The organism is Vibrio sp. R10-SG3-ISO3, assembly GCF_059834225.1.
The window spans coordinates 1-57,286 of record NZ_JCBDHE010000012.1 but is presented as its reverse complement, the minus strand read 5'-3'; the positions used below and the strand labels follow the sequence as shown (position 1 = coordinate 57,286).

The window sequence follows — 57,286 nt, the reverse complement described above, 5'->3', positions numbered from 1 at the left end:
GCTATCTTGCACCGCAGCTTGGCCATCTTCGGTGCCGCCCGTTAAACCGGACTCTGACACTTGCGCCGTCTCGATTTGAGTGATGATGGGGTCATTACCATCTTTAATATCGATAGTAACCGTACCGGTCAACACGTCACCATCGCCATCTTCAATGGTCGCCACTAAGGTGTGGCTCACCACGTCACTGGTTGAATGGTCGATGTTTCTGTCTGGCGCAAACGAGAGTGTGCCATCTGCAGAGACGATCACTTTGCCGTCGGTGACCAAGTATTCACTTTGACCGTCGACTAACGTAATCGGATCGCCACCATCAAAGGTGAATTGCGTAACCACGCCTTGCTCGGCGCCCGAGGCGCTGATGAGCGTGATAGGATGAGATTCGTTATCGTACTGCGTATCTGGCTCAGTAACGGCTATCTCGCCATCCACCACCGTCTGAATGTCGTCATTCACTGTGATCGCGAGATTCACCGATGCTGATTCATCACCATCGCTGTCCACCGCGACCACCGGCAAATTAATCACCAAGCTCTCATCATTATCACCGCTGTGATCGAGCGGTCTGAGCAAGGTAAAGGTGTAATCTTTAAGGGTGGTTTGATCGAGCGCGACCGCAAAAACAGGCACATCTTGCCCGTCAACGGTGATCACTCCCTGGTATTGACCGGGTACATCAGAGTCTTCTATCAAGCGCACCGTTTGCCCTTGCGCTTTCAATGTCGATTGCTCGGTAAAGCGCGTGATATCGAGTGTCAGCGCGGCAATGTCATCACTGCCGACATCGATAGTGATGGTGCCGCTGTCTTGCACCACGACTTGGCCGTCTTCGGTGCCGCCCGTTAACCCAGATTCTGACACTTGCGCCGTCTCGATTTGAGTGATAACGGGGTCATTACCATCTTTAATATCGATAGTAACCGTGCTGGTCAACACGTCACCATCGCCATCTTCAATGGTCGCCACTAAGGTGTGGCTCACCACGTCACTGGCTGAGTGATCGATGTTTCTATCTGGCGCAAACGAGAATGTGCCATCGGCAGAGACGATCACTTTACCGTCGGTGACCAAGTATTCACTTTGACCGTCGACTAACGGAATCGGGTCACCGCCATCAAAGGTGAATTGCGTTACCACGCCTTGCTCGGCGCCCGACGCGCTGATGAGCGTGATAGGCTGAGATTCGTTATCGTACTGCGTGTCGGGCTCGGTGACCTCTATCTCGCCATCCACCACCGTCTGAATGTCGTCATTGACGGTGACCGCGAGATTCACCGAGGCCGAGTCATCACCGTCGCTGTCTACAGCAACCACCGGCAAGTTAATCACCAAGCTCTCATCATTATCACCGCTGTGATCGAGCGGTCTGAGCAAGGTAAAGGTGTAATCTTTAAGGGTGGTTTGATCGAGCGCGACCTCAAAAACAGGCACCTCTTGCCCGTCAACGGTGATCACCCCCTGGTATTGACCGGGCACATCAGAGTCTTCTATCAAGCGCACGGTTTGCCCTTGCGCTTTCAATGTCGATTGCTCGGTAAAGCGCGTGATATCGAGTTTCAGCGCGGTAATGTCATCACTGCCCACATCGATAGTGATGGTGCCGCTGTCTTGCACCGCGGCTTGGCCTGCTTGCGTGCCACTGGTTAACCCAGATTCTGAGACTTGCGCCGTCTCGATTTGAGTGATGACAGGGTCATTGCCATCTTTAATATCGATAATCACCGTGCTGGTCAACACGTCACCATCGCCATCTTTAATGGTCGCGATTAAGGTATGGCTCACCACGTCACTGGTTGAGTGGTCGATGTTTCTGTCTGGCGCAAACGAGAGCGTGCCATCGGCAGAGACGATCACTTTGCCATCGGTGACCAAGTATTCACTTTGACCGTCAACCAGCGTAATCGGATCGCCGCCATCAAAGGTGAATTGCGTCACCACGCCTTGCTCGGCGCCCGAGGCGCTGATGAGCGTGATAGACTGAGATTCGTTGCCATATTGAACATCCGGTTCGGTCACCACAATCTTCGCATCAGATACCAAAGGAACATCATCCACGACGGCAATGACTAAGTTGCTATTGGCGGTAGTATCGTTATCGGCATCAATCGCGAAAACAGGCAATGAAACTAAAACGTCGTCTTTGCCCTGCTCTGAATGGTCAAGCGGCGCAAGCAGTTCGAATTGATACGCGACTTCAAAGCCGCCAGAACTCAGGTTGCTGACGCTCTCAATGATGAGAGAAAAGACATCGACTCGCTCCTCACCTTGTATGACAAACCCAACATACTCACCCGGTTGCGACGGGTTAGCCTCAAGAGTCACGATTTGCCCTGCAGAGGTGAGACCATTGGCCTGCTGACTCTGGTTGAATGCCTCGACGTCCAGGCGAACATCCACCACTTGATCACTCCCAAGCTGACCGGCTATCGTTCCCGTTACAATCGGGCTAACACTGCCTGCCTCCGTTCCCGTCGCCAAACTTGATTCTAGTGCCGTTTTACCGTCGATAGGAGACAGTGTCGGCGCCTCACCGTCACTGATCGCCGTGCTCACACTGACGGGTGAGCGTAATAGGTTACCTAAAGCATCCGCTCCCTGAATCTCAATGTTGATCGTGATTTGGTCATCATTAATCGCCACCAATCCTCCCGCCACTGACGGAAGATGATCGATCGGTTGACTCAGCGTTGTGGTGATCTCCAGATTGATGTCTCGACCAATATTGGCTGCGTTGATGTCAATGCGTAATACTTCCCCTTGCACATTGACACCAATAATTGCATTTTGCGAGTCATTATAGGAAAACAGGACATCCCCGCCATTCGAAGTGATATCACTATTGAGTTCTGTGAGCAGCGCGGCTATGGATGAGGTCTCAGGAACAAAAGACTCGGGATCGAGAGTAAGATCCCCGGCAGCAATGAGAGTGCTGCTGACAATAGTGGCAGGATAGGTCCCGAGAGATAACGAACCTTCAGACAGGGTGGCTGCTACGCTCTCGCCACCTTGAGAAAATTGAAAGCGGCGTCCAGTATCTTGCGTTTCAGACTGGGCCTGAGCATTGAAACCCGCGGTTTCGAAAAAGGTGCTCGCCAGTACTTCGGGATTATTGTACGCGATAGTAATGAAGCCGCCGTTGGCTGAGCCACTCGTCCCTGCACCCGCTGCCGTGGCTTCTAAAATCGCCGTCGGGTCAGCGCCCGCAAGAATAGCCTCTTGAATGGCCGCCAATTCATCACCGCTCAGTGCCCCTTCACCAAGTAGCGCATCATCAACCTGAATGTCGCCGCTGACTCGCGCGGTTGCCCAACCAAATCCGTCACCTGGTTCTATGCAGCTGACGCAATTTTCATCAATAAACAGTGTTTCTGATACGTCTTCGAGAACGAGCGTCCCACCTTGAGCGGTGATGATCATCTCACCGATGTTGATATTCTCACCGACTTGCGCTTTGCGAGCCTCCCCGTTGGGCGAGGCGATCACGACATCACCATTCACTTCTTTGACACGACTTGTCTGGCGAATGACTTCTACGTCCATAACATTTCCCTTTGTGAATTAGCGTCCCACGTCTTTGACGTGGATACGGGTTTTGCACTAGAGCGAACTGACTGAAACGAGAATTTATTATTAGAGTTGTAATTTTAGAGAAGCAAAAAACATGCACATCTAACATCATCACTCAATCTCACAGCGAGAGTAAGAAAAGATTAAGCTTTTTCGCCACAGTCTCAACAGTGATATTTGACACTTTCAGTATAGGGGACGATAAAAAAAAAGAGCCAGCAAATGCTGACTCCCTTCTCATTATTATTCTTTTGCGATTTCTATGGCACACCGTGCCCTTTCGATGCAACCCAAACACGATACCACTGCTCACGTGTGAGCTCGAACGGAAGCGACTCGACGGCCGATTTCACTCGCTCAATTTTGCCTGAACCGATAATAGGCAGCGGATTCGACGGTAGACGACGTACCCAGGCGTAAATCACTTGATCGATGCTGCTTGCGCCGATTTCAGCGCGGATCGCTTCCAGTTCATCACGTACGCGAGCTGCTTGCTCTGTGTCCCCGCTGAAAATGCTGCCTCCACCAAGACAAGACCACGCCATCGGTAGCGTGCGAAGCATTTGCATTTGATCTAGGGTGCCGTCATGGACAACATCAAAATTGAGTGGGTTAATTTCCACCTGATTAGTCACCAGAGGCTGAGAAACGCGCGATTGCAGCAGTTCGAACTGACGAGGAGAAAAGTTCGATACACCAAAGTGCTTCACTTTACCTACTTTGCGTAGCTCGGTAAAAGCCTCTGCCACTTCGTCTGCGTCCATCAAGGCATCTGGACGATGGATCAGCAAGACATCAATCTGCTCCACTGCCAAACGCTCCAGTGAATTATTCACCGATTGGTAAATGTGGGCCGCACTGGTGTCGTAGTGGTTCACTTTACGCTGCGGGAACTTGTCCACGCATAGGTTGATATCGCACTTAGTGACAATCTCAATTTGGTCACGTACACAAGGATCCAGCTTCAACGCTTCACCAAACAGCTGCTCACACTCGTAGCCACCGTAAATGTCCGCATGGTCTACCGTGGTTACGCCTAGCTCAATGTGCTGCTTAAGGAACGTCAAACGCTCTTGCGGCGTCATACCCCATTCTGCTAAACGCCAGTAGCCTTGAATCATCTGTGAAAATTCGGGGCCCTGCGGCGCAATTGTTACTTTAGACACCATCTTTTACCTCCTAAAAAAGAACGCTTCTACCCTATTCTTGTTTGTTTCAACCTACAACGTATACTGTGCAGAATTTCGAACTGGAGTACGAAAATGAGTTTTGCACTGCGTCTTCAAGCCCTCATCGGTGAAGAGTCCATTTCTGGTTTTGCGCGTCGGGTCGAGCTCTCCGAAGCCCTGATTCGCAAATATCTCAAAGGCAGTGAACCTAGCTTGGCCAAAGCGAATCAGATCGCGATGAAGGCCAACTGCTCACTGGAGTGGTTAGCCACAGGGTGTGGGTATCTCTACAGGCAAGCGGAAGTGGTCGATATGCCCGCTTACACCATGGCGTATGAGACCGTCATGGGCCAAACACCAGAGCCCATCGAGCAACATCGCAAGGTGATCGCGGCATACCAATATTTACGCGCCCATAAAAAACCCGATGGCTATCTTGACCAGGCGTCGATGCTGCAATTTCTTCATCGTCACAGCCCGAAAGAACTGTGACTAAAAGCAAAATTTAGGGCGTAGATCGGGGGTAGGATGTGGCGCCGCTTCGTTCGCAGTATTCTGTCTAAAAAAACAACAAGGACAGAACGTGAAACGATATCAACCACACTGCATAGTGATTGGTGGGCTGTTGAGTGCGACTGCATTCGCGTCACCCACGCTCACTCTCTCAACCACAACCACCAGCCGAGATTTTCCTCTCAATAGCGATACGCCCTTGGTCCTACCGCTGCCCAAGCAAGAGTATACGCTACACATTTCCGCTACCGGTGGTGACTGCCCCACCACAAACCTCGATCAGGTCAAGTTTAGGCAGCCGATTGCCCTGAACTGTCAAACGGCAACGACTCTGCCCGTCAACATCCGCTTTAGCGGCGATTACTCCTTCGAATACGATGCCGATGCGAATACATTGGTGATCGCCCGTGAAGCGAAGAAAAACACCACCACAACGTTCAAACGACCACTACCGGATGTGAATTGTCGTCAATACGTGGGTGGCCCCGTCACGCTAAACTTAGGTGACACCTTCCCCGATGGTACCGAGCTAAAAGAGGCCTTGAGCGGTCAAATCGTCACCGTACGCGACGGTCAAGTCTCACTCGAACCGAGTGAAAATAGTGGTGGCCTCCTACTCCTTGAGCCAGTGCTCACAGAGCCCGTAGAGCGCGACTTTACCTATCGTAACGCCAACATCTATTTCGCTATGGTGGACAGGTTCCACAACGGCGATACCAGTAATGATGCCAGCTACGGTCGTCGCAAGGATGGCAAAGATGAAGTGGGCACCTTCCACGGCGGCGATCTTAAAGGGGTGATAGAAAAACTCGATTACATTCAAAGCTTAGGGACGGATGTGATTTGGCTATCGCCCATAGTAGAACAGGTGCATGGCTTTGTCGGTGGCGGCGAAAAGGGCAGCTTCCCGTTTTACAGCTATCACGGCTATTGGACACGTGATTTCACGAAAATTGACGCCAACTTTGGGCAAGAGGACGACCTGAAAACGTTAGTCGCCGAAGCCCACAAACGCGGTATGAAGATTTTCCTCGATGCCGTGATCAACCATTCGGGGTACGCCACCTTAGCCGATCTGCAAACCGACAACATCGACGTTGTCAATGCAGGTAAAATGCCGGCCACTTGGCAAGATTGGCAGCCAAACGATGATGAGAATTGGCACAGTTTCCACCAAGCCATCGATTACAACAGCCCACAATGGCAATCTTGGTGGGGTGGCGATTGGGTCAGAGCGGGCCTACCGGGATACCCTGCACCGGGCTCCAGCGACATCGAAATGACACTGGCTGGGTTACCTGACTTCCGTACTGAATCACAACAATTTGTGACACCGCCGCAATGGCTATTGGAGAACCCGGGCACACGCGTTCAACGCCGCGACAATTATCGCGTCTCGGATTATCTGATTGAATGGCAGAGTGACTGGGTTAAACGTTTTGGTATTGATGGTTTTCGTGTTGATACCGTCAAACACGTCGAGGGCGAAGTGTGGCAACGACTCAAAGAGCAAGCCAGTACAAGCTTAGAGCAGTGGCGTGAAGCCAATGGTCAATCGGGCGAGCCGTTTTGGATGATGGGAGAAGTCTGGGGGCACTCGGCTTACCGCTCTCCCTATGCCGACCAAGGCTTTGATGCCCTAATCAACTTTGATCTACAAAAGAAAATGGATAAGGGCGCAGCGTGTTTTAGCAAGATGCAAAGCACCTATCAAAACTACGCAGATTCCATGCAAGAAACGCCGGACTTTACCCCGGTAAGCTACATGTCATCACACGATACCGAACTGTTTTTCAGCCGGTTCAACTCGCTTGATGTGCAGCGCAGTGCCGCCAACGCGCTGCTGCTCAGCCCGGGGGCAGTCCAAGTCTATTACGGCGATGAAGTGGGACGCGAAATAGGACCTTATGCCGATGACTTCCATCAAGGGACACGCTCAGACATGCTTTGGACACTGGATAAAGAACGCCAGGCGCTTCTTGCGCACTGGCAGCGTGTGGGTCAATTTCGTCAGAATCACCCAGCGATTGGCGGCGGAGTACACCGTGTGATTGACAATAACCAAGAGTACGTCTTCTCTCGCACCTTAGGAGACGACAAGGTCGTTGTTGCCTTTGTCGGCACCAAGCGCGAGTAAAGAGTGAATGAGAACATTAGCCGCTAACGCACATTAGCGAGTGCAATAGAAAAGCAAACGGGCTCCGCGGAGCCCGTTTTTATTGGAAAGAGTTCAAGAAGGTGAGAATTAACGGTTATTACGACGCGTTTCGACCGCTTGAGCGAGTTGGCGCAGTACCTTCTCGGTATCATCCCAACCAATGCACGCATCGGTAATCGATTGACCGTAAGTCAGCTCACAGCCCGCCACCAAATCTTGGCGACCTTCCACAAGGTGAGATTCAATCATCACACCAAATACTGCGTCTTCACCGCCTGCAATTTGTCCTGCCACGTCCTCTGCCACAACCATCTGGTTTTGGTACTGCTTTGAACTGTTCGCATGGCTAAAGTCGATCATCACTTTTTGTGGCAAACCTGAGGCTTCCAGCTCCGCTTTGATGGTGCCGACGTGATCTGCGCTGTAGTTTGGCTCTTTACCACCACGCAAAATAATGTGGCAATCTGGGTTGCCTGCTGTCTCGACAATGGCTGAATGGCCAAATTTGGTCACCGAAAGGAAGTGGTGCGATGCGCCAGCGCTTCGAATTGCATCAGACGCGATCTTGATGTTGCCATCCGTGCCGTTCTTAAATCCAACCGGGCAAGAGAGACCCGAGGCGAGTTCACGGTGCACTTGTGACTCTGTCGTACGTGCACCAATCGCGCCCCAGCTGATCAAATCCGCCACATACTGCGGGGTGATCATGTCTAAAAACTCGCTTGCGGTGGGCATGCCCATGTCGGTCAAATCCAACAGTAATTTACGCCCCATACGCAAACCATCATTGATCGCAAATGAGTCATTTAAGTACGGGTCGTTGATCAAGCCTTTCCAGCCAACGGTGGTACGCGGCTTTTCAAAATAAACGCGCATCACGACTTCAAGACGATCACCCAACTCATCACGCAAAACCTTGAGACGCTGACCATATTCCAACGCGGCTTCAGGATCATGAATAGAACAAGGCCCGATGATGACCAACAAACGGTCATCATCGCCTTTTAAAATATTAGAAATCGCTTCACGCGAACGAAACGTGGTTGAAGAAGCAGACTCAGTCGCCGGAAACTTCTCTAAAACAGCAACAGGGGGTAATAACTCTTTTACTTGGTTAATTCGTACATCATCAGTTTGAAACATCGCTTACTTCTTCCTATTTTCTTGGCCTGAACACAGCATCAAAGACAGTGATGCAAAAATGTTCAATCTCTCGTCACTCTGTTCCCAGTAACTTATCTGCCAAAAACAAGGCTTGCAAGCATTATTTTGTTTAAAAGGCAATATTATATCTAGTTTTAGGATTTACACCGCCCGTTCATTAATATTTACACCCAGTAATGATCAACTAAAAGTAGCAGAAACAGCAGCATTAACTGATAGATTGAGTACTTAAACGTCTCAATGGCTGATTTGTCGGTGGGAGCGAATTTCAGTTTCCAGGCATGAACAACAAAGCCGAGGCAGAGCAGAGTTGCCCCGACCCAATACATGGTGCCTGCCATACCGACTAAGGCAGGCATTAAGCAAACCAAGGTCAACAGCACGGTGTAGAGCAAGATCGAGGTTTTGGTGTACTCCTCGCCATGGGTCACAGGGAGCATGGGGATGTCGGCTTTGGCATAATCCGCTTTGCGATGGATAGCCAGCGCCCAAAAATGAGGCGGGGTCCAGATGAAGATGATCATCACCAGCAACCAAGCGTGTGCGTGCATCTCACCGGTGACCGCCGTCCAACCAAGTAAGGGAGGCATAGCGCCAGCGATGCCTGCGATAACAATGTTTTGCGGTGTCGCACGTTTAAGGTAGAGCGTGTACACCACCGCGTAACCAAGAAGGCTCGCTAACGTCAGCCAAGCCGTGAGTGCGTTGACGCCAAAGAGCAACACCCCCATCCCCATGGCGCCAAGAGCAAAGGCGAACACAAATACATTGACCGCCTTGATGCGACCAGAGGGCAGAGGTCTTTGATAAGTACGCGCCATAATCGCGTCAATTCGGCGATCGATCAGGTGATTAAACGCCGCTGCTGAACCCGCCATCAAGGCGATGCCGACCAATCCAAGCACCGTTTGCTGTATGGGTAGTGAGCCTTCCACGGCCAAACACATCCCCACCAGCGCGGTAAGCAGCATCAGCGCCACCACTTTCGGTTTAGTGAGCGTGAAATAGTGATGCGCGAGTGATTTCTCCGCGCTGGAGGTAAACGTCGCGGTTTTACTCATGAGCACTCTCCTTAATGTCGATCACTGACGGGCGCTTTGGGGGTTGCGTCCTCACAGACGCGGCGATTCTAGGGCTGATGCGCTGCGTCGCTTTCGTTGACGCACTGACTTGGCTCAGCAAGTAATTGGCTCTCAGCGTGGCGACCAACAGCAGCGCTGCGCCAAGGTTGTGTGCAACGGCAATAGCCAAAGGTAAACTGAGCAGTACGTTACTTACTCCCAGTGCGATTTGAAGGACCAACAGCCCAAGTAGCCAATGGGCACAGAGGGTAAACTCCGTATTCCGATAACACTTAAGCGCGACCACCAACGCGAGAACAAACAGCATCACCAGCATAGCGCCAAAACGATGCGTGACATGAATCGTCATTCGCGCGCCATAGTCGAGAGTACCGAATTCGTAACTCTCACTCTTAGGCTGGATAAGCTCAAAGGCCGTCCCAAAATCCAAATATTGCGTCCAGTTTCCCTCACAAATCGGCAGCGAAGTACACATCAGCGCGGCGTAATTTGATGAGGTCCATCCCCCTAACGCCACCTGCGCTACCACTATCAATGCCGTGATCCCAGCCAACCAGCGCAGTCCACGAGATACTGAAATATCACCCAGTCGGTGCGCCAAAGGATAACGAGTCACATGCCAATAGCTCAAACAAAGAAGGCTAAACAGCGTAAAACCACCAAGCAGGTGCCCCATGACGACAATCGGCATCAGCTTCATCGTGACCGTCCACATCCCCAGTAACGCTTGAAACACAATCACGGCAGGGAGTGCGAGAGACAGCCCAACAGGTAACGCTCGATGCTTCAAGCCAAGGTAGGCGATAGCAAATACCAGTAAGCCAAGGCTGCCGGCAAAGTAGCGATGGATCATCTCAAGCCACGCCTTGTCAGCTTCTACCGTCAGCTCAGGGTAAAGCGCGGTCGCTTTGGCCAGTTCGTGGCTTTCATTGGGCACCGTTAAATGGCCATAACAACCGGGCCAATCCGGACACCCGAGCCCTGCGTCAGCCAAACGGGTATAGGCGCCAAGAAAAATGACCATCAAGGTGAGCAGTAAACTGGCTCTTAGTAACGTAATCACACTTCCCCCTTACCCGACGCGAGACAGCTTGAGCAATTTGCGCAAATCCGCCAGTAAGCCTTTGCTTTGCGCGGGTAGTTGGGCGAGGTCTTGCTCTGGTGGATAACGCATCACTAACTGCCCCAATGGGTCGATAATCACATATTCAAAGTCCCCGACCACTTGATGAAACGCCTCATTGATCGCAATCCTGGTCAGCACGTGCTCTTCTAGGTACGGTGCGCTTTTATCGGTGCGCAGCAAGACTGGGGTGACGCGTTCTTGATATTTTCCTAGTGCAATGTGAGTTTGACCAAGAAGATGGATTTGCTGTTGGCATCGCGCCTCACATTCGCTCGGCAAGACGTAGCCCAGTTGCCACTGTTTATGCTGAAAAGGATTGGCGACACCGAGCGACTCAAAGGTGGTGAGCGGCTCGATTAGAGTCCCTTGATTGGTCACGCCCGAGTTGTACCACTGCTTGACCAAAATCGCCTTGGCGGCAATCACGGGGAGAGTGAAAAACAGCACCAACGCGATCAGCGTCAAGCGCCCTCGGGTGACACGACGTGTATCGACCGAATTCGGGGTTCCCATTTTAGCGGCATGAGTCATGCGACACCTCCTTGTGAGTAGAGTCTAGGCTGCGATGATGCGCCTTGACCTCTGCAAGCGTTCTTTTGATGGTACGAAACAGCAGCAGTGAGACAATCAGTAGCAAAGCCAGCGCCATAGAGAACCATTGCACGGCGTAACCCAAATGCTTCTCTGGGCTCATCGATATGGGTTGCCACGGCTGAGGGTAGGGCCAACTTTCCCCAGTTGTTGCACCCATCGACCAAGTGGTAGGCTGGGCGATAAATGTCGCCATCGGTGCGGCCCACTGTTTGGCAAGCGCCTCTGTATTGATGTTTTGCACCCGCGCGGGGTTGCCCGCTTCGTAATACAGCTCATTGCTGAGCGGGTTGAACGATTTCTGATACAACCTTGCGCTCATCGAACCGGGCTCGCTCAGCCACTCCACCTCAGGTAATACATCTCGCGTTGCTTTTGCTTCCACCCAACCGCGCTCGACCAACAGATGCTCATTCACACCACGCACATCCACCAATTGAATCGCTAAGTAACCAACCTTGCCTTGGTATGACTGATTGTCGAGCAAGACGGTTTTTCCTGCGATGGGGGTGTAATCGAAACGTACCATCACACCGGTTGGCTGCACTCTCTGCGCTTGAGACAACGCACTGAGTGCGACAGGGCGTTGCTGCAAATGCTCGGCGACGCTTTGCGCTATCTGCGTTTTTTCTTCTGCGCGCGAGAGCTGCCACAAGCCAAGTTTGACCAAAAAGCAAAAGGCAACCACAGTTAACAGAACCATCAACGCAAAGCCTCGGGTATAAAACCGGCGACGTAAGGAATCTCGGATGATTTTTTTGTTTAAACTGCTGCTCGTGCTCTTGCTACTGTTCATTCTGTTTAATCTTGGCCTTGCATTAATTGAGATGGTCAAAGGCCCGCGCCAAGACACCTCCAAAGAAGACAACAAACCCATGAGTCACTATTTGGGGCGACGCGTGTTCCTCTCTGCTCTCGCGGTCATTTTGTTAATTGCCGCGCTGCTTAGTGGTTTCATTGAGCCGAACGTGCGCCCCTACTAACGGCTCTCATCTGCCTGTCTTTTTTCTTTGTCTACCTCGTCGTCTACCTCTTTAAAGCACGTAGACAAAGACAAACAAACACAGCCACACCACATCGACAAAGTGCCAATACCAACTGCCCGCTTGGAAAGCGAAATGGTCTTTCGGCGTAAAATGGTCTTTCGCCACACGTGCCAGCAAAATGATCAAAAACGTTGTCCCGAGCAGCACGTGCATGCCATGAAATCCGGTCAGCAAAAAGAAGGTGTTGCCGTACACCCCGGATTGCAGAGTGAGCCCTAAATCTTGATAGGCGTGCACATATTCCACCCCTTGGTAGTAAAGGAAGAAGCAGGCCAACACAATCGTCAGCTCCAACCACACGATCAGGGCCATACGGTGATTTTTTTCCAAACTGGTGTGGGCCAAATGCAGCGTGATGGAGGAAGTCAGCAGCAACAAGGTATTGATCAGCGGGATGCCCTGCCAAGGCATCGCTGTGGTGGTCGTGCCTGAGGGAGTGGTGGTGAGCGGCCACAACGCCTCAAAAGCGGGCCACAGCACCTCATGAGTCATGGCGTTGTTACTCGCGCCGCCAAGCCAAGGGACAGAAACCATGCGCGCGTAAAACAGCGCACCAAAAAAGGCGCCAAAGAACATGATTTCCGAGAAGATAAACCAGCTCATTCCCTGACGAAACGAGCGAGAAAGCTGCTCGGAGTATTTGCCACTCATGCTCTCAGTGATCACATTGCTAAACCAACCTGCAAACATATAGAGTAAAAACAGTAAGCCTGCGGTTAAAATCAGCTTTCCGAAGACACTGGTATCGCCCCCTTCTGCCATACTCTGCACCGTGATCCCGGCGCCAACAGCAATTAAAAAGAGCGCCACGGCGCCGACAATCGGCCAGCTACTCTGCGCGGGAACAAAATACGGTTGATGTTTCATGCTCATGGGGTAACTCCTTGCTCAAGGTTTCCTTGACTCACCCTTTCTTGACTCACAATACCTCGACTTCCATTACCTTGACTCCGACTACCTTGACGGAATGTGTCTTGAGCCGCCAGTGGCACCGATGCCACCTGAGCCATCGCGGTGACAGGCGTTGAGGCATCATCAACAGCAGGTGGCGTCTCTTTTTGCGTGATGTCATACAGGGTGTAAGAGAGTGTCAGTGTATGAATCGAATCGGGAATGTCCGGTTCGATGTAAAAAATCAGTGGCATCTCGGCATCTGCCCCTGAATCTAGGGGCTGCTGATTAAAACAAAAGCACTCTATTTTGTTGAAATAGGTGGCCCCTAGACCGGGTGAGACCGACGGTACTGCTTGCCCCACTACGGTATGATTGGCGAGGTTTTTCGCCTGATACGCGGTATGAATCACCTCACCCGGGTGCACATCGAGATGGGTCAATTGGGGCTGAAACTGCCACTCGATACCCGGATTATTGTGCGCCATAAATTCCACTCTCACGGTTCGCGAGGTATCGATACTCAACCCGGCAGGTGCCACCACTGACTCGCTGTTGGTTTTGCCATTGATGCCCAACGCATCGCACATCACGTCATACAGCGGCACGAGTGCAAAGCCAAAACCGAACATAGCGACGACCGCAGCACACAGCTTTAAGGTCAATTTCTGGTTCGCATTTGCTTGGCTCATCTCTCACCTCAATCAATCTTAGGGGGTGTTGAAAACGTGTGATGTGGTGCAGGGCTAGGCACGCTCCACTCCAAACCTTCTGCACGCTCCCACGGTTTCGCGCTTGCCTTTTCGCCGCCGCGAATGCACTTAATGACGAGCCACAAGAAAATCAGTTGAGAGAGACCAAAGGCAAACCCACCAATGGAGACGATTTGATTGACGTCGGCAAACTGAATGGCGTAATCAGGAATGCGTCTTGGCATCCCCGCAAGGCCAAGAAAATGCATCGGAAAGAACAAGATATTGACGGAAATGACCGAGCACCAGAAATGCCACAAGCTCAACCTATGGTCATACATGTGACCCGTCCACTTCGGCAACCAGTAATACGCTGCCGCCATGATCGAGAAGACCGCACCCGAGACTAAGACATAGTGAAAATGTGCCACCACAAAGTAGGTATCGTGATACTGGAAATCCGCAGGAACGATCGCCAACATCAAGCCCGAAAATCCCCCAATCGTGAAAAGAATGATAAACGCGATAGCAAACAACATAGGCGTTTCAAACGTCATTGCCCCTCGCCACATAGTCGCGACCCAGTTAAACACTTTCACCCCAGTCGGCACCGCGATAAGCATGGTGCAATACATAAAGAACAGCTCAGCAAACACCGGCATGCCGGTCGTAAACATGTGGTGCGCCCAAACCAAAAAGGAGAGCAGCGCGATACTGCACGTCGCGTAGACCATTGAGTGATAACCAAAGAGCTTTTTACCACTAAAAGCGGGGATAATCGCCGAAATGATACCGAATGAGGGCAAAATCATGATGTACACTTCCGGGTGACCAAAGAACCAGAAAATGTGCTGGAACATCACCGGATCGCCGCCCCCAGCCGCATCAAAAAACGAGGTGCCAAAGTACTTATCGGTCAACACCATGGTGACCGCCCCTGCTAACACCGGCATGACCGCGATCAGCAGAAACGCGGTGATAAGCCAAGTCCAAACAAACATGGGCATTTTGAACCAAGTCATTCCTGGCGCGCGCATGTTGACGATGGTGACGATGACGTTGATCGCGCCCATGATGGAGCTGATGCCCATGATATGTACAGAAAAGACAAACAGCGCAGTGCTATCAGGGCCATAGGTGGTCGACAGCGGCGCATAAAACGTCCAACCGAAATCGGGGCCACCGCCTTCAGTAAACAGCGAGGCAATCAGAATCAAGAACGCAAAAGGCAGAATCCAAAAACTCAAGTTGTTCATACGAGGTAGCGCCATATCCGGCGCGCCAATCATCATTGGAATCATCCAGTTTGCAAGCCCAGTAAAAGCCGGCATTACGGCGCCAAACACCATGATCAATCCATGAACCGTGGTCATTTGGTTAAAAAACTGCGGCTCCACCAGTTGTAGACCCGGTTGGAACAACTCAGCGCGAATCACCATCGCCATCGCGCCGCCAGTAAGGAACATGATAAAGCTGAACCAAAGATAGAGCGTGCCGATGTCTTTGTGGTTGGTGGAGTAAATCCAGCGGTAAATACCGCTTGGCGCATCGTGGTGATCGTCATGATGATCTTCTATCACCCCTTCAGCGTGTCCAGCGCGGCTTAGCTCCGCATCCGTTACAGGCGCAGATTTGACGTTGTCTGCCGTCATAGAGTCAGATTTGGACGTTTTCATTGTCCCTCCTCGGCTGCGCCAGCATTGTTAGCGCTTTTTGAAGCTTTATAGGCATCGACGTCTGACGCTTGTATGACGTCACCCGTATTATTACCCAGTCCATTACGTTGATAAGTCACCACCGCCGCGATTTCTTTGTCGGTCAATTGATTAGCAAACGCCTGCATAGCGGTGCCCGGGCGGCCATAGACAATGGTGTCAATGTGATTGTTTATCTCACCCGTCGCCACTTTACTGCCCGTGATTGCCGGGAACGCCCCCGGAATACCGGCGCCATTGGCTTGGTGACATACCGCGCAGCGATCGAGATAGACTTTCTCGCCCAAGATGACGAGCTCTTCGAGAGAGAGTGTTGCCGTCAGTGACGCCGCAGCCTCTTGTTTGGCTAAAGCGAGTTGTGATTTTTTATCCGCTAGCCATACCTCGTAGTCTGCTTCTTCCATTGCGTGGACCACGATCGGCATAAAACCATGCGCCCTCCCACACAATTCAGCACATTGGCCGCGATACACGCCAGGCTTATCGATGCGCGTCCACGCTTCGTTAATAAATCCTGGAATGGTGTCTTTCTTGACCGCAAAATCTGGCACCCACCAAGAGTGGATCACATCATCGGACGTCATCAAAAATCTTACTTTGCGATTGATCGGCAACACTAACGGGTTATCGACCTCCAGCAGGTAATGGGCGCCTTTTTCTTCAATGCCATCGATCGCTTTTTGACTGGTCGCGAGCAAGCTGAAAAACTCAACGTCTTCATCAAAGTAGCTGTAGTGCCACTTCCACTGCGACCCGGTGATTTTGATCGTTAAGTCCGATTGTGACGTGTCTTCCATGGCCACTAAGGTTTTGGTGGCGGGGATTGCCATCAAGACCAAGATGACTATCGGGATCACCGTCCAGATCACTTCGACTTTGGTGCTTTCGTGGAAATGCGCCGCAACCGCGCCTTTGGATTTTCGGTGGTGATACATGGAATAGAACATGATGCCAAACACCACCAGTGCGATGGCGCAGCAGATGTAAAAGATCAGCATGTGCAGTTCATACACCTGACCGCTGATATTGGTCACACCTTGTGTCATGTTGTAGGTGGTGTCTTTGGGGCTTTCCTCGGCTGACGCGTGGGCGGGTAACACCAACCACACACTCGTCATTCCATAGCCAAGCCATTGCCCAAGTAATCGCCACAGTGCCTGCTGTACTCGTTTCAAACGATGTCTCCTTTGCTCGGTAGCCTACTGGCTAACTCGCTTGAACTCAGCGTTCCCTCACCGCACCTTGGCCTACTACACATCACCCGAAGGGAGTCGCTCAGTTGATTCCTATAAACAGCGAAATTTGGTTTAATTTGTTATATTTATGTTAACAAAATGAATGTAATTAAAAGCTAGTTGGCGTTTTCAGATTGTGCAAGCGGTTGACAAGGTCCAATGATTTTTTTGTGACCCAATGTTTTTTATCGGCAAAGTAATTTTGTCGGCATAGCCATTTTGGCCGCATAGTGATTTAACGATTGCGCTCCTATAAATGATAATTGATATCAATTAAAATCATCACAACCATAGTTACACTGTCGTCCATTGCTGTAATAGATAGCTACAATACAAAGAGAACGACATACAAACCGTCAGTCGCAAGACCTACGAGGACCCCTTAACATGAAACAGTATGATCAATGGCTAGCACGCGATCCCGATCCCGCCACCCGTGAAGAGCTACAACGTCTCATCGAGCAGCAGCAACAAGCAGAACTTGACGATCGTTTTAGCCAACGGCTCGAATTTGGCACCGCGGGCCTAAGGGGCAAAGTGGGTTGTGGGCCTAACCGTATGAATAGGTTGGTGATTCAAGAAACCGCCAAAGGGCTAGGTCACTATCTGCTAGCACAAATCCCACAGGCGGCTGAGCGCGGCGTCGTGGTCGGCTACGATGGCCGCATCGATTCCAAACAGTTTGCACACGATACCGCTGCGGTACTGACGGCCCTTGGGATTAAAGTCTTTCTCACGCATCACGTTGCCGCGACGCCTATCGTGGCGTTTGGTGTCAAACACTTTGGCGCGGCAGCGGCGGTGGTGGTGACAGCTAGCCACAACCCACCGGAATACAACGGATTTAAAGTCTACTGGGAGAATGGCGCTCAGATCATTCCACCGCATGATTCCGGCATTGCGAAGCACATTGAAGACGCCGCGACGGCGCCGCTCGCGCTGATGGATCTTAGTGATGCTGAGGATCAAGGCTTGCTCGTTTGGCTTGATGACGCGTACTACAACACCTATCGACAGGCCATCAACACTCACCCGCAACTCAGCCAAGCGCCTGCGCCCATCACCATCAGCTACACCGCCATGCATGGTGTCGGCGCAGAGATGGCAGAAGCCCTGCTCGGCGATGCGGGCTTTAACCAAGTATACAGCGTCAAAGATCAGCGTGAGCCAGATGGCCATTTCCCGACCGTCAACTTCCCCAACCCCGAAGAAGCGGGCGCGATGGACAAAGTGATTGAATTAGCCAAGGCGCACAACGCCGATCTCGCCTGCGCCAATGATCCCGATGCGGATCGCTTTGCGGTGGCGGCGAGAACCGCGCAAGGCGACTATCAAATGTTAACCGGCGATCAAGTGGGCGCGCTGTTTGGTCATTATCTACTGAGTCATTTTGATCGTAGCCAAGGTGTCACGCCGCTAGTGGGAAATACCATTGTCTCTTCGACACTGCTCGCCAGCATCGCACGCTCGCTTGGCGGTGAGTACTACCAAACGCTGACGGGCTTTAAGTGGCTGACTAACGTTGCCATGAGTAAAGTATCGAGTGAGCGCCCGTTCCTGTTTGCCTATGAAGAGGCGTTAGGTTACACCATTGGCACCACTGTCTGGGATAAAGATGGCCTGTCAGCGCTGGTGGCGTTTGCTCAGTTGACGGCAGAGTTAGCACGCCAAGGAAAAACCGTGTGGGATCAACTGGAGACGATTTATCGTCAACATGGCATGGTGGTCAATGCGCAGCGCAGTATTGCCCTTGACCCAAGCGCCCCCGCTATTGGAGAGAGCCTAAGAGCCTCACCAGTCAGCCAAATTGCAGGGCGTGACATCGAACGGGTCGACGATCTCAAAACGCTCACCACCACCCATCAAGATGGTCGAGTGGAGACCATAAATTTACCGGCCAGTGATGTGCTTATCTATCATCTCGCGGGTGGCGCGCGTGTGATTGTTCGCCCTTCCGGCACTGAACCGAAAATTAAATGTTATTACGAAGTGGTCGAAGCCTTCCCACCTCAGCAAAGTTTTGCCGAAGCCAGCAGCCACGCTCAGCAAGTGATGGATTTGCTCATCAGTGAACATCAAACCAGCTTAACGCACCTTTAGCACTCAAGCGCTTTTGTGACACGAAAGCGCTTTGTATAACGGCCTCATTATCGATAAGCTAGCAGAATCAATGGCATGTCGCCTATCGCGCTGGCTTTTCACCTGGCGAAAAATAGAGACCAGTGCAAAACGGATAATTGAGGCTTATGGACACCGACACACTCCCCACCCACCAAACCAGTAAACGAGAACAACTTCTCAAAGGTAGCCTTGCTATGGTGCCTCTGAGTATTGCGGTGATCCCTTGGGGATTGCTCGCAGGCTCGTTTGCCATCGACGCGGGATTGACCAGTATAGAGAGCCAAGCGCTCTCGGCGATTTTGTTTGCGGGTTCCGCACAATTAGTCGCAACGGGCATGTTTAAAGCGGGCGCAGGGCTTGCCACTATGTTGCTCACCACCTTCTTTATTACTTCCCGTCATTTGCTGTACAGCGTGTCGATGCGCAACCGAATCAGTCCACTGCCTCTAAAATGGCGTCTGACGCTCGGTTTTTTGCTGACCGATGAACTGTTTGCTATCTGTGGTCAGCAATCTGAGCAGCAGTTCGATCGCTGGTATGCCTTGGGCGCTGGCCTCAGTTTTTATCTTTGTTGGAACTTAGCGACCTTAGCGGGCATTGTGCTTGGCAATCAAATCCCGATAATGAATGAGCTCGGCCTCGAGTTTGCGGTTGCGGCGACCTTTATCGCCATCGTCGTGCCCAATATTCAGTCGTCGCCAGTGATCGTCGCCGTACTCACCTCGCTGATCGTCGCGGTAACTTGTCACTATTTCTCACTCGATGGAGGGCTGATGCTAGCAAGTATCAGTGGCATGTTGGCAGGTTATGTGACGGAGCAAGTGAAAGGGAGAGCGGTATGATTTTAGGATCAATTTTAGCGATGACGGCGTTGGTGTTTCTCAGTCGCTACCTGTTTCTTGAGCCCAAATTACCACTCAAGCTAAATCACAGTATGCAGCGCTTGCTCAGCTACACAGCGCCTGCGGTATTAACCGCCATTTGGGCACCGATTGTCTTTATGCCGGAGGGAGAGCTGTGGCTGTCACACAGCAATCCCTATTTAGTGGGCGCAGTGATTGCGGCCTTGATTGCTTGGAAAACCAAAAACGTATTGCTGACCACCGTCATCAGTATGTGTCTTTTCCTACTATTGAAACTGATGTAACTCACGCATCCGATTATTGTGCAATCCACTCAATCTCCATCAAGGTGGTGTCATCAGTTTTCAACCGCGCAAGGAAGCGATCGCCACTGTGCACTTCGCCCACACCTTGTGGCGTGCCTGTCATGACCACATCCCCGTCATATAGCGTGGTGTAGCTGCCGAGCTCTTGCAAAATTGTTTGTGGAGAATAGATCATCTGCGTGACTGCACCTTTTTGAACGCGCACGCAGTTGATGTAGAGCTCAATGCTCAGCGCATTCACCTCTATGCCATCGAGTGGCATAAAACGGCTAAGCACCGCAGAGCCATCAAACGCTTTTGCTCTCTCCCAGGGTAATCCTTTCCCTTTGAGAGACGACTGCAAGCCGCGTTTGGTCAAATCAAGCCCTAGCCCGACATGGCTATACTCTCCGTTCGTCACCACAAAACAGATCTCCGCTTCGTAATGAAGTGGCTCTTGATGAAAAGAGGACAAGGTTGACGCAATCGCACTGGTTGGCTTGTTAAACACCACCATCTGCTCTGGAACGGCGTTACCCAACTCGTGAATGTGTTCGATATAGTTGCGGCCAATACAGACGATTTTGCTAGGGGTAATCTCACTGCTGCCGAGTTTTATTGACGTCATTTTTCCATCCGTGGTGATCAATTGTCGCTGTCAACTAAAGTACCGATTCTAAATGAGTTTTTTGACAATTTAACCTACCAATCTGATAAATTCAGATCTGCGACTGTTATTTTTGGTTGTGTGTGAATACTTCTGCCAACCAAAGGTATCACGAATGGGAAAAACTCAGTCGCACGGTAAACAACACCATAAATGACGAAAAGACATAGACCCTACTTTCAGTGGTGAGGCTAACCAACGAGGCGCCCATCACTGCCTCGCTTATGCCATCCAGACAGTTGGTTTATATAATCACGAAGAAGCCCATGGGATTCATCATCCACATGGGCTTCTTTTTAACTAATCGTACGGTTAACTACGTTCTAGTGGTTAACGTGCATTCACCGCTTTGATAAAGGTCTCTTGTGCGCCTTCAACGTTGAGCGCTTTGGCTTCTTCTAGCAGACTCAAGGCTTTGTCGAGTAACCCTGCATTGACCGCGTTTTCAATGCTAGACAAGTAGAAAGACTGCTGAGCGTCAGTCAACAATGACGACTCTGCTACTTCATCGGTGCTGATCAGCGCCACCTCTGACGTCGGTTGATTCGCGGTGCTCTTTTGCTCTGCCAACTCTTTTTGGAACTGAGCATGAGCGGTATCCGTGCTCGCAACGGTGATCGGCTCTTCAACGATGACCGCGTCATCCACGGTTGCAACCAGTGTCAGCAGGCCAAATTCTGCATGAGGAATGATTGGGTTAGGGACATCAGGCGGATAGTTTCCGCGAGCAATAGCGTCAAGCTTAACGGGATGCAAGACTTCAGACTCCCCCGAGACCAACTCAGGCGTAGTAAAGACCAACAATTTTACTTTCTGTTTACCTACAGGCTGAACCGTCACTTCACTGACAAGGCGATCGCCATCAAGCGCGTACGCATGTTTGTATTCAAAATCGTCTTTTCCAAAACGCTTGAGGACTTGATTGTTTTCATTGAGCAGCAACGCATTGGGGTAAAAGACCGTTTTTTTAAAATGACTAACGAGTTCTAACTCCAACTCTTTGCCTTGCGTATCGATAGTAAACGCGGCAATGGCACTTTGACCTGTCGTAAAGGTGTAGGTCTGGTTGGTTTTATCAATAGCAAAATTAATTCGCTTGGTTGGCGTTACCTCAACCCATTGAATGTCTGAGTATGACTGAGCCACTTGAGCAACACCCGCGGAATCAAAGACAACGGTTTCCGTCGTAGTACAGCCAAGTAGTGCCATGCTGATTGCACAGCCTAATACGAGTTGTTTCATCGCTACCTCTGCGTTAAACGAAAAAAGCCGACTACAATAAGCCGGCTTGGATTTATGGACTTATAAGACTAGGAAACTATATTACCACCAAGCTTCCATTTGAATACCAACACTGAACTCTGTGTCATCGGTATCATTTGCAAAGCTATCTGCTTCGTGATCCATGAAGTATGAACCGTAGATACGGATTTCAGGGCGCGCCCAGAAGCTAGAACCCGCAGACCATGCTTGTGCAATCGTTAGCTTAGAACCAGACGCGTCTGTCGTCGTGCCACCAGACTTTGTTTCGTCAGCAAAGTAACCCGCTTCAAAGATAGTACGCATGTTCTCATCCCACTTATACATTGGGCGAACAACTGCGTTGTATGCGGTGATGTCACCATCATCAGTATCATTTGCTTGTGCATACATGACTACGTGACCCAATTCCCAAGCGTCCCCTAGACCTGTCACACCCCAGTTGATGATACGAAAGCCATCAGCGTCATTGTTACCACCTGAGCGATCAAACCAGCCACCGCCACCATAGGTCGCCATTTGCTTACCGTAAGAAGAGGTGCCGTATTGAAGAACAGTTTGGTTGAAGCCATTCGATAAGCCTTGACCGATGACTGCCGTTAGCAACACACCGTCATCAGCCGCCACTGTTTGGCCTTTCGCTTCAGAAGCAAAATCATACGCTAAGGCGAGTTCTAAGTTGGCATTTTCCCAAAGATCGATACCTGCATAACGTAGGTCTAAAGTATAGCCTGACACAGTTTCATCTTTAGTTTTGTCGACCTCTTTATAACAGGTATCATCAGCTGGCGTACCAGACCCAGTGCATTGGTCCTTGTCAAATACAAATTCTTTACCGTCGGCCACCGTTTGTGATCCATCATCATGCATTAAAGCAACGGACAGTTTACCGCCACCTAGAGATAGATTTTCGATACCGCCACCTGCACCACCAGACGTATCAAGAAAGTAGAAGTCAGTGATGTGAATGTCTTTACGTTGGTAGTAACGCTGGCCAGCCCATAGAACGGCGTCTTTATCTGAATCGATCAAGCCTTTGGCTTGCACGTTCATCACACGTAATGCGTTAGAATTACCTTCCCAGTTATTGTTACCTGCTTGGCCGTAAGCAACCAATGACTCCAGTTTAAAAGAGACATCGCCTTTGTTGTACAGCTCAGCATTCAAGCCAATTTCTGCGTAAAGGTCGTCTTCATTACCAAGACGGCCTACTTTGTTTTTTTCGTAAGTCACGTGAGAACCTTCACCACTCAGGCCAACACCTGCACGAGAGTAACCGTGGAATTCCACATCAGCTGCGAAAGCACCAGCAGATAATGTCGCAGCCACTGCAGCAGCAATTACACTTACTTTTTTCATTATTTAACTCCATTTATAGGGATTATTATTCTTTTACTCTCTTCCTCTAAGGACATCCCGCAAGGCAGTAACGGAGTGTTTGAAAAAGAGAGGTAAGATAGGACTTGGCTTGCGCTTCATCCTCGTTCGTTTCAACTGTGGCTAGATTAACGAAGCGGGGTAAGGCTGACTTCCTCCACCTCAGATTAATTTGAGGGGGATGAGAAGGGAGGAGGAATGTGGGAGTACGCCGTTGATTTGGTTGAGATCACACTAATCGGGAGGAGTAGAGGAGGATTTCGAAACAAAGTTTCGCACCAAATGACACACGGCTCACGATTTGGTTTTTTGGTTTCATTAAATTGTAATTAAATTTCATTGAGAATTATTTTGGTAATAGGCTTGACCTGCTATAAACAAAACTATTTACTAAAGTGAGATTGAAAAACACACGACAATAAGTAAAAGACAATGCAGTGCTCTCGCCCATACCCATTAGGGGCCACCTTGGATGCAGCAGGTTGTAACTTCTCGATTTTTTCGCCTTCTAACCAAGACTTACAACTCGCGCTTTTTAAAGCCGATGGCTCTTATACGACGTACCCGCTCGTTAATGAAGACGCGGGCATTAAGCACACCTATATAGAAGGGATTAAAGCGGGGCAAAAATACGGCTTTATTACCCGGGTCAACGATGCAGAGCATTATCTCTCTGATCCTTATGCCAAAGCCCTCGACAAGCCTCTCTTCTATGACCTCCCTTTCAATGCTGAAAAAAGTTTCCAATTAGCCAAGTGCGTCGTCACTAAAACCAGTTTTGATTGGCAAGGTGTCGCTAAGCCTCATCGCCCGCGTGACGAAATGGTGCTGTTTGAAACACACGTCAAAGGGGTCACCAAACTTAACCCGAATGTGCCTGAATACTCGCGCGGGACCTACTTGGGCTTAGTCAGCGAAGCGATGATCCAATTTTATAAGCAACAGAACATCAATACCTTGCAACTGCTGCCCGTCGCCGCTTGTATGCATGAGCCGCACCTGCTCAAGATGGATAAAGTCAACTATTGGGGCTACAACCCATACTTGTTTATGGTGCCAGACCCAAGATACGCGATGCATGACGCCGTGACTGAGCTGAAAACCACCATTCGCGAGCTGCATCGCCACGGTATCGAGGTGATTTTGGATGTGGTCTACAACCACACCGCCGAAGGTGGCGCAGATGGCCCAGTGTTTAACCTCAAAGCGCTGGATGCCAACTACTACTTGCGTCACGACGATCACTACGCCAACTACACTGGCTGTGGCAATACGGTGGATCTCTCTTACCAGCCGAGCCTCAACTTAGTCATGGACACGCTGCGTTATTGGGCGCAGGAGTTCCAAGTGGACGGTTTCCGCTTTGACCTAGCCGCAACCTTGGGTCGTGAACGTGAAGCCTTTAATCCTAATACCGCTTTCTTTAAAGCCGTTGCCCAAGATCCCATCTTGCGTGAGGTGAAGCTGATTGCCGAACCTTGGGACATTGGCCCGAACGGCTATCAAGTGGGGAATTTTCCGCTTGGATGGAATGAGTGTAACGATCGCCTAAGAGACATCACCCGCAGCTTTTGGCGCGGTGACCAAGGCTTTATGAAAGAGTTTGCGACGCGCATTATGGGCTCGCGTGACCTCTACAGCGCGGCGAATTGGCCCTATAAACTGACCGTTAACTACATCACCTATCATGATGGCTTTTGCATGCAGGACTTGGTCTCCTACAAGCAAAAACACAATGACGCCAACGGCGAACAGAACCGGGACGGTCACGGGGATAACCGCTCCGCAAACTATGGCATCGAAGGACCAACCGATAATCCGCGCATTATCGAAAAACGCGAGCGGCAGAAACGCAATTTCATGGCGAGCTTACTGTTCGCCTTCGGCATTCCGCACATTTTGACTGCCGATGTCCTCTCTCACACCCAAGGTGGCAACAACAACGCCTACTGCCAAGACAACGAAATTAGTTGGCTCAATTGGTCTATGACCCAAGAAAAGCAGAGCTTTCGTGAGTGGCTGGCGCAAATGGTGAAAGCGCGTCAAACTTACATGGTGCCGTTCATTCGCGCCTTTAGTGGCGATACCCGCAATGAAAACCGCGTACTGTGGCGACGCATTGATGGCACCTTCATGGAACATGAAGATTGGAACCAACTGAGTTGCGTCGCTTTGCAACTGGGCATCGACAAAGCAGGTGACGAGCTGTTCTACTGCATCAACCAAACCACGGCGCCCGCGCGCTTTACCTTGCCAGCAGAAAATCAACAAGAGTGGATGATGATCTGCAACACCGATTCGCACGAAGTGCATCAAACCATTGATCACAAACAAGTGCTGATCGCGCCAGGATCGATGGCGATTTTCCACTACAAGGCGATTTAAGCCAGTGGCCGACAAACTCTCTACTACCGCGCTGGCAAAACAGCGCGGCTTGGACGCCAAAGCCTTGTTCAATCAGTTGAAACTGGCTGGCTACATCAATCGTGATGAAGAGAGTTGGGTGCTAACGGAGCTGGGCAAAAAGTTTGGTGGTGACTACGCCACCCACCCCAAATTTGGCCAGTTTATCGTCTGGCCAACCAACCTACTGATTGATAGTAACGCCACCAGCGGCAAAACGCTCACCGCCACCGAGCTTGGCGAGCGCTTTTCCCTGGCGGCGAAAAAAATCAATCAACTGCTTCAAGAACTCGGTTGGATCCAAAAAACCGAACAAGGCTGGCAAGTGAGTCAGACGGGGCTCAGTGTCGGTGGTTACCAACGTGAGGATAAACAGAGCGGCCAGAAATTTGTCGTCTGGCATGACTCAATAGCGCGCAACAAACGCCTGAGGCAAACGGTGGTCGAGTTTTCCGGTCAAGATGCACACGTGCACGCGACGGATAAATCCCTCTCTAGCTTTCGGCAAAAGTTTGAAGCTAAACATCGCACCTTAGACGGGCACTATGTTCGCTCAAAAGGTGAGCTACTGATTGATAACTGGCTGTACATGAACGGCGTTGTCCACGCCTACGATAGACCGCTGCCTATTGAGCAAGATGTGTTAAGCGATTTTTATCTGCCAACAGGCAACGTCTATATCCAGTATTGGGGCTCAGACAGCGGCGCAATGCCAGATGACCAACGTGAGACCCTTCGCGCCCTCTACGCTCAACACGGTTTTGAACTGATTGAGATACACCCAGAAGAGGTCGAGACACTCGATGAGTGCTTACCCGCGAAACTGCGCGCTTACGGTATCAAGGCGTATTAACCTCTCACTGGCCAAAAACTAAGGCGTATTCACCGACGCCAACCATTCAACAAAGGCGCTCAAATTCGGATTGTCGCTGTCTGAGGGAGCGATCAAATAGTAGCCTTTGCCGGACAGTACCTCATGCTCAAAAGGCTGAATCAGTTGCTGATGCTCGATTTGACGCGCTGCCAGCGTGAGATCGCCGACCGTCATCCCGTAGCCCAGTTGCGCGGCATTCATCGCTTGATCCAAAGTGGCGAAGGTTTGGTTACGTGCGCCGCGCAGTTGACTTAACCCAGTACTATCAAGCCACAACTGCCAATCGGATTGCTCCGCATTCGCGTGCAGCCAGTTAACGCGCCGCAATGACTGGTAAGCATCACCGCCCCCCTCTTGCTGCGCTTGGTGCCAGATCTGCGGTGCACAAACCGGGGAAAGGCGCTCCTCAAACAAAAGCACCTGTCTCACACGCTTGCTCGCACTCGCTCGGCCATACATGATCACCAGATCAAAACTATCAAAGTTAGGGTGGAGCTGATGCTTGGTGGTCGAGGTAAGCTCAACATTAATATCCGGATGAGAAATCTGAAACGCCGTCAATTTTTCCAGCAAAAACGTGGTGATACAGCTAGGTGCATTGAGTTTAATGCGGTTGGCGCTCTCTGCGACCTCACGCACCGCATTTTGCAATTGGTGAATAACCGCTTCGGCCAGTGGCACAAACTTGAGTCCGTCTGGTGTCAGTGCCAAACCGCGAGCGTGGCGATAAAACAGGCTCACCCCCATCATGGATTCAAGTGACTGAATCTGACGGCTGATCGCCCCTTGCGTCATCGCCATCGCACTCGCCGCATGAGTAAAATTGAGATGCTCCGCCGTTGCCAAGAAGGCTTGCAAATTTTTTGTCGAAGGAAGTCGATGATTCATCGTCAATACTTGTCTGCCAGAATGCCACGACTCTAGCACAGGTCATGTTAAAACTCCTAGCACAAGCCATGATAAAAATGCATAGCTATCATGTATTATTTTCGTTTCATCCAACTCCCATTTTTGACTAAATTGGCAATACAAACCGCTTATAAGAAATAATTTTTCATTATGAGCGACTATAAAATCAGTCAAAGGAACGTAAATGGATTCATTAGCGGATAAATTAGCGCCTGAGAGCATAAAAAAATTAATACCTTATCAATCTGCTCGACGCATAGGTGGTCATGGGCGCGTGTGGCTCAACGCCAACGAGTTAGAGACCCCGATCTTTTTTGATGAACAACAATCCGATTACTCCCGCTACCCTGACTACTTGCCTCACGACATCGCGCGCGCTTACCAAGCGTACTGCAATACCGATCAGGATGTGATGGCCGTGCGCGGCGCCGATGAGGCGATTGATCTATTGGTCAGAACCTTTTGCCAGCCAGGTAAAGACAAGATCGCGATTTGCTCGCCAACCTACGCCATGTATGAGTTTTGCGCCGAATCCTTCGCGGTCGACACTATCGATGTCCCTTTGATGGGCAATGCTTTTACGTTAGATGTTGAAGGCATTAAATGCGCAGTGCCAAAGGTTAACCTTATTTTTCTCTGCTCGCCGAATAATCCGACGGGCCAACTGCTCGCCCGTCAAGACATCATTACCGTGCTCGAAAATACAGCGAACGACGCCATCGTGGTCGTGGATGAGGCATACATTGAGTTTGAACTTGGCGAGAGCGTGGTCGACCTTATCGATCACTATCCGCATCTAGTCGTCATCCGAACCTTATCCAAAGCCTTCGGTTTGGCGGCGGTACGCTGTGGTTTTATCATCGCTCAACCCGCGGTTATGGACTATGTGAAAAAGCTCGTCCCTCCTTACCCGATGCCTGACAGCACGGCGGAGATTGTGCTTAAAGCGCTCAGCAACGAGGGACTAAAGAAAGTCGCCGCGGCGACTCAGCGTCTGATTGAGACCAAACAGCGCTTTATCGCGCGCATTGACTCACTGAACTGGATCGAGACCCTCTATCCGAGCGCGACAAATTTTGTTCTAATTCGCACCAAACCCGGTGTGGATCTGTTTCAGTACCTCGCCGAGCATGGCGTGGTCACGCGCAATCAGGCTCATGAGCCAAGTTTGAAGCATTGCGTTCGTATTACCATCGGCTCAGAGCAAAGCATGGATGAAGTTGCCGAGCTCATGTGTCGCTACCCCGCCACTTTGGCGCAGTAACCCATTATAAAAAGGAACCACGATGAAAAAACTCCTTACTCTCATTGCTTGCACCGCCACTATGATGACCGCCCCAGCGTTGGCGAAAACCGTGCGTCTGGCGTCTGATTTCACTTATCCCCCTTTCAACTACATGGATGCCGATGGCAAACCAGCAGGTTTTGACATTGAAATCGCCGATGCCCTATGTGCTGAAGCAAAACTGGAGTGCACTTGGGTATCACAAGGTTGGGATGCGTTAATTCCAAGCTTACTCGCGCGTAAATCGGACGTCATCATGGCCTCGATGCGTATTACTGAAGAGCGTAAAAAGCGCATTCTCTTTACCGACAAGTATTACCAAACGCCAGCACGTTTCGTCACCGCTAAGCAAGGCAACATTGAGATCAGCCAAGCCGGACTGAAAGGGAAAGTGATCGGTGTGCAGTCAGGTACGATTCACGACCGTTACGTCACGGACAAGTTTGGTGATGTGGCTGAAATCAAACGCTACAGTGGTCAAGATGAAGTGTACATCGACATGCAAAACGGTCGTCTGGACGTCACCTTTGGTAACTCAGATCAACTCGCGCTTGCCTTCTTAGACAAAGAGATTGGTGCAGGGTTTGAATTTGTGGGTGAAGCGGTGACTGACAAAGCCTACATTGGTGAAGGCACCGCACTGGCACTACGTCAAAGCGACACGGCCTTAGCCGAGCAGTTTAACCAAGCTATTGCCGCCATTCGCGCCAACGGCACTTACGACAAGATCGCCAGCAAATACTTTAGCTTCGACATCTACGGCGAATAAATAACGGCGGACCAATGAGTCACTGAGCGAATGACGCATTTTCCCAACCGTTCGTCTAAGAGAGCGTCAAAAAGAGAGCCCCACACACTGTTATATATAGTAAGTGGGGCTCTTTGGTGAGTGGTACTCGCGGAATCTACGGGCGATTTGAATAGCGTGCCCGAGCGGCTTGCTCGACGGGCACAACCGTTTTACCAATCGGTGCGAGCGAAATCAGCGCCAATTTCAGGTGTTGCAGCGCGAATGGGATACCAATGATGGTGATAAAGCACGCCACCGCAGAACAGATATGACCAATCGCAAGCCAAATCCCCGCCAGTAGAAACCAGATGATATTACCCACCAGCCCAAATGGACTGGTGCCAATGTCGACCTCATTGGTCAGCTCTTCACGGGAAATCGCCTCTTGGCCAAACGGAAAAAAGGAAAAATTGCCCATCACAAAGCACGCACGCCCCCAAGGAATGCCAATGATGCTGATGAACGCCAGCAGACCAAATAACCACCACATCAGCCCCATAATGACGCCGCCGCACACAAACCAAATCACATTGCCTAGCATTCTTAGCATAGTCATTCTCAGATCTCCTCACTCACTGTTGGTCATCTATTCAAACACAAAACCGCTTCGCACGCTCATTAACTGGCCAGCGCCTGCCACACGGCCGTTATACCACTGATACTGCACAGCAATAAGGCGCCCACGCGAATTTTCTCTTTGGGTAACGAATGCGTCGTCATCTGAGCTAGCTTGTAGCCCACCCAAGCGGCAGGGATCAGCGGCACGGTGATCCAGACATGGTGCCAATTCAAAAAGCCCGCTGGCATTTGAATCATCAAAGAAATGATCGAGCTAAAGACAAAGAAGGCCGAGAGATTACCACGCAACTGGTTTGCTTCTTGATGCTGCAACAAGAGCGCCATCGGCGGCCCGCCAATGGCGCTGCTAGTACCAAAAAAGCCAGAAAAGAAACCTGCGATGCCCATTTTGACGGGGGTTGGCTCAATACGAAAAGGCAGCAGACTCACCGCCACGGCAAACAGCACTAATAAACCGAGCCAAAGCGCGAGCATGTCGGTCGAGACCATCACCAGCAACACGCCACCAGCGATAGAGCCCGGCACACGACCAATCAACGCCATTTTCAAACCGCCAATTTCCACACTGGCGCGATGCTTGAGCGCATTCAGCAGTGAAATAAACAGCGCGACGAGACAGATCGGGGCGGGGACATAATCCGGTGACACTAAAAACAGCAGTGGCGCCGCCACAATCGCCAAACCAAAACCGATGGCGGTTTGGACAAAAGAACCAATAAAAATAAGCAGCGCCGCAATCAGCGCCTCTGAAGTCATCCACTCAGCAAACATAGGTCAACACAAGCAAAAAGCGGTGTTTACCGCTTTTGATAATCAATCAATAACTTATCTTAACTGAGATAGCGTCATGGAGATACCACAGATCACGCTAAGTACCCCATTGCTTGCAAGGTGCAGCGTTACAACGCGTCTATCTGCGCTAGGTAACGCTCCGCCGTTGATAACACCTCTGCCTGCTCGGCCTCTGACAGCTTATCCCAACTGCGATAGATCATACCGATGCGTGGGTTGCGACTGAGACGCTCACGATGAAGCAACATAAAACGCCAGTACAAACTATTAAACGGGCAGGCCCTCTCTCCGCTGCGTTGCTTCACATCGTAGTGACACCCTTTGCAGTAATCGCTCATCTTGTTGATGTAGTTTCCGCTTGCACAATAAGGTTTGGTGGCGATGATGCCTCCATCGGCAAACAGCGCCATCCCGCGCGTGTTGGGCATCTCTACCCACTCTATGGCATCAATATAGATGCCAAGGTACCACGCATCGACCTCGTCCGGTGCAACACCAGCCAGCAAGCAAAAATTGCCCGTGACCATCAAGCGTTGAATATGATGGGCGTAAGACCACTCAAGCGATTGACCAATACAGGCATGCATACACTTCATCTGAGTGCGGCCATGCCAAAAGTAGCTCGGCAAGGGGCGCTGGGCTTGCAGCTCATTGAGCGTCGCGTAGGTTGGCATGTTGATCCAATAAATACCGCGCATATACTCGCGCCACCCGATGATCTGACGGACAAAACCTTCGATCTGCGCCAGCGTAATCGGGTTGTCACTGCGCTGACTCTGGTGGTAACTCTCTAACGCCGCGTCCACCACCTCCCTTGGGGTGAGCATTTTAGTGTTGATCGCAAAAGAGAGTCTGCTGTGGTAGAGGCTCCATTGGCTAAGATGCTGATCGGTCATCGCATCTTGGAAGCGACCGAAGAGCGGTAGACACATTCGGCAAAAGTGCGCCAACAAATTCAAGCCTTGATGACGAGATATCGGCCAGACAAGACGCTCTTGCTGCTGCCCGATCGTCGGGATTTGATGACGCTTGATACGCTCATTGATCGATGTGACATCGTTGGCAAACAGCAGAGGTCTCGGCAGCGCCTCAATATCGGACTTTTTGAGCTTATTGCGATTGTCGCCATCAAAATTCCACTGCCCACCGACGGGTTTGTCTGCGTCCATCAAAATATCAAAGCGCTGGCGCATTTTGCGGTAGAAATTTTCCATCTTGACCGCTTTACCCGACTTAAAATAGTCGCCAATCTCATCAAATGGCAGCAAAAAGTGGTCGCTCTCGACACAGCGCACTTTACATTGAGGCAGTGACAACAGTTCGAGCTGCCGCATCAGTCGGTATTCATTCGGCCTTTGATACTCGAACGTCTCGGCATTCACCCGCTCGACCCAATGCGTAATGAGTGAGGGCAGATCTTTGTAGGGCTCAGTGTCATCGAGGGTCAGATGCACCACGTGATGCCCCGCTTCTTGCAACTCACGTGCAAAGTTCGTCATTGCGGCAAAAAAAGCCGCGATTTTCTGGCTATGATGACGGGTGTAGTGGGCTTCTTGATGCAGCTCTGCGATGAGGTAAAGCACCCCTTCCTCTTTCTGTGCAAACCAAGCGTGCTGATGATTTAACTGGTCACCCAAAATGAGCCGAACACAGGAATAGTTCACTTATCTCCCCTCCCCGCTATCCTCAATCGGCCAACCATTGTAATCGAAGGCATCTAAGCGCGAGAAGGCATCTAAGCGCGAGAAGGCATCCAAGCACGAGTGCGAGGGTGCCCCTTGCCAACGGCGGATAAATTCACCGTCAGGATCGTAAGTTTGGGTCTGTTTCTCGAGATTAAATTGACGTCCGCTGCGTGGATCCGCTCCGACGCCCGCAAGATACTGCCAGTTTCCCCAGTTTGAGGCTACATCGTAGTCCACCAACTGCGTTTCAAAATACGCAGCGCCATAACGCCAATCCATACCCAACTCATGAACCAAACAGCTCGCCACTAGTTGACGGCCGCGGTTGGACATATACCCTGTCGCACGCAACTGTTTCATGCATGCGTTAACGATCGCATAAGGCGTCTCCCCTGCTATCCACGCCGCAAAGCGCTCCGTGTAAAACGACGTGAGCGGGGCTTGATCTGTGATACCTCGAAAAGCGAATAAACGCTGACGATGCAATCTTGCATACCAGTAGAAGTAGTCACGCCATAGTAACTCAAACGTAATCCAATAGGTTGACTCGTTGGCTCCATGAGCCGCCTCATACTGCGCCAGTTTGGCCAAAATGGTCCGTGCACTGAGACAACCTTGAGCGAGCCACGGTGAGAACTTGGTCGAATAAGCCATGCCCTCAAGGCCATTGCGGGTCGCTTTATAGTGACTCGCGTTGGACGTCGAAAAGTAATCGTCACAATGGGCTAGCGCCGCGCCCTCTCCCCCCAGAAACTGCCCGCTTTGGCAGGGACTCGTCGTCACTAGTGGGTAATCGACCTCAATCACACTTGGCAATGTCTCAACCGCAGGCAAGGGCACTGGCACTGCAAGGGGTTCGACACGCTTTCGAAATCGGCTAAAAGTGGCAGGCAGTTCGGCGAGTGAAAAAGGCAGCTCAGATCCATCAAGTATGTGGCCACTCTCTCTTTGGATGATATTGAGATCAGGACACGTTGCTTGCAACGCATCCACTATGCGCTGCTCATCTATACCCGCAAAACGTTGACAATAAAGGTGGGTAATGCCCTGCTCTCGAATGAGAGCTGCGAGCGAAGCGGCGCTAAGATCAGGCAAACAATAGAGGCTTTGACCTAATTTAGCCAAACTGGCCGCCAGATCGCTGGCCGATTGAGACCAAAAAGCCTCTCTGCTCGCTCCCAACTGGCACTGCTGAGAAAAGCGAGAGAGGAAATGGGTCATCTGAGGCGGGCTGCAGACGCAAAGCATCTCATCGACCTGCTCTGCTGCGGCTTGAAGTAATGGGTTGTCTGTCAGACGAAAATCATTGTGAAACCAGTACAACCCTCTTCGAGATGTGGGGAGTGACAAAGCCTTGCTCCATAAAATCATTCACTCCTATTCAATACGCTGTTTCTACTATTATGGATTAGTTTGAGCGGATGGATCAGCTTACAGCGGCCAATCTTGCCACAGGCTTGTCGTTGATCGGCAAATGAATCAATGCCGCAGCAAAAGCCAAGACCACGGTCGACCACCAAATCGGATCGTAAGAGCCGTAGTAGTCATAAATTCGACCGCCCACCCACGCGCCAAGAAAGCTGCCGACTTGGTGGCTGAAAAACACCAACCCATACAAGGTGGAAAGGTATTTCGCGCCAAAGATCTGCCGAACTAAGCCCGACGTCAGCGGCACAGTCCCTAGCCATACAAAGCCGATCGCCCCGCCAAAAAGCGCCGCCGTCGATTCGGTAACAGGCAAAGTGACAAACCCCGCGATGACTATGGTGCGCATAACATACAAAGCCGCCATCACGTGGCGTTTGCTGAATTTATCACCCAGTACGCCCCAAAAGTACGAACCAAAAATATTGAAGATACCGACATACGCCAGCGCCATCGCTGCCGTAGACGCAGGCAGGGCTTTATCTGCCAAATAACTGGGCAAATGGGTTGCAATGAACATCACATGAAAACCACAAACAAAGAAGCCACCATGGATCAGCCAATATCCCTTGTGGGAGAAGGCCTCTTTCAGTGCCTGTTTAAGGTTTTGCTCATCCGCCACCTGAGTGGTCGCCGCACTCGTTTTAGGCGTTTTCATAAACAGAGCAAAAGCCACCATAGTAGAACAGAGCAGCGCAAACACCTGCATCGCGCCTTGCCAGCCAAAATCAGACAGCAGAGCTTGAGCGCCCGGGATCATCGCAAACATGCCAAACGAGCCCGCGGCGGTCGTCAATCCAAACGCTTTGGCCGCGTGCTGTGCGGGGACCACTTTGGCGACGGCCCCGAGCACAATCACATAACTGGTTGCACTAAGGCCAAGGCCAACCAACACACCCAATGAGAGATACAACACGCTAGGCACAGTGGCGATCGAGGTCAAATAAAGCCCCAATCCATAGGCCAGAGCGCCACCAACAATAATACGTTTGGCGCCGAAGCGATCAGCGGCCATCCCAACAAACGGCTGAAACGCCCCAAATAGCAGGTTTTGTAGGGCAATCGCGAAACTAAAAAACTCTCGACCGACCGTAAAGTGCTCTGAAATAGGCATCATAAAAATGCCGAACGATTGGCGAATACCCAAACAGATGATGAGAATGGCAATGCCCAGCCAAACCATCAGTGGAAATCGAAATACACTCATTATTGTTGCCCTTAATGATGGTGGTGAGAATGACTATTGCCGTGACTTGATGCACGTGGGTCTTGGCTTGAAGCATCATCGAACTCAAGCTCTTGTCCATGACACCCCAGTGCCATCGCTTGTTCGGCCAGCGTACTAAGCAAGGAGGGGGAATGGTGAACACCCACCAAGACAAGTACAAGCACTAAGGTCATTCTCACAAGTTGAGCACTGAGTGATTGCGATAAAAGGGATGAAAAAAGCATACGTTTCAGCCTCAGTGACAGTAAAAAGAGCGCGGAGTGTAGAGCGCCGCGCACCATGACTCAAATGACATTTCTACACTCATGTTATGCATAGGATGCATTTTGCCGCTCGCTCTTCGAGCCCGCGACCAGAGCAAAGCCTTCATCCTGCCAACCTGTTACACCACCAATCATCTTTTTCACTGGCCTGCCGAGACGAGCCAAACGAACGGCGGCTTTTTCAGTGCCATTGCAGTGTGGCCCTGCGCAATACACGACAAACAGCGTCTCTTGCGGGTAGTGAGCCAACGTACGTTCATTCAATCGAGCATGGGGAATCGATACCGAGCCCTCAATATGCCCTGCGTCAAACAGCGCCTCACCGCGCACATCGATAAGAACGAAATCTTGTAATCCGTTACTTATCGCATGGTGCACGTCCCAGCAATCGGTCTCAAACTGCATTAACGACTCAAAATGGCGCAACGCTGCCTCACTGCTCGCTGCCGGTACTCTTGATACTGCGCTCATGGCTCTCTTCCTTGTTTATTGAGGTTAGCACCATTATCCGCACAAATTATCGACCTCGCCACTGGCTTAAAAGCCAACATGCGTTAATAATAAGCCAAAAGCTGCATTCAGCTGGAGGTAAATAATGAGCACCGACAAACAGGGATTCACTGCAAAACCCTACGCACATCAGACCAAAACAGTGCGCGTTGCAATATTGGCCCATCAGCACGTGACTTTATTTGAGCTCTCCTGCGCGGTTGAACTGTTTGCCCTGCCAAGACCGGAATTCAAAGAATGGTACGATACCCAAGTCATCACACTGGAAGACGCGCCAATTCAGACCACAGGCAACATGACCTTGGTCACTGAATCAGCAAGCTCGCTTGAGCCGTTTGACACCTTGATCATTCCCGGTTGGCCAACAGGGGATGACACCATCCCACCGCTGATTGCGAAAGAAGTAACGCGTTTTGTTAACGCAGGTAAGCGAGTGCTGTCTCTTTGCTCTGGCTCATTTTTGCTGGCCAGATTAGGGCTGCTCGCCGGTAGAAAAGCCACCACGCATTGGATGTACGAGAGCAAGTTTCGTGAACAATTTCCCGATGTGGACTATCAATCGGACGTGCTGTATGTGTTGGAGGGGCAAATAGGCTGCGCCGCTGGCAGCGCTTCTGCGCTCGATTTAGGACTGGCGATCATACGCGAAGATTTTGGTTACCAAATCGCCAACCAAGTCGCAAAGCGCTTGGTTGTCTCATCACATCGCACCGGCGGACAAGCACAATATGTCGAAACGCCCATGCTCAAAGTGCCGAGCTCGTTTTCCAACGCCGTTGAGTGGGCGAATGAACACCTCAGTCAAGCCATCAGCGTCGACGAATGGGCAAGCCACGCCAATATGTCGCGGCGCACGTTTGATAGAAAGTTTCGCTCAAGCTTCAACCTCTCCCCTAAAGCCTGGCTGATCAAGCAGCGCATCGAACACGCCAAAGGGTTATTGGAAACCGAGCCGCTAAGCATTGAGCAACTTGCCCAACAATCGGGGTTCGACAGCGCCGTCACGCTGCGCCACCACTTCCGTCGTTTAGTCGGCGTGTCTCCTCAGCAGTATCGGGAGAAGTTTAAACTGGGCTAAACAACCCAATGACATTGTTGATGTTAAAACAACATCGCAGTGCTACACTTCCTGCATGCCGATATGACAAAATGACAACCATGCAAGATAAACTCAATCGCGTTTTACTCGATATTGCCCTTAACCTCAGTTCTAGCCAAAACAGTGAACGTCAATATCAAGTCTTAATTGACGGTGTTGACCGTGTCTTTCCCTGTGATGCGAGTGCGCTGTTCATTCTCGATCAGGATGGGCTGCTGACACCCGTCGCGGTTAAAGGCATTGCGGCGAGCATCTTTGGTCGCCGTTTCTATTCGAAAAACCACCCCAGACTTCAATCCATCATGCAAAGCACCTCCCCGGTGCGTTTTGATGCTCAATGTGAGTTACCCGACCCGTTCAGCGGCATCATGCTCAGCGCAGAGAATGATTTGGATGTCCATGACTGCATGGGTTGCAGCTTGTATGTGGAGGGGCAATTGGTTGGCATCTTAACTTTAGATTCACTCACGGTCGGCGCGTTTGACAGCATCGATTTTGTCACGGTTGAAACCTTTGCCGCGCTCGCGGCGGCGACACTACGTAATATCTCGCAGATGAATGCGCTCAAAGCACAAAATCAGAAACAGAAGTCGGTGACGCAGACGCTCATCCAACAAGCACGATCGCAGACGGGTGAGATGATGGGCATCAGCCCCCAAATACGCCAGCTAAAAACCAACATCTCAACCGTGGCGCAATCGGATTACGCTGTGTTGATCACCGGAGAAACGGGTGTGGGTAAAGAGTTGGTAGCGCACAGTGTCCACGCGCAAAGTCATCGCGCAGACAAACCGATGATTTACGTCAACTGCGCCGCCTTGCCAGAAGGATTGGCTGAAAGCGAATTGTTTGGTCATGTCAAAGGCGCTTATACCGGAGCCAGTCAGCGCCGAGCGGGGAAATTTGAACTAGCCGATGGTGGCACGCTGTTTCTCGATGAGGTCGGAGAACTGTCGTTAACGCTGCAAGCCAAACTATTACGTGTGCTCCAGCAAGGTGAAGTGCAACGCGTCGGCAGCGATCAACGTTTGCTGGTCAATGTGCGCATCATCGCCGCCACCAATCGCGATCTGGACAAGGCGGTCAATACGGGTCAGTTTCGCGCCGATCTATTCCACCGCCTGAACGTTTTCCCTATTGACATTCCTCCGCTTCGCAAACGCGAAGGCGATATTGCGGTGCTAGCGGGGTATTTGTTGGAGAAGGTTCGCAACCAGTTCCACATTCCTAATTTGCATCTGCATCCCAAATCCATTCTCGTGCTGGAAAAACAGACCTGGCCAGGCAACGTCCGAGAGCTAGAACACACCCTCACACGAGCGGCCCTGCGCTGCATCCAGCAGCAGCAACACATTATTCAACCGAGCCACTTTGATACTGGGCTAACCACCTACAACACCGCATCACAACCGCATTTTTTACCTAAAGAGAGCCAGCCAATGCGCGAACTTGTCGAAGCCTATCAAAAAGATCTGATTGTTCATGCGCTTGACGTCACCAACGGCACCTGGTCAAAAGCGGCCGAGTTTCTTCAAATGGATCGCGGGAATTTGTATCGGATGGGCAAAAAGCTTGGGGTGATGGTACAAGGGAAATGAAAGGCGTGTAAAAAAATGGCCCGCAATGCGGGCCATCGTTCAATAAGGCCGTTGATTACAGCGTGTCGAGAATTGCTTCAGCGCTGCTTACCTCAAACTTGCTTGGCTCTTCAACGTTGAGTTGGGTGACAACGCCATTGTCGATCACCATCGCATAGCGTTGTGAACGCAGACCACCGAATGAAGCGGTATCTTTCTCAAGCCCTAACGCTTTGGTGAAGCTTGCATCACCATCGCCCAGCATCATAATTTCGGTGGCGTTTTGCGCTTCGCCCCATGCGTGCATCACAAAGGCATCATTGACGGAGACACAAGCAATCAAGTCAACGCCTTGAGCTTTGATCTTGTCTGCGAGCACAACGTAACCGGGAAGGTGCGCTTCAGAGCAGGTCGGCGTAAATGCGCCAGGTACTGCAAACAGAACCACTTTATTACCTGCGAATAGTTCAGAAGTTGAGTGTGACACCATTCCATCGCTCGTAAGCTCACTCAGTACCGCTTCTGGAATAGTTTGGCCGATCTCTATCATGGTGACGTTTCCTATGTCATGGGTTTTACTCATCATAGCGGTGAATAGCCAGATTAACCACGGGTAGATACTAAGGGTATTGCACCCTCAGCAAATCAAGCGCACGACAAGTGACCCCGGCGCACGAACCGCTTCAACATTGTGGCTGATCACCGTCCCCGAGACTGGCGCGACGTATTCATCCACCACGTCGCCAAAACTGTCATATTGCGTCGCCAGCGACTGACCGACTTCAACTTTGGCCAGCAAAGGCACGTGACACAGGACAAATCCGCCCTGGTTGGCGCGAATACTGACGATCTTTTTCCCTTCCACGCAGGGAGTTTCACTGCGTGATACGGGCTCATCCAACATCTCATAGGCGCGTAAAATGTTCAGCACGCCTTGCGTCGCTCTTCCAACCATGTCGATGTCGGTGTAACGCCCCACACCCACTTCAATCGTAATGGATGGGATCCCCGCGCGGTTGTAGACGGTTTCCAAAATACCCGGGTCACCGGGATCATCAAGAATGACATCAGGATTGACGAGTCTTGCCATCGCAATGGCTTCTTCCAAGCGATAGTCGGCAAACACATACAAAGGATACGCTGAGCCGCTGGTTTGCGAATGCAGATCAATCGCCAGATCTGCGTTGGGTTTGAGCAAGTTTTCCCACAAGCTGAAGGCATAGCGACTGGCATCGTCCCCCTCCGCGCTACCGGGAAACAGACGATTAAGGTTAGCAGAAGAGCTGTCTGGCGCGGCGGAGTGAAAGTCGCGGCTGTGTCGCTCGATACCCGAGAGGTTGACCGTTGGCACTATGGTCACCGTGCCGGCTAACTTCTTGCCCACTAAGGCTCTTGCCAAACTTTGTGCAGTCAAGATGCCGTTTTGTTCATCGCCATGAACGCCGGCCGTGATCATGACGCGCTTGCCCGCTTGCTCACCTTTGAACACTCTAACGGGTAAAGTTTGAGCGTGGCCCACCGCGTCGGTCGCCACCGCAAACCACAGTTTGTGCTCACCGGGCGCCAGCGCGTCGACATCCAACGCTTTCAACGTCGGATACATAGGAACGATATTTTGGTTGAGTGAGGTCGCCTCTTGTTTCACAGCGCTAGCTCCATCTTAATAGTCGAACTTCATTCCCTTCTTCAGGCTTGGCGGGAATGTTTAAAGATAACAGTAGTGATACCCCTGCCATCGCCGCACCGATGTAAAACACCGCAGCGGGAGAGACAAGCCAAATAAAGCCAAAGGTCACTGGAATGACAACCGCAGCAATATGGTTAATCGTAAAGGAGACGCCCGCAGTTGAAGCCATATCAGCAGGGTCGGCAATTTTCTGCAGATAGGTTTTTATCGCCAATGCCAAAGCAAAAAAGAGATGATCAATCACGTACAAAGCGGCGGCCCACTCTGCGCTTTGCACTAGGGCGTAGCCGACAAACACGCCAATCAAGCCGACATATTCAAACATCAAGGCTTTGCGCTCGCCCACATGGCCAATAAAGCGACCAATACGTTTAGCAAACAGGAAGTTAAACAGATAGTTGATCAAAAACAGCATGGTAATATCGGCTGCCGAGTAGCCAAACTTCTCCACCATAAGGAAGCCGGCAAAAACGGTAAAGATTTGGCGACGAGCGCCGCTCATAAACGTCAATGCGTAATAGAGCCAATAGCGTTTGCGCAGCACCAACTTCTTATTTTGCGGGGTTTGTGCTTCAAATTGAGGAAACGCGAACGCCATCCAAGCGACCAACACCAGCCCGACGCCGCCAAACAGCAGGTACACCCATTTAAACTCCATCGCGAACACTTCCAAACACAGCCAGAGCGCGCCGTAGGTAACCAGAGAGGCAAGCGCGCCAACCGATATCAGCTTGCCGAGCATTTCTGGTGCTTCGTCTTTATTTAACCATTGCAGGGAGAGCGACTGTTTTAGAGTTTCAAAGTAGTGAAAGCCGGTCGACATCAGTAACGTGGTCATCAATAGGCCAAATAGGGAGGGGAAGAATCCCGTAATCGCGGTGCCCAGTGTTAACGCCACTAAAGAGATCAACATGAACTTTTGCTCACGGACAAACAGCAAAACAAACACTGCGGTAAACGCTAAGAAACCCGGTATTTCACGCACACTTTGCAATAGGCCGATGTCTGCACCATCGAAATTGGCCTTCTCGATCACAAAGTTGTTTAATAGTGCCATCCAGCTTGAAAAGGCGATGGGCACAACAATAGAAATGAGCAGCAGAAAGTTTTGTGGAGTTTTCCAAGAGGCAGAGCGATTCATAAGCCGTACATGTTGATGTGAAATAAGTGTTACATTAATCGCAAACTGGCGACTTTACCAGTCCCGCACCTCGCCACGGTCAGTACATTGATACTGACTATATGGCGAGAGTCAAAACCGATTAACATCTCACGCCACTAAATGTTGCCACTCAGGGTGACGCTCAAGGTAGTGGACAACGTAGCTGCAGACCGGGTGAATTTTTAGCTTTCGCTCCGCAAACAGGGGAAGGATCGCTTCCATCATAACCTTGCCATAACCTCGCCCTTGCAGCGCGTCAGGCACTTTCGTTGACGTAATGTGATAGACGTCTGCCACTTTATGGTAACGAACTAGTGCGTACTCTTCCCCTTCAAGGTGAACACGAATTTGACAGTTCGACTCATCGAAAATCAGTTTTTCCTGCATAATTACTCCTAAAAATGCTACTTGGCTCATAATTTTACCGCAAATAGATGTTTGAACAATCCTTCAAGCGTGAATAAAATCTAAGACTCTCGGAAACATTCTGACATGATTTTCGAAAAAATATGATGCTGACCGCAAAAACAACTAAAAAGCGGCAAGCAGGAGGCTAGATGACATCTCAGGCAGTGTTAAAACAACAACGACATTCGGGTTCGAAAATCAAAGACAAAAATAAATCCATAATTAAGAGCTCGGACGCTCTAGCCATGGTTGAGCATGGTGGAGAATTAACCATCGGCATCACGACTCCAGTGGGCACGACATTTCGCTGTAAAACCGCGTTCATCGGTTCGCACTCTGATAACTATGTGTTAGCCGAGTTACCCAAGGTCTCCGACGATGACCTTGACTATTTCTTCCAAGAAGGATTTTGGGCGACAGTGAGAGCCATCTCACCCCGTGGCGAAGGAGCGCTGATCCACTTCCGCTCACAACTCCTGCACGTTATGGTGTCCCCTGTGCCTATGGTTGCGCTTTCCATACCACAGACCATGGAGGTCACCCAACTTCGAAAAGAGCCACGCTACGATGTCAACCTCGCGGTCAAAGTGATTGCACAGTCCCATCGGCTGGACGGTGAAATTCGCGATCTCTCCAAAGGCGGTTGCCGATTCATTACCGCGCCACTGAGCCGTTCATTCCAAGTCGGAGAAGAAGTATCTCTAAATGTGATGGTGCAAAGTGGTAAAGGGGTTGAATTTCAGCCTTTGTTTGGCAAGATCTGCAATCTTCAGCGCTCACACCATTACTCTCGATATGGTGTTGCCTTTACTGAATTAGGGGCAGAAAACGCGAAAAACCTGCTCGGTAAACTGAAGTTCGACGGCACCAAGCTCACCTTGAGATAAAACAATTAAAAAAGACCCAGCGTGGTAACACGGCTGGGTCTTTTCATACTCATTCTACTAACGGATAAAACTGATATAGCCTTGCAGAATGACCAAATTGACAATATCGATAAAAAACGCGCCGACAATCGGCACAACCATAAAGGCTTGAGGGGATGGGCCAAATTTATTGACCAACGAGCCCATATTCATGACGGCGGTGGGGGTCGCGCCGAGCCCAAAACCACAATGGCCGCCAGCAATCACTGCCGCATCGTAGTTTGCTCCCATCACCTTGAACGTCACGAAATAAGCAAACAGGCCGAGAATCACCGATTGCACGGCTAAAATCAGCAAAAACGGCAGCGCCAAATCAAAGATGTTCCACAACTTTAAGCTCATCAGCGCCATCGCCAAAAACAGCGACAACGATACAGTCCCTAGGATATCGACGGTTTCGGTGTCCACTTTGTGAGTTTTAGTGACTTCGAGAATATTGGTGATAAACACACCGATAAACAACGCATAAACAAAATCGGGAATCATCAACCAAGAGATCGCCAACTCGCTGACCCACTGCTCTAGGTATTTAGCCCCCGTCACACAAAGCAGTAAGATAAAGAGCACTTCCACCACTTTTTTCGCGTTGACCTTGTCCTCTTCGTACTCGTTATAGGTGACAAGATCAGGAAACTTCTCGTGTGTGTGGCCGCCACAGCCATATTGAGATTCAATCTGGTGTTTATTAATCAGCTTCTGAGCCACAGGACTGCCAATAATGCCACCAATGATCAACCCAAACGTTGCTGACGCCATCGCGATTTCTAAAGTGTTCGGTAGTCCAAAGCTTTCGGAGAAGGTTTGCGACCAAGCCGCCCCTGTGCCGTGTCCACCCGACAAAGTTATCGAACCGGCGATAAGACCCATGAGAGGATCAAGACCAAGCGCGGTCGCCAATGAGATACCTACGCCATTTTGAATCACGATGTAAAAAGAGGCGATCGCAAGAAACAAAAAGACCTTCGCCCCACCTTTCATCAATTGGGTATAGTTGGCCGCTAGGCCGACGGTGGCAAAAAACATCAACATGAAGATTTTTTGCAGCGGTAAAGAGAAGGTCACATCGACGTGGTTGAAATGCAGCACGGTAATGATGAGCGCCACCACAAGCCCGCCTACAATGGGTTCAGGGATATTAAAACGCTGCAAGATAGGAAGACGAGCATTGATAAACTGGCCGAGAAACAACACACTGATTGCGACTAAGAACGACTCTAATGGCCCAACGGAGATTATTGGATTCATATCACCTCTTTGACGTTGCTATGCCATCTTCCTTAATGACGTGGGTACTTTTCCTCTAGTGAAACAACTGGATAAAGACGATATCGACTGACAATCGGTCGTAAAAACTACCGTCTTTGTGCAATAAAAGCGGCCATTATGGAGAAAAAAGTGGGGATTTGTCGAGTTTTTCCGGAAAAAAGGCAAAAAAAGAGCCAACCGCAATCGTGCGCTTGGCTTATATGTATTGTGAACAAAATTCATTCACTAACAACGTCAGTTGGCTAGGTGACCCTCGGCTTAAGAAGGGTCAATAATATAAATGCATGATGCATGCCAAGTTTATATTGGCCGTTTTAGCCTGTTATATCGCACTTCTTGTCAGGCTTTGATTGCATTTTTGCAAAGTGCAATTGCATAATGCAAACAATGTGCATTTCAATAAGAAACTGATCTCTTATATTTAATTTTATCAATGGTGGCTATTGATGTTTTTTCCACATAGTCAGCGCTATACATAGCGCGATAATTTAACTCCAACGCCTTAGGCGTTATACTCTCGCCACACAGAATAAGTGACCATAAACAATGAGCTATTTTTCTACATTTTTAAAAGGGTTAGCGATGGGCGCCGCGGATGTCGTCCCGGGCGTCTCTGGCGGCACTATTGCCTTTATCACCGGCATCTATGACACTCTACTCGAAAGCATTCGACGTATTAACCCAAGTCTAATCGGTGTGGTGAAGCGTGAAGGCATCGCCGCGGCGTTTTCTCATATCAATGGCCTTTTCCTCATCAGCTTGTTTGCTGGGGTATTTACCAGCATCGCCACCTTAGCCAAAGTGATCTCTTGGCTGTTAACCTATCACCCTATCCCACTCTGGTCGTTCTTCTTTGGTTTAATCTTAGTGTCAGTGGTACACATGCTTAAGCAGGTGCAACATAGATCGCTCAATCGACTGGTTTTTCTCGCGTTTGGCGTAGGGTTTGCCTACAGCATCACAGTGTTACAGCCCTTGCAGCTTGAACCAACCCACCTCAACGTGTTCTTAGCGGGCACCATCGCCATCTGTGCGATGATTCTGCCCGGTATTTCCGGCAGCTTCATCCTGCTACTTCTTGGCATGTACGCGCCAGTACTCGGCGCGGTCAAAGCTTTCGATCTGCCTATCCTGGCACTGTTCCTCACTGGGTGTGTGGTCGGCATATTGAGCTTTTCACATCTGTTATCTTGGCTATTGCGACGTTTTCGGGACTTCACTTTGGTCTTTCTGACCGGCCTTATGCTCGGCACACTGCCGAAAGTCTGGCCATGGAAAGAGACCATCAGTTGGCGAGTGAACTCGAAGGGCGAACAAGTACCCTTGGTGCAGCACAACCTTTCACCGTTTGAATTTGAAGCGTTAACTGCCCAGTCCTCACAGTGGCTGTTGGCGATTGTGCTCATGCTTTGTGCCGTTGGGTTGGTACTAGGATTGGAGAAGCTTTCCGAACGTAATGACGGCTAAGCACAGTCCTATCTTAAGGAAAAACGGGCTTAGGGAAAACGGGGGGCTTCAAGCGCCCCGTTTACAATTTCGCGATAAGATCTGGATTGATGCCAAAGCTGGTTTTGTGCTCTTCAATCACCACTTCACTGCGGGTTTGAATCACACCCGGTAATGTCCCCATCTTGCTCGACATGAAACTCTGATAAGCCTTCATGTCTTTCACTCGTACTTTGATCATGGTGTCAAAGTCACCAGACAAGGAGTAACACTCTTCGATTTCCGGAATATCGGCCACAGCTTGGGCAAATTTATCAAAAATAGAGAAACTGGTTTGATCAAGACGAATATGGATGAAAACCTGGACATCTAAGCCCAACTTTTCTGGGTTGAGTTCGGCATGATAGCCTTTGATATAGCCTTCTTTCTCAAGGCGTTTCACACGATCGGAACAAGGAGAGGTAGTGAGATTCACCTGCTTCGCCAATTCAACAATGGGCAATCGACCCTTAATGTTTAAGGCGCGCAGTATTTCTTTGTCTATTCGGTCTAATTCCATTGCGTCTCCAGTCTCGCTTTGATTCCAATCGAGCTGGATTATACAACGAACATAAATAAAGTCTGAGTCTTACGCCGCTTTTGCGTGGTCGAAATCTCGGTTCGAAGGGACATGGGTCGCTTGGGTGTTGCAGACGCGACAGAAGCTTTGTTGCTCCATTTTCACGTAGTGTGCGCCTTTAAAAAGAGTAGAGAAAAAACACGCCAAACTTTTTACGACGGAATCATGGTTTTCATCACATCGTTTCATCACCGCTTTGTGCGCTGTTACCTTATCGCAGCAATGGCAGTACATTTGTGGCATTGTCCTCTCTCCTTTTCTATGCGTTCCATTTAATCGACATAGTTTTAATGACAGAGTTCCGAGTTCTCAAACTTTAGTTTAAAAAATGTGAGCTGTGTACAAATAATAGACTGGAAAATGTCTAAAGCCCTGCGGACAGGGCTTTAGACACTAGAGTGGTGATTGATTAATCAAGGGTTTGCAGCTGTTTCTCATAGTCAGCAAATTGTACTTTTACTGACTCTTCAGGCTCTGCGCTCAATAGACTCACCATCACGATCGATAGGGTAGAGAACACAATTCCTGGAACGATTTCATACACATCGAACCAACCGCCAGACAATTGCTTCCAAACCACGATTGTCACACCGCCAACAATGATACCCGCCAACGCGCCATTGCGATTCATGCGCGACCAGTACAAGCTCAATACTAGTGCAGGGCCAAATGCCGCGCCAAAGCCTGCCCATGCGTAAGAGACCAAACCCAGTACAGAGCTGTCGGGTGTCATCGCCAGTACGAGGGCGACAATCGAAATACCGACAACCGCAACGCGTCCAACCATCACAATCTCTTCAGAGCTGGCATCTTTCTTAAACACTTGTTTGTAGAAATCCTCCGCTAGCGCCGATGAAGACACAAGTAACTGAGAGTCCGCTGTACTCATGATCGCCGCAAGAATCGCGGCCAGTAGGATACCGGCAATCACTGGGTGGAATATGGCGTTAACCAACAACATGAAGATGGTTTCGCCATCATCCACATTTCCACCGGTATTGGTCACGTAGATAAGCCCGACCATCCCCACCAAAAGCGCGCCAGCCATAGATAAGCCTGTCCAGATCACCGCGATACGGCGTGCCGTCGTCAGGTCTTTGTTGCTGCGAGATGCTTTAAAACGCGCCAAAATGTGTGGCTGACCAAAGTAGCCCAAGCCCCATGCCACAAGCGAAATGATCGCGATAGCAGAGAGTGGCTCGCCTTTGGAGTCATTCCACAGTGTCAGGAGTTCCGGGTTGATGCTATTGAGCTGAGCAGCAACATCAGAGAACCCACCCTCCATAGCCACAACGGGAACGATCATTAACGCAGCCGCCATCAACAGCCCCTGAACCAGATCCGTCCAAGAGACCGCTAGGAAGCCACCAAACAATGTGTAAGAGACCACACACACCGTACCGATGATCACCGCCATGGTGTAATCCAAACCAAACACGGTTTCAAACAGTTTTCCGCCCGCGACCAAGCCAGAGCTGGTATAGAAAAGGAAGAACAGCAGAATGAAAAATGCGGAAATCACCTGAATCAATTTTGAGTTGTCATTGAAACGACGTGACAAGAACTCAGGTAGCGTTAGAGAATCGGTTGTAATCGAGTAGGTGCGTAGGCGTTTGGCGTTGATTAGCCAGTTGAGCCATGTCCCGACAAGAAGACCACCTGCCAACCAAAACGCTTCAATACCAGCTGCGTAGGCATAGCCAGGCAAACCCAGCAGCAACCAGCCACTCATGTCGGATGCCCCAGCCGATAGCGCCGCCGGCCAAGGGCCAAGCGAGCGACCGCCCAAAAAGTAATCCGACGAATTTTTCGTTCGCTGATACGCAATCACGCCAATCGCCAGCATCATGATCAGATAGGCGATGAACGTTGTTGTAATAGCAAAGCTATTTTCCATCTATATTGTCCTCTTTTAGAATTCGCTTTCCCTAAACATCCTCTTCCTTGGAAGAGGATGTCGCATTTAGGTTTAGTGGCTTTCGCTACCGAGCTCGAGCAAGGTAGCATTACCACCAACAGCAGTTATGTTTATCGTTCTAGTGCGCTCGGTAATAAACCTCAGCGCCAAATGCGGATCCTGCGCCACAGGCAGCGCGGATAGATCCGTTTCCGAAACCAAACTGACAATCGCGCCAGAACGTTTCGCAAGTTGTCGGTTGAGGCGAACAAGCGCCTGCGTTTGACCGACATAACCGATACAGCGTATATCGGATTCCAATAGCTGCGGGTGCGCCTCTAATGGGGCGACCTGCAGCACATGAGTAGGCAGTGATGAGTGAGTGCAGGCGTCTTCTAACACTGTGCACAGTGTGTCGTCATCGCTGCATAAGATGACGCTATTGCCCGCGAGCAACGCCGTCGTCAGTTGCGCAAGCACAGACCATTTCGCTTGTGCTGATTTTTCTTCCTGAATGAGAACCGTCACACCGCGACCTGCAGTGTAGAGCTCGTTAGTCTCTCCGGTTGGGCCAGACAACTCATGGCAATCCGCCAACAGTGATGTCGCACGCGCAAGTTGAAAACGCATGACGTTCAGCCCAGCGTTCCAATCTCTATCTTCGCTGCGGCTTGTTACCTTGCCCATCGCGTCAATCAGTGAGGAAACATCCTTCTTCTTAGAGGCAAAATCGGTCAGATTCCAATTCTCAAACGCATAGAGAGCATCGGTATAACGTGTCACTTGATGAATCATGATTATTCTCCTGCCCCTGATGATTGAACGGTCTGCGTGTAGTGTGGCTCGGTAAAACGATACAAGTAGTGTGGGCCCCCGGCTTTAGGGCCAGTGCCCGATAAACCTTGGCCGCCAAATGGTTGCACACCAACGACTGCGCCAACTTGGTCGCGGTTGATGTAGCAGTTCCCCACCCGAGCGTGCTTTTCGATCCAGCGGTAGGTCGTTTCGTTGCGGCTGTGAATGCCCATCGTCAAACCAAAACCGGTCTGGTTAATTTTCTCTACCACTTGCACTAGCTCACGGGCTTTAAAGCGCACGATGTGCAAAATTGGGCCGAACTGTTCTTCGCTGAGCGCATCAATGGAGTCAATCTCAAACGCCGTCGGAGCGACAAAATCGCCATACTGATGGGTCTCTTCCAACGTCAACTGGGCGACAAGCGTTTGTGTCCGGGTCATGGTATCAATGTGTTGATTGAGTTTCGCTTTGGCTTTGCCATCGATGACCGGTCCCACATCCGTTGAATGCAGATAAGGCGCCGCAACGCGCAACTCTTGCATCGCGCCTTGAATCAGATTGACAATGCGATCGGCAATGTCTTCTTGGACATACAAAACTCGCAGCGCACTGCAACGTTGCCCCGCAGAGGCAAACGCCGAGCGAATCACATCGCGCACCACCTGCTCAGGCAAGGCGGTACTGTCGACAATCATCGCGTTCTGTCCACCGGTCTCCGCAATAAACGGTACCGGGTCAACATCGCGCTCCGCCAACGTTTGATTGATGCGTTGCGCCGTCGCAGTCGAGCCCGTAAAGGCAACACCGGCAATCGCTTCATGGGAGGTCAACGCGTGACCAATATCGCTGCCAAGCCCAGGCACAAGTTGGATAACACCTGCTGGGAAACCGGCTTTAAGCATCAACTCAACGGCACGCGCCGCAATTAAACTGGTTTGTTCAGCCGGTTTGGCAACGACGGTATTTCCGGCAACAAGCGCAGCGGTAACCTGACCAAGGAAAATCGCCAACGGGAAGTTCCAAGGGCTGATGCACACAAAGACACCTCGGCCCACTCGCTCTACCGTTTGAGGCTCACCACTTGGTGATGTAGTGGTCATTGGCGCTAGCTCATGAACTTGCTTGGCGTAGTAGCGACAGAAATCGACCGCCTCGCGTACTTCATCAATACTGTCATGAATAGTCTTACCCGCTTCTTGATGACACAGCGCCACCAGTTCAGCCATGTGGGTTTCTAACAGATCCGCCAACGTCTCCAAGGATTGTGCTCGCTCACTTGCAGGAGTGGCGCGCCATGATGAAACATGCTGCGCCGCAACATCAATCGCTTCGGAAACATGATCAAGGTTGGCATACAGTACATGACCGACTTCGATGCGACGATCATAAGGGGCAGTGACTGGTACAGACTGGCCACTTTCCTTGATCATGCTTTCGCTTGGCACTCGACCATTGATAATCGGCCCTGCAAACCATTGGTGAGCTAAGAATTGCTCAACTTGCTGCTCAAAACCCAGTGCTTCACTTTCAATGTCAATATTGATCCCAAACGAGTTTTTGCGCTCCGGGAAAATCGCGGGCGGCAGAGGAATGCTCTTGTTATCGAAGCTGTCAAAAGCGAGCAGCATATCGACCGGGTGTTGTGTCAAAGAGTCAATCGGGCATCGCGCATCGACCAGACGATGGACAAAAGAGCTGTTGGCGCCATTTTCCAACAAGCGTCTAACCAAATACGGTAATAAGTCTTTGTGACTGCCCACAGGCGCGTAAATGCGCACTGATTGTTGGTAGCTCTCCATCGCGTGGTGATACAGAGCGTCACCCATGCCATGCAAACGCTGAAACTCAAATTCTTTGTGCGGCGCCATCACTGCAATGGCACTGACTGTCTGTGCGTTGTGACTAGCAAACTGAGGAAAAAGTCGACCACGCACCGAGTCACTGAGCAAAAATCGCGCGCACGCAAGATACGCCACATCGGTCGCTTCTTTGCGTGTGTAGACCGGATAGTTGTTATAGCCCGCCTGCTGAGACCACTTGATCTCGCTATCCCAATAGGCGCCTTTGACCAAACGCACCGGAATCATTGCTCCGACTTGTGCCGATAAGCCCGTCAACCACACCAACACAGGCAACGCGCGTTTGGAGTATGCTTGAACCACAAGACCAAACTTGCCCCAACCTTTCACCAGATCCGTGCGGTAGATTTTCTCGAACAGTTTCAGTGACAGCTCAAGTCTATCGGCCTCTTCGGCATCAATAGTGATCGCCACATCAAGTTCAACAGCGCGTGACAGAAGCTGCATCACAGTGTCATACAGCTCGCTAAGCACGCGCTCTTCGTTCGCCACTTCATAGCGTGGATGAAGCGCGGAGAGCTTGATAGAAACCGATGGCGCTGGGCTGGTCTTCAATCCGTAGTGATCGCTGCCAACGGCTTCGATCGCCATCAAGTAATCTTTGAAATATTTGTGTGCGTCACTGGTCGTCAGTGCCGCTTCGCCGAGCATATCGTATGAATAGGTGTAACCTTTGTCGCGCATGCTGCGGCCATTCTTCTGCGCCTCAGCGATGGTGCGTCCCAAAACAAACTGGTGCCCCATCACCTTCATCGCCTGATGCATCGCCTTGCGAATCACAGGCTCAGAAAGCTTATTGACCAATCGATTTACCGCACTGACTGGGCTTTGCGCTTGTGGCTCAGACAACCCAACGACTTTACCTGTGAGCATTAAGCCCCAAGTTGACGCGTTGACAAAAACAGAATCTGAGTGTTTTAAGTGAGATTTCCAATCGGCGACACTGAGTTTATCGCGGATGAGCGCATCGGCGGTGGCCGCATCTGGGATGCGCATTAACGCCTCTGCCAGACACATCAATAAGATCCCTTCTTGGGTATCTAGACTGTATTCAAGCAGCAGCGCATCAATCATTTGAATGGCTTTTTTGTCTGCGCGAATCGCTTTAATAAGCTGCGTTGTTTTTTCTAGTGTGGCTTGTTTTTCGACTTCTGTTGGCGTGGCCAATGGAAGTAATTGTTCTAACCATTGCGACTCGTCCACCATGTAAAGTGGCGAGATCAACGACCAAAGTTTGTCTAGCGGTTGCTGAACAAACTCGGCGTTTAACACATCCGTTGCTGTAAACATGCGTTTTCCTCAATCTCACACCCGACGTCTGTCGGAAACGGCTCAAAGCGGAGAATGCTTTGAATTTGTTGATCACAATGGCAAGCAGTGTATTTTGAGCTTGAGCGGAATACTTGTCAAAAACTCCGAGCTTTTTGCTGAATTCTACGTTTTTTAACAAAACAAAAACAGAATCACACTCAAATCAGCAAAACAAAGCATCGGAACTGTTATCTTTTTTAACCGAATTGTTTCTTGTATTGCGATGGAGAGAGGCCTTGCAGCCGGGTAAAGGTGTGAGTGAAGGTGCTTTGACCAGAGAAGCCAGTGAGCTCCGCAACTTGACCAAGAGAAAGCTGACCTTGTTGAATCAGTTGCTTGGCCATATCAATACGTTTACCTAGCACATACTGATGTGGGGTGATCCCCATTTGTTCTTTAAAGAGGTTATGAAACTGGCTTTCACCAAGAAACACGCTACCCGCTAACTGAGCCACGGAGATCTTCTGACTGAGATGCCGGTCGATATAGCGGTCAATAGACTCAAGATCAAAGCGTGACTCCTTGCGAATCGTCTCAAAGGCAGACATGTGTCTTTGCAATAAAGCCACCACCGTATCGTTGCAGGCGCGGCTAAGCAACAAATCATCAGGGCTCGATTGCATTTCAAACACTAGCATCTGAATCAATTTTTGAATTTGACTATCGAGTTGAAAATAGGTGTCTTTTTGACTCAGATCGTTGATTTTATTGAGCATCAAAGGATCGTCTGACGTCGGCATCGGCATATTGAGGACCAAGATATCCGAGTGTTCTACCACGCCACCAAACGCATGATCAGACCCTGAGGTGACGACGCAGCCCTGCCCTGGCCCCACATAGTTCCCATAGCCATTAACCTCAAACTCCGCCTTGCCTTTCAGACCAATAACCACTTGCGTATAACTGTGGTCATGGCAGGTCATATAAGAAGGCAGGGTGATCAACTCCGCCGGCCTAGGCGACAAAACTTTGGCAGGTTGAGTGTCTTGGGATTGAGATTTTGCTCTATTCATCAGCTAATTCTTGCGCCTATCCGGTGATCTCGATCATGGTATAACAAAGTTTGACGAACACGAAATCCATCGAGCCCGTCGCTCATTGATCATACAAACGATGAAAATATCATCAACACACTGATCATTACCGACAAGAACAGAGGGTTATTTCTTTATCGGAAGAATGATCAAGCGCACATAAATTACGGCTCATGTCACTTCTATACCTTTTCTTATTTCGATATCGGGATTCTTTGCTTGCATATTTCATTAATCTGCCCAAGAAAAAAGCGGTGAAAACCTTTAAAGCGAAACTATTCGACAACCTGACTGAACCCAATATCGCCAAGCGCAATGAAAAAGACGTGCAGCTTAACGTCCCCGTTCAAGAGAGCTTGCCCGGTAGCACTCGAGCGCCAGAAATGATCACCATTTTGCCGGGGCGCTACTTCATTGGTGAACACGCGTCTTATCAAGCGCACCTTGATCATGCTTTCGGAATTGGCGCGACGCCTGTTACAGTGACTCAGTTCTCTTCTTTTGTGGAACAGACCAACTATCAAACCGATGTTGAATTGCAAAATACCTGCACCGCCATCGTCAATGGTGAAGTCACCCCAGTTGCCAACAGCTACTGGCGTAACCCAGGGTTCAAGCAATACGCGAACTCACCTGTAGTGTGTGTCAGCCAGAATGATGCCAATGCATACGCCCGCTGGTTAACCAAGCAAACTGGCGCTCTGTACCGCTTGCCAACCGAAGAAGAGTGGGAAGTCGCCGCGAGAGCGGGCAGTCAAGATCGTTACTGGTGGGGAGATAAGTTTGTTCCCGGTCAAGCGAATACTGGCTGGAGTGGCACCCCTTGGGCAAACAAGAGCACGTCACCGGTCAGCGCCTTTAAGCCGAACCCACTCGGTTTGTATGACGCTGTGGGCAACGTATGGCAGTGGACAAACAGCGCTCGTCACATCGCCAAGGGTGGAGCTTGGAACTTTGCTCCGGATATGTCCGCCGCTCATCAGCAGCTTTATTTGTCCGACTCTACCGCCACCAACTATGTCGGTTTTCGAGTGGTACGAGACATTAACTAACGCTGAGCCACGTCTCTGTTGAGCTCGAGTAGCAATAAAAAACACCACAATTGTGGCATTTTTTGTGTCTCTTACACTGAATGTTTTGTGTAGACGGCTACGGCGCTAAACGATCGACCAGCCAATTGTCTTGCTGTTTCGAAAACAAGAAACGATCATGCAGACGATGCTCACCCCCCTGCCAAAACTCGATGCTCTCTGGGCGAATGCGGTAACCACCCCAAAAGCTGGGCACCGGAATTTCACCCTTTTCGAACTTCTTTTTTAGCTCTAGGTATTTACCTTCTAGGATGCCGCGTGCCGAAATACGGCTACTCTGCTTACTGGCAATGGCCGCAATTTGACTCTCTTTGGGTCTTGAAGAGAAGTATTTCATGTTCTCCACAACACTCAGCTTCTCCGCCACGCCAGTAACGTGCACTTGGCGCTCGAGTGGGTGCCAAGGAAAGTGGAGGCTGACTCTCGCATTGCCCTCAATGTGCTGAGCTTTGCGACTGCCTAAATTGGTGTAAAAGACAAACCCTTGTTGGTCGACATGCTTAAGCAACACAATGCGCTGAAAAGGTTGGCCGTTGGCATCTACTGTCGCGACGGTCATGGCGGTAGGGTCGGTGAGCTTGGCGTCTACCGCTTGCTTTAACCACAGATCAAATTGCTCAATCGGGTCCGCAGACAAATCTTTACGGCGCAGACCTCCTTTAGTGTACTCACGACGAATGTCTTCCAGTTCCATCTTTTCTCCTCATCGACCGCGACGATAAATTTTTGCTGATTGTGCGCCCATAAATCGTATAACTCAAGTGAAACACCCGATGAAGGAACTAAACTTAATGGCAAGGACTCAAAAAACATATAAAGCACGACATTCTTTAAGCATTTTCTTAACATTTTGCTGGTTGAGTAATAAAATCAATTAAATAACCAAGATTGAAAAGGATAGCGAATGAGTAAGAGCGGTTACAACAAGCTCACTCCGGATGAGTTGGATTACGTCGATGATAAAACCGCGGCGCTCCTACTCAACACCCCGAGCAGCGCCCGCATTATGCTCTGGGTCATGGTGCTGTTTTTTATTTTGGCCGGTGTGTGGGCCTCTTGGGCACAGATCGATCAAGTGACCGTAGGTCAAGGCAAAGTTGTTCCCTCTTCTCAAGTCCAAGTCGTGCAAAACCTTGAAGGCGGCTTGGTGAAAGAAATCCTCGTTCGAGAGGGACAAATCGTCCAAAAAGGCCAACAACTGCTACTCATCGATGACACCCGTTTTCGCTCTGACTTTCGTGAGCGAGAGCAGCAAGTCGCAAACCTGACCGCCAGTGTCCTGCAACTCTCTGCATCCATTACCAGTGTTGAAGTGAATGAAGAGTTCGACGACAGCAACTGGCAAAGTAACGTTCAACTCGATTTCAGTAAACTCGCCTTCCCTCCGATTCTGGAAGAGCGTCAGCCTCAACTCGTCGCTCGTCAACGGGCTGAATACCGTCAGGATCTCAATAATCTGCGCAACCAAATTTCTGTCATCGATCAGCAGGTTAAGCAGAAGCAGCAAGACTTAGTAGAAATTCAAGCGCGTGTAAGAAACCTACGAGACAGTTATGACTTTGCACGCAAAGAGCTCGAAATCACCGAACCACTTGCGGAAGAAGGCGTAGTACCTCGCATTGAGCTGCTCAAACTGCAACGCCAGGTAAACGATACGCGCAGAGAGTTGACCTCAAGTGAACTGAAAGTACCTGTTCTACGGTCGTCCATTCGCGAGTCAATGTTGGCACGCATAGACGCGGCGCAGAAATTTCGCTCCGAGCAACAAGAAAAACTCAATGATGCGCAAGACCGACTCTCCTCTTTGACCGAGTCGACCGTTGGCCTCGAAGACCGAGTCAATCGCACCATTGTCACGTCGCCCGTTACTGGTACCGTCAAAACGCTCAATATCAACACCGTCGGTGGCGTCATCCAACCCGGCATGGACATCGTTGAAATCGTACCGAGTGAAGATACCTTGTTGGTCGAGGCCAAGATTGCGCCACAAGATATCGCTTTCCTCAGGCCAGACCTCAACGCGATTGTGAAATTTTCTGCTTATGATTTTACCAAGTACGGCGGATTAGAAGGCTCTCTTGAGCACATCAGCGCGGATACCACCACCGACGAAGAGGGCAATAGCTTTTATTTGGTGCGTGTGCGGACCAGTGAAACGTCATTAAACAAAGATGAGTCACTGCCGATCATCCCTGGGATGACAGCGTCGGTCGATATCATTACCGGTAAGCGCACTGTGCTGGAATATCTGCTCAAACCGATCATGAGCGCAAAAAGTAACGCACTAAAGGAATAGTGAATGCACAGCTCTAACGCACACAAAAGCGGCCTGTAATCGATGAAGTATTGTTGGGCCTTAGTGCTTATGCTCATAAGCTCCGCCACGTCGTTTGCTCTGAATACATCAGAGCAACGATGGGTGTCGGCTGTGCATAAAGTCTATGGCCCAAGAGCAGCAAAGCGCGTAGAAACCTGGCGCAACGAAATCTCACAATATCAATCGCTACCCGAGACAGAACAACTTGAAAAAGTAAACAACTTTTTTAATCAGCTTCACTTCGTTAACGATGACAGACTGTGGGGCAAAGCCGACTATTGGGCGACGCCGCTCGAATTTTTAGGCGCGAACGCCGGGGATTGCGAAGATTTCACCATTGCCAAATATTTTTCACTGCTCGAACTTGGCGTCTCAGACAGAAAATTGAGGCTAGTGTATGTTAAAGCCATCGAGCTGAATCAATTTCATATGGTTCTCGCCTACTATTCATCACCCAGTGCGGAACCTTTACTTCTCGACAACATTAACCCGCAGATTCGCCGCGCTTCCACCCGCCGCGATCTA

The 57,286-nt window shown here is 50.3% G+C and carries 50 protein-coding genes and 1 pseudogene; 17 read left to right on the top strand and 34 right to left on the bottom strand.

Annotated elements, in window-relative coordinates; genetic code table 11:
* On the bottom strand, nucleotides 1–3,540 hold a 3,540-nt coding region (locus AC6R1A_RS02445), incomplete at its 3' end, for a retention module-containing protein (RefSeq protein WP_500632839.1).
* 287 nt (nucleotides 3,541–3,827) lie between these two features.
* The gene (locus AC6R1A_RS02440) at nucleotides 3,828–4,736 is read right to left on the bottom strand and encodes an aldo/keto reductase (protein ID WP_500632838.1); all 909 of its coding nucleotides are present in this window, start codon (nucleotides 4,734–4,736) and stop codon (nucleotides 3,828–3,830) included.
* A gap of 93 nt (nucleotides 4,737–4,829) precedes the next feature.
* Here AC6R1A_RS02440 and AC6R1A_RS02435 point away from each other — a divergent pair, with 93 nt between their 5' ends.
* Nucleotides 4,830–5,228 (top strand): XRE family transcriptional regulator, encoded by a 399-nt coding sequence (locus AC6R1A_RS02435; protein ID WP_500630195.1) that lies wholly within the window; start codon nucleotides 4,830–4,832, stop codon nucleotides 5,226–5,228.
* A gap of 91 nt (nucleotides 5,229–5,319) precedes the next feature.
* On the top strand, nucleotides 5,320–7,386 hold the full coding sequence (locus AC6R1A_RS02430) for an alpha-amylase (RefSeq protein WP_500632837.1): 2,067 nt from the start codon (nucleotides 5,320–5,322) through the stop codon (nucleotides 7,384–7,386).
* Between the two features lie 108 nt (nucleotides 7,387–7,494).
* Here the strand turns inward: AC6R1A_RS02430 and aroG are convergent, their stop codons facing one another.
* From aroG to AC6R1A_RS02405, 5 genes are all read right to left on the bottom strand, one after another.
* Nucleotides 7,495–8,550 carry a 3-deoxy-7-phosphoheptulonate synthase AroG gene (aroG, locus tag AC6R1A_RS02425; RefSeq protein ID WP_487902187.1) on the bottom strand — a complete coding sequence of 352 codons (1,056 nt, stop codon included), beginning with the start codon at nucleotides 8,548–8,550 and terminating at the stop codon, nucleotides 7,495–7,497.
* Between the two features lie 185 nt (nucleotides 8,551–8,735).
* Complete coding sequence (cyoE, locus tag AC6R1A_RS02420) at nucleotides 8,736–9,632, bottom strand: heme o synthase (protein ID WP_500632836.1); 897 nt, start codon at nucleotides 9,630–9,632, stop codon at nucleotides 8,736–8,738.
* The gene (locus AC6R1A_RS02415; protein ID WP_500632835.1) at nucleotides 9,625–10,716 is read right to left on the bottom strand and encodes a COX15/CtaA family protein; all 1,092 of its coding nucleotides are present in this window, start codon (nucleotides 10,714–10,716) and stop codon (nucleotides 9,625–9,627) included. The genes cyoE and AC6R1A_RS02415 overlap by 8 nt, the downstream gene beginning before the upstream one ends.
* A gap of 9 nt (nucleotides 10,717–10,725) precedes the next feature.
* The gene (locus AC6R1A_RS02410; RefSeq protein WP_500632834.1) at nucleotides 10,726–11,310 is read right to left on the bottom strand and encodes a redox-active disulfide-containing membrane protein; all 585 of its coding nucleotides are present in this window, start codon (nucleotides 11,308–11,310) and stop codon (nucleotides 10,726–10,728) included.
* The gene (locus AC6R1A_RS02405; RefSeq protein WP_500632833.1) at nucleotides 11,294–12,073 is read right to left on the bottom strand and encodes an SURF1 family protein; all 780 of its coding nucleotides are present in this window, start codon (nucleotides 12,071–12,073) and stop codon (nucleotides 11,294–11,296) included. Before AC6R1A_RS02405 ends, AC6R1A_RS02410 begins: the two co-directional genes overlap by 17 nt.
* 46 nt (nucleotides 12,074–12,119) lie before the next feature.
* Here AC6R1A_RS02405 and AC6R1A_RS02400 point away from each other — a divergent pair, with 46 nt between their 5' ends.
* Nucleotides 12,120–12,353: a DUF2909 family protein gene (locus tag AC6R1A_RS02400; RefSeq protein ID WP_487902182.1), complete on the top strand. Its 234-nt coding sequence runs from the start codon at nucleotides 12,120–12,122 to the stop codon at nucleotides 12,351–12,353.
* Between the two features lie 51 nt (nucleotides 12,354–12,404).
* On the opposite strand, the gene AC6R1A_RS02395 is transcribed toward AC6R1A_RS02400, so the two are convergent.
* From AC6R1A_RS02395 to coxB, 4 genes are read right to left on the bottom strand one after another with little or no spacing between them, the layout of a single operon-like run.
* Nucleotides 12,405–13,289: a cytochrome c oxidase subunit 3 gene (locus AC6R1A_RS02395; protein ID WP_500632832.1), complete on the bottom strand. Its 885-nt coding sequence runs from the start codon at nucleotides 13,287–13,289 to the stop codon at nucleotides 12,405–12,407.
* Nucleotides 13,286–13,999 (bottom strand): cytochrome c oxidase assembly protein, encoded by a 714-nt coding sequence (locus AC6R1A_RS02390; RefSeq protein WP_500632831.1) that lies wholly within the window; start codon nucleotides 13,997–13,999, stop codon nucleotides 13,286–13,288. Before AC6R1A_RS02390 ends, AC6R1A_RS02395 begins: the two co-directional genes overlap by 4 nt.
* A gap of 8 nt (nucleotides 14,000–14,007) precedes the next feature.
* Entirely contained in the window at nucleotides 14,008–15,675 is a 1,668-nt protein-coding gene (gene ctaD, locus AC6R1A_RS02385) for a cytochrome c oxidase subunit I (RefSeq protein ID WP_334552161.1), read from the bottom strand.
* On the bottom strand, nucleotides 15,672–16,832 hold the full coding sequence (gene coxB, locus AC6R1A_RS02380; protein WP_500632841.1) for a cytochrome c oxidase subunit II: 1,161 nt from the start codon (nucleotides 16,830–16,832) through the stop codon (nucleotides 15,672–15,674). The genes ctaD and coxB overlap by 4 nt, the downstream gene beginning before the upstream one ends.
* A 504-nt stretch (nucleotides 16,833–17,336) precedes the next feature.
* Here coxB and AC6R1A_RS02375 point away from each other — a divergent pair.
* From AC6R1A_RS02375 to AC6R1A_RS02365, 3 genes are all read left to right on the top strand, one after another.
* Nucleotides 17,337–19,049 (top strand): phospho-sugar mutase, encoded by a 1,713-nt coding sequence (locus AC6R1A_RS02375; RefSeq protein WP_500632830.1) that lies wholly within the window; start codon nucleotides 17,337–17,339, stop codon nucleotides 19,047–19,049.
* A 146-nt stretch (nucleotides 19,050–19,195) separates the two neighbouring features.
* Nucleotides 19,196–19,912 carry an AzlC family ABC transporter permease gene (locus tag AC6R1A_RS02370; protein WP_500632829.1) on the top strand — a complete coding sequence of 239 codons (717 nt, stop codon included), beginning with the start codon at nucleotides 19,196–19,198 and terminating at the stop codon, nucleotides 19,910–19,912.
* Complete coding sequence (locus AC6R1A_RS02365; protein WP_500632828.1) at nucleotides 19,909–20,217, top strand: AzlD domain-containing protein; 309 nt, start codon at nucleotides 19,909–19,911, stop codon at nucleotides 20,215–20,217. Before AC6R1A_RS02370 ends, AC6R1A_RS02365 begins: the two co-directional genes overlap by 4 nt.
* 13 nt (nucleotides 20,218–20,230) lie before the next feature.
* Here the strand turns inward: AC6R1A_RS02365 and AC6R1A_RS02360 are convergent, their stop codons facing one another.
* From AC6R1A_RS02360 to lamB, 3 genes are all read right to left on the bottom strand, one after another.
* On the bottom strand, nucleotides 20,231–20,845 hold the full coding sequence (locus tag AC6R1A_RS02360; RefSeq protein WP_500632827.1) for a fumarylacetoacetate hydrolase family protein: 615 nt from the start codon (nucleotides 20,843–20,845) through the stop codon (nucleotides 20,231–20,233).
* Nucleotides 20,846–21,214: 369 nt separating this feature from the next.
* Nucleotides 21,215–22,126, bottom strand: a complete 912-nt coding sequence (locus AC6R1A_RS02355; protein WP_500632826.1) for a MalM family protein — start codon at nucleotides 22,124–22,126, stop codon at nucleotides 21,215–21,217.
* Between the two features lie 81 nt (nucleotides 22,127–22,207).
* On the bottom strand, nucleotides 22,208–23,503 hold the full coding sequence (gene lamB, locus AC6R1A_RS02350) for a maltoporin LamB (protein WP_500632825.1): 1,296 nt from the start codon (nucleotides 23,501–23,503) through the stop codon (nucleotides 22,208–22,210).
* A 450-nt stretch (nucleotides 23,504–23,953) separates the two neighbouring features.
* On the opposite strand from lamB, the gene glgX reads away from it, so the two are divergent.
* Nucleotides 23,954–25,906 carry a glycogen debranching protein GlgX gene (glgX, locus tag AC6R1A_RS02345; RefSeq protein WP_500632824.1) on the top strand — a complete coding sequence of 651 codons (1,953 nt, stop codon included), beginning with the start codon at nucleotides 23,954–23,956 and terminating at the stop codon, nucleotides 25,904–25,906.
* Nucleotides 25,907–25,910: 4 nt separating this feature from the next.
* Nucleotides 25,911–26,777 (top strand): glycerol kinase, encoded by an 867-nt coding sequence (locus AC6R1A_RS02340; RefSeq protein ID WP_500632823.1) that lies wholly within the window; start codon nucleotides 25,911–25,913, stop codon nucleotides 26,775–26,777.
* 18 nt (nucleotides 26,778–26,795) lie between these two features.
* Here AC6R1A_RS02340 and AC6R1A_RS02335 read toward each other — a convergent pair whose 3' ends face one another.
* Nucleotides 26,796–27,686, bottom strand: coding sequence for a LysR substrate-binding domain-containing protein (locus AC6R1A_RS02335; RefSeq protein WP_500632822.1), 891 nt, complete (start codon nucleotides 27,684–27,686; stop codon nucleotides 26,796–26,798).
* Nucleotides 27,687–27,891: 205 nt separating this feature from the next.
* Here AC6R1A_RS02335 and hisC point away from each other — a divergent pair, with 205 nt between their 5' ends.
* Nucleotides 27,892–28,971: a histidinol-phosphate transaminase gene (gene hisC / locus AC6R1A_RS02330; protein WP_500632821.1), complete on the top strand. Its 1,080-nt coding sequence runs from the start codon at nucleotides 27,892–27,894 to the stop codon at nucleotides 28,969–28,971.
* Nucleotides 28,972–28,993: 22 nt separating this feature from the next.
* The gene (locus AC6R1A_RS02325) at nucleotides 28,994–29,761 is read left to right on the top strand and encodes an ABC transporter substrate-binding protein (RefSeq protein WP_487903701.1); all 768 of its coding nucleotides are present in this window, start codon (nucleotides 28,994–28,996) and stop codon (nucleotides 29,759–29,761) included.
* 136 nt (nucleotides 29,762–29,897) lie between these two features.
* Here the strand turns inward: AC6R1A_RS02325 and AC6R1A_RS02320 are convergent, their stop codons facing one another.
* From AC6R1A_RS02320 to AC6R1A_RS02290, 7 genes are all read right to left on the bottom strand, one after another.
* The gene (locus tag AC6R1A_RS02320; protein ID WP_334552219.1) at nucleotides 29,898–30,332 is read right to left on the bottom strand and encodes a YccF domain-containing protein; all 435 of its coding nucleotides are present in this window, start codon (nucleotides 30,330–30,332) and stop codon (nucleotides 29,898–29,900) included.
* A 68-nt stretch (nucleotides 30,333–30,400) separates the two neighbouring features.
* Nucleotides 30,401–31,132: a sulfite exporter TauE/SafE family protein gene (locus AC6R1A_RS02315; RefSeq protein WP_487903702.1), complete on the bottom strand. Its 732-nt coding sequence runs from the start codon at nucleotides 31,130–31,132 to the stop codon at nucleotides 30,401–30,403.
* A 128-nt stretch (nucleotides 31,133–31,260) separates the two neighbouring features.
* Complete coding sequence (locus tag AC6R1A_RS02310) at nucleotides 31,261–32,817, bottom strand: cryptochrome/photolyase family protein (protein ID WP_500632820.1); 1,557 nt, start codon at nucleotides 32,815–32,817, stop codon at nucleotides 31,261–31,263.
* A complete protein-coding gene (locus tag AC6R1A_RS02305) occupies nucleotides 32,818–34,188 on the bottom strand; it encodes a DASH family cryptochrome (protein ID WP_500632819.1) in 1,371 nt (456 codons plus the stop codon).
* Nucleotides 34,189–34,264: 76 nt separating this feature from the next.
* The gene (locus AC6R1A_RS02300) at nucleotides 34,265–35,470 is read right to left on the bottom strand and encodes an MFS transporter (protein ID WP_500632818.1); all 1,206 of its coding nucleotides are present in this window, start codon (nucleotides 35,468–35,470) and stop codon (nucleotides 34,265–34,267) included.
* Between the two features lie 11 nt (nucleotides 35,471–35,481).
* A complete protein-coding gene (locus tag AC6R1A_RS02295; RefSeq protein WP_500632817.1) occupies nucleotides 35,482–35,715 on the bottom strand; it encodes a hypothetical protein in 234 nt (77 codons plus the stop codon).
* A gap of 84 nt (nucleotides 35,716–35,799) precedes the next feature.
* Nucleotides 35,800–36,225, bottom strand: a complete 426-nt coding sequence (locus tag AC6R1A_RS02290; RefSeq protein ID WP_500632816.1) for a rhodanese-like domain-containing protein — start codon at nucleotides 36,223–36,225, stop codon at nucleotides 35,800–35,802.
* Between the two features lie 124 nt (nucleotides 36,226–36,349).
* Here AC6R1A_RS02290 and AC6R1A_RS02285 point away from each other — a divergent pair, with 124 nt between their 5' ends.
* Together AC6R1A_RS02285 and norR are read left to right on the top strand one after the other, a co-directional pair.
* Nucleotides 36,350–37,342, top strand: coding sequence for a helix-turn-helix domain-containing protein (locus tag AC6R1A_RS02285; RefSeq protein ID WP_500632815.1), 993 nt, complete (start codon nucleotides 36,350–36,352; stop codon nucleotides 37,340–37,342).
* Between the two features lie 80 nt (nucleotides 37,343–37,422).
* Entirely contained in the window at nucleotides 37,423–38,961 is a 1,539-nt protein-coding gene (gene norR / locus AC6R1A_RS02280) for a nitric oxide reductase transcriptional regulator NorR (RefSeq protein ID WP_500632840.1), read from the top strand.
* A 55-nt stretch (nucleotides 38,962–39,016) separates the two neighbouring features.
* Here the strand turns inward: norR and AC6R1A_RS02275 are convergent, their stop codons facing one another.
* The 4 genes from AC6R1A_RS02275 to AC6R1A_RS02260 all read right to left on the bottom strand — a co-directional run bounded on the left by AC6R1A_RS02275 (nucleotide 39,017) and on the right by AC6R1A_RS02260 (nucleotide 42,176).
* Nucleotides 39,017–39,490 carry a peroxiredoxin gene (locus tag AC6R1A_RS02275; protein ID WP_500632814.1) on the bottom strand — a complete coding sequence of 158 codons (474 nt, stop codon included), beginning with the start codon at nucleotides 39,488–39,490 and terminating at the stop codon, nucleotides 39,017–39,019.
* A gap of 87 nt (nucleotides 39,491–39,577) precedes the next feature.
* Nucleotides 39,578–40,543: a succinylglutamate desuccinylase/aspartoacylase family protein gene (locus AC6R1A_RS02270; RefSeq protein ID WP_500630264.1), complete on the bottom strand. Its 966-nt coding sequence runs from the start codon at nucleotides 40,541–40,543 to the stop codon at nucleotides 39,578–39,580.
* A gap of 46 nt (nucleotides 40,544–40,589) precedes the next feature.
* The gene (locus AC6R1A_RS02265) at nucleotides 40,590–41,768 is read right to left on the bottom strand and encodes an MFS transporter (RefSeq protein WP_500632813.1); all 1,179 of its coding nucleotides are present in this window, start codon (nucleotides 41,766–41,768) and stop codon (nucleotides 40,590–40,592) included.
* Between the two features lie 129 nt (nucleotides 41,769–41,897).
* Complete coding sequence (locus tag AC6R1A_RS02260) at nucleotides 41,898–42,176, bottom strand: GNAT family N-acetyltransferase (protein ID WP_500632812.1); 279 nt, start codon at nucleotides 42,174–42,176, stop codon at nucleotides 41,898–41,900.
* Between the two features lie 170 nt (nucleotides 42,177–42,346).
* Between AC6R1A_RS02260 and AC6R1A_RS02255 the strand changes: the two genes are divergently transcribed.
* Nucleotides 42,347–43,084 (top strand): flagellar brake protein, encoded by a 738-nt coding sequence (locus AC6R1A_RS02255; protein WP_500626801.1) that lies wholly within the window; start codon nucleotides 42,347–42,349, stop codon nucleotides 43,082–43,084.
* 57 nt (nucleotides 43,085–43,141) lie between these two features.
* Here AC6R1A_RS02255 and gltS read toward each other — a convergent pair whose 3' ends face one another.
* Complete coding sequence (gene gltS, locus AC6R1A_RS02250) at nucleotides 43,142–44,368, bottom strand: sodium/glutamate symporter (RefSeq protein ID WP_500626802.1); 1,227 nt, start codon at nucleotides 44,366–44,368, stop codon at nucleotides 43,142–43,144.
* A 567-nt stretch (nucleotides 44,369–44,935) separates the two neighbouring features.
* On the opposite strand from gltS, the gene AC6R1A_RS02245 reads away from it, so the two are divergent.
* The gene (locus tag AC6R1A_RS02245; protein WP_500632811.1) at nucleotides 44,936–45,856 is read left to right on the top strand and encodes a polyprenyl-phosphate transporter; all 921 of its coding nucleotides are present in this window, start codon (nucleotides 44,936–44,938) and stop codon (nucleotides 45,854–45,856) included.
* A 61-nt stretch (nucleotides 45,857–45,917) separates the two neighbouring features.
* Here the strand turns inward: AC6R1A_RS02245 and AC6R1A_RS02240 are convergent, their stop codons facing one another.
* From AC6R1A_RS02240 to AC6R1A_RS02215, 6 genes are all read right to left on the bottom strand, one after another.
* On the bottom strand, nucleotides 45,918–46,394 hold the full coding sequence (locus AC6R1A_RS02240; RefSeq protein ID WP_334552806.1) for an Lrp/AsnC family transcriptional regulator: 477 nt from the start codon (nucleotides 46,392–46,394) through the stop codon (nucleotides 45,918–45,920).
* Between the two features lie 69 nt (nucleotides 46,395–46,463).
* Nucleotides 46,464–46,697: a hypothetical protein gene (locus tag AC6R1A_RS02235; RefSeq protein ID WP_334552808.1), complete on the bottom strand. Its 234-nt coding sequence runs from the start codon at nucleotides 46,695–46,697 to the stop codon at nucleotides 46,464–46,466.
* Between the two features lie 166 nt (nucleotides 46,698–46,863).
* On the bottom strand, nucleotides 46,864–48,351 hold the full coding sequence (putP, locus tag AC6R1A_RS02230; protein ID WP_500632810.1) for a sodium/proline symporter PutP: 1,488 nt from the start codon (nucleotides 48,349–48,351) through the stop codon (nucleotides 46,864–46,866).
* A 72-nt stretch (nucleotides 48,352–48,423) separates the two neighbouring features.
* On the bottom strand, nucleotides 48,424–49,146 hold the full coding sequence (locus AC6R1A_RS02225) for a 1-pyrroline-5-carboxylate dehydrogenase (protein WP_500632809.1): 723 nt from the start codon (nucleotides 49,144–49,146) through the stop codon (nucleotides 48,424–48,426).
* A gap of 2 nt (nucleotides 49,147–49,148) precedes the next feature.
* Nucleotides 49,149–52,298, bottom strand: coding sequence for a bifunctional proline dehydrogenase/L-glutamate gamma-semialdehyde dehydrogenase PutA (putA, locus tag AC6R1A_RS02220; RefSeq protein ID WP_500632808.1), 3,150 nt, complete (start codon nucleotides 52,296–52,298; stop codon nucleotides 49,149–49,151).
* A 218-nt stretch (nucleotides 52,299–52,516) separates the two neighbouring features.
* A complete protein-coding gene (locus AC6R1A_RS02215) occupies nucleotides 52,517–53,332 on the bottom strand; it encodes a helix-turn-helix domain-containing protein (RefSeq protein ID WP_500632807.1) in 816 nt (271 codons plus the stop codon).
* A 398-nt stretch (nucleotides 53,333–53,730) separates the two neighbouring features.
* Here AC6R1A_RS02215 and AC6R1A_RS02210 point away from each other — a divergent pair.
* Nucleotides 53,731–54,405: pseudogene (locus tag AC6R1A_RS02210) on the top strand (SUMF1/EgtB/PvdO family nonheme iron enzyme); the annotation flags it as partial.
* Between the two features lie 97 nt (nucleotides 54,406–54,502).
* On the opposite strand, the gene pdxH reads toward AC6R1A_RS02210, so the two are convergent.
* Entirely contained in the window at nucleotides 54,503–55,138 is a 636-nt protein-coding gene (pdxH, locus tag AC6R1A_RS02205) for a pyridoxamine 5'-phosphate oxidase (RefSeq protein WP_500630220.1), read from the bottom strand.
* Between the two features lie 210 nt (nucleotides 55,139–55,348).
* Between pdxH and AC6R1A_RS02200 the strand changes: the two genes are divergently transcribed.
* Both AC6R1A_RS02200 and AC6R1A_RS02195 read left to right on the top strand, forming a co-directional pair.
* Complete coding sequence (locus AC6R1A_RS02200) at nucleotides 55,349–56,740, top strand: HlyD family type I secretion periplasmic adaptor subunit (protein ID WP_500632806.1); 1,392 nt, start codon at nucleotides 55,349–55,351, stop codon at nucleotides 56,738–56,740.
* Between the two features lie 42 nt (nucleotides 56,741–56,782).
* Nucleotides 56,783–57,286: transglutaminase-like cysteine peptidase (locus AC6R1A_RS02195; protein ID WP_500646138.1), on the top strand; the 504-nt coding region annotated here is incomplete at its 3' end.

Bases quoted from the DNA above. Each gene is read 5' to 3' on its own strand.
- AC6R1A_RS02440 (WP_500632838.1), bottom strand. From the start codon at position 4,736: ATGGTGTCTAAAGTAACAATTGCGCCGCAGGGCCCCGAATTTTCACAG.
- AC6R1A_RS02435 (WP_500630195.1), top strand. From the start codon at position 4,830: ATGAGTTTTGCACTGCGTCTTCAAGCCCTCATCGGTGAAGAGTCCATT.
- aroG (WP_487902187.1), bottom strand. From the start codon at position 8,550: ATGTTTCAAACTGATGATGTACGAATTAACCAAGTAAAAGAGTTATTA.
- cyoE (WP_500632836.1), bottom strand. From the start codon at position 9,632: ATGAGTAAAACCGCGACGTTTACCTCCAGCGCGGAGAAATCACTCGCG.
- AC6R1A_RS02410 (WP_500632834.1), bottom strand. From the start codon at position 11,310: ATGACTCATGCCGCTAAAATGGGAACCCCGAATTCGGTCGATACACGT.
- AC6R1A_RS02405 (WP_500632833.1), bottom strand. From the start codon at position 12,073: ATGGTTCTGTTAACTGTGGTTGCCTTTTGCTTTTTGGTCAAACTTGGC.
- AC6R1A_RS02400 (WP_487902182.1), top strand. From the start codon at position 12,120: ATGATTTTTTTGTTTAAACTGCTGCTCGTGCTCTTGCTACTGTTCATT.
- AC6R1A_RS02395 (WP_500632832.1), bottom strand. From the start codon at position 13,289: ATGAGCATGAAACATCAACCGTATTTTGTTCCCGCGCAGAGTAGCTGG.
- AC6R1A_RS02390 (WP_500632831.1), bottom strand. From the start codon at position 13,999: ATGAGCCAAGCAAATGCGAACCAGAAATTGACCTTAAAGCTGTGTGCT.
- ctaD (WP_334552161.1), bottom strand. From the start codon at position 15,675: ATGAAAACGTCCAAATCTGACTCTATGACGGCAGACAACGTCAAATCT.
- coxB (WP_500632841.1), bottom strand. From the start codon at position 16,832: ATGACGAGTGTGTGGTTGGTGTTACCCGCCCACGCGTCAGCCGAGGAA.
- AC6R1A_RS02375 (WP_500632830.1), top strand. From the start codon at position 17,337: ATGAAACAGTATGATCAATGGCTAGCACGCGATCCCGATCCCGCCACC.
- AC6R1A_RS02370 (WP_500632829.1), top strand. From the start codon at position 19,196: ATGGACACCGACACACTCCCCACCCACCAAACCAGTAAACGAGAACAA.
- AC6R1A_RS02365 (WP_500632828.1), top strand. From the start codon at position 19,909: ATGATTTTAGGATCAATTTTAGCGATGACGGCGTTGGTGTTTCTCAGT.
- AC6R1A_RS02360 (WP_500632827.1), bottom strand. From the start codon at position 20,845: ATGACGTCAATAAAACTCGGCAGCAGTGAGATTACCCCTAGCAAAATC.
- AC6R1A_RS02355 (WP_500632826.1), bottom strand. From the start codon at position 22,126: ATGAAACAACTCGTATTAGGCTGTGCAATCAGCATGGCACTACTTGGC.
- lamB (WP_500632825.1), bottom strand. From the start codon at position 23,503: ATGAAAAAAGTAAGTGTAATTGCTGCTGCAGTGGCTGCGACATTATCT.
- glgX (WP_500632824.1), top strand. From the start codon at position 23,954: ATGCAGTGCTCTCGCCCATACCCATTAGGGGCCACCTTGGATGCAGCA.
- AC6R1A_RS02335 (WP_500632822.1), bottom strand. From the start codon at position 27,686: ATGAATCATCGACTTCCTTCGACAAAAAATTTGCAAGCCTTCTTGGCA.
- hisC (WP_500632821.1), top strand. From the start codon at position 27,892: ATGGATTCATTAGCGGATAAATTAGCGCCTGAGAGCATAAAAAAATTA.
- AC6R1A_RS02325 (WP_487903701.1), top strand. From the start codon at position 28,994: ATGAAAAAACTCCTTACTCTCATTGCTTGCACCGCCACTATGATGACC.
- AC6R1A_RS02320 (WP_334552219.1), bottom strand. From the start codon at position 30,332: ATGCTAAGAATGCTAGGCAATGTGATTTGGTTTGTGTGCGGCGGCGTC.
- AC6R1A_RS02315 (WP_487903702.1), bottom strand. From the start codon at position 31,132: ATGTTTGCTGAGTGGATGACTTCAGAGGCGCTGATTGCGGCGCTGCTT.
- AC6R1A_RS02300 (WP_500632818.1), bottom strand. From the start codon at position 35,470: ATGAGTGTATTTCGATTTCCACTGATGGTTTGGCTGGGCATTGCCATT.
- AC6R1A_RS02295 (WP_500632817.1), bottom strand. From the start codon at position 35,715: ATGCTTTTTTCATCCCTTTTATCGCAATCACTCAGTGCTCAACTTGTG.
- AC6R1A_RS02290 (WP_500632816.1), bottom strand. From the start codon at position 36,225: ATGAGCGCAGTATCAAGAGTACCGGCAGCGAGCAGTGAGGCAGCGTTG.
- AC6R1A_RS02285 (WP_500632815.1), top strand. From the start codon at position 36,350: ATGAGCACCGACAAACAGGGATTCACTGCAAAACCCTACGCACATCAG.
- norR (WP_500632840.1), top strand. From the start codon at position 37,423: ATGCAAGATAAACTCAATCGCGTTTTACTCGATATTGCCCTTAACCTC.
- AC6R1A_RS02275 (WP_500632814.1), bottom strand. From the start codon at position 39,490: ATGATAGAGATCGGCCAAACTATTCCAGAAGCGGTACTGAGTGAGCTT.
- AC6R1A_RS02270 (WP_500630264.1), bottom strand. From the start codon at position 40,543: ATGTATCCGACGTTGAAAGCGTTGGATGTCGACGCGCTGGCGCCCGGT.
- AC6R1A_RS02265 (WP_500632813.1), bottom strand. From the start codon at position 41,768: ATGAATCGCTCTGCCTCTTGGAAAACTCCACAAAACTTTCTGCTGCTC.
- AC6R1A_RS02260 (WP_500632812.1), bottom strand. From the start codon at position 42,176: ATGCAGGAAAAACTGATTTTCGATGAGTCGAACTGTCAAATTCGTGTT.
- AC6R1A_RS02255 (WP_500626801.1), top strand. From the start codon at position 42,347: ATGACATCTCAGGCAGTGTTAAAACAACAACGACATTCGGGTTCGAAA.
- gltS (WP_500626802.1), bottom strand. From the start codon at position 44,368: ATGAATCCAATAATCTCCGTTGGGCCATTAGAGTCGTTCTTAGTCGCA.
- AC6R1A_RS02245 (WP_500632811.1), top strand. From the start codon at position 44,936: ATGAGCTATTTTTCTACATTTTTAAAAGGGTTAGCGATGGGCGCCGCG.
- AC6R1A_RS02240 (WP_334552806.1), bottom strand. From the start codon at position 46,394: ATGGAATTAGACCGAATAGACAAAGAAATACTGCGCGCCTTAAACATT.
- AC6R1A_RS02235 (WP_334552808.1), bottom strand. From the start codon at position 46,697: ATGCCACAAATGTACTGCCATTGCTGCGATAAGGTAACAGCGCACAAA.
- putP (WP_500632810.1), bottom strand. From the start codon at position 48,351: ATGGAAAATAGCTTTGCTATTACAACAACGTTCATCGCCTATCTGATC.
- AC6R1A_RS02225 (WP_500632809.1), bottom strand. From the start codon at position 49,146: ATGATTCATCAAGTGACACGTTATACCGATGCTCTCTATGCGTTTGAG.
- putA (WP_500632808.1), bottom strand. From the start codon at position 52,298: ATGTTTACAGCAACGGATGTGTTAAACGCCGAGTTTGTTCAGCAACCG.
- AC6R1A_RS02215 (WP_500632807.1), bottom strand. From the start codon at position 53,332: ATGAATAGAGCAAAATCTCAATCCCAAGACACTCAACCTGCCAAAGTT.
- pdxH (WP_500630220.1), bottom strand. From the start codon at position 55,138: ATGGAACTGGAAGACATTCGTCGTGAGTACACTAAAGGAGGTCTGCGC.
- AC6R1A_RS02200 (WP_500632806.1), top strand. From the start codon at position 55,349: ATGAGTAAGAGCGGTTACAACAAGCTCACTCCGGATGAGTTGGATTAC.